66 protein-coding genes (1 of these 66 running past the window's edge) are annotated in these 56,951 nt (G+C 35.1%); 7 read left to right on the forward strand and 59 right to left on the reverse strand.

All coding sequences use genetic code 11. The features are described 5' to 3' along the window. From NTZ27_04040 to NTZ27_04075, 8 genes are all read right to left on the reverse strand, one after another. Positions 1–194: ankyrin repeat domain-containing protein (locus NTZ27_04040; protein MCX6173908.1), on the reverse strand; the 194-nt coding region annotated here is incomplete at its 3' end. Positions 195–499: 305 nt separating this feature from the next. Continuing rightward, positions 500–796: a hypothetical protein gene (locus NTZ27_04045; GenBank protein ID MCX6173909.1), complete on the reverse strand. Its 297-nt coding sequence runs from the start codon at positions 794–796 to the stop codon at positions 500–502. Between the two features lie 8 nt (positions 797–804). Further along, positions 805–960 carry a hypothetical protein gene (locus NTZ27_04050; protein MCX6173910.1) on the reverse strand — a complete coding sequence of 52 codons (156 nt, stop codon included), beginning with the start codon at positions 958–960 and terminating at the stop codon, positions 805–807. Between the two features lie 215 nt (positions 961–1,175). Continuing rightward, positions 1,176–2,393 carry an erythromycin esterase family protein gene (locus tag NTZ27_04055; protein MCX6173911.1) on the reverse strand — a complete coding sequence of 406 codons (1,218 nt, stop codon included), beginning with the start codon at positions 2,391–2,393 and terminating at the stop codon, positions 1,176–1,178. A 403-nt stretch (positions 2,394–2,796) separates the two neighbouring features. Next, positions 2,797–3,609: a hypothetical protein gene (locus NTZ27_04060; GenBank protein ID MCX6173912.1), complete on the reverse strand. Its 813-nt coding sequence runs from the start codon at positions 3,607–3,609 to the stop codon at positions 2,797–2,799. Positions 3,610–3,916: 307 nt separating this feature from the next. Next, complete coding sequence (locus NTZ27_04065) at positions 3,917–4,222, reverse strand: hypothetical protein (GenBank protein MCX6173913.1); 306 nt, start codon at positions 4,220–4,222, stop codon at positions 3,917–3,919. A gap of 149 nt (positions 4,223–4,371) precedes the next feature. Continuing rightward, positions 4,372–4,854: a hypothetical protein gene (locus NTZ27_04070; GenBank protein ID MCX6173914.1), complete on the reverse strand. Its 483-nt coding sequence runs from the start codon at positions 4,852–4,854 to the stop codon at positions 4,372–4,374. A 306-nt stretch (positions 4,855–5,160) separates the two neighbouring features. Continuing rightward, the gene (locus tag NTZ27_04075; protein MCX6173915.1) at positions 5,161–5,343 is read right to left on the reverse strand and encodes a T9SS type A sorting domain-containing protein; all 183 of its coding nucleotides are present in this window, start codon (positions 5,341–5,343) and stop codon (positions 5,161–5,163) included. A gap of 269 nt (positions 5,344–5,612) precedes the next feature. On the opposite strand from NTZ27_04075, the gene NTZ27_04080 reads away from it, so the two are divergent. Both NTZ27_04080 and NTZ27_04085 read left to right on the forward strand, forming a co-directional pair. Continuing rightward, positions 5,613–6,131: a helix-turn-helix domain-containing protein gene (locus tag NTZ27_04080; protein ID MCX6173916.1), complete on the forward strand. Its 519-nt coding sequence runs from the start codon at positions 5,613–5,615 to the stop codon at positions 6,129–6,131. A gap of 27 nt (positions 6,132–6,158) precedes the next feature. Further along, positions 6,159–6,434, forward strand: coding sequence for an integrase core domain-containing protein (locus tag NTZ27_04085; GenBank protein MCX6173917.1), 276 nt, complete (start codon positions 6,159–6,161; stop codon positions 6,432–6,434). A gap of 243 nt (positions 6,435–6,677) precedes the next feature. On the opposite strand, the gene NTZ27_04090 is transcribed toward NTZ27_04085, so the two are convergent. Further along, positions 6,678–9,293, reverse strand: coding sequence for a protein kinase (locus NTZ27_04090; protein MCX6173918.1), 2,616 nt, complete (start codon positions 9,291–9,293; stop codon positions 6,678–6,680). Positions 9,294–9,831: 538 nt separating this feature from the next. Between NTZ27_04090 and NTZ27_04095 the strand changes: the two genes are divergently transcribed. After that, positions 9,832–10,506: an integrase core domain-containing protein gene (locus tag NTZ27_04095; GenBank protein ID MCX6173919.1), complete on the forward strand. Its 675-nt coding sequence runs from the start codon at positions 9,832–9,834 to the stop codon at positions 10,504–10,506. 1,077 nt (positions 10,507–11,583) lie between these two features. On the opposite strand, the gene NTZ27_04100 is transcribed toward NTZ27_04095, so the two are convergent. The 11 genes from NTZ27_04100 to NTZ27_04150 form a co-directional block, all read right to left on the reverse strand. Beyond that, the gene (locus NTZ27_04100) at positions 11,584–13,059 is read right to left on the reverse strand and encodes an aminotransferase class V-fold PLP-dependent enzyme (protein ID MCX6173920.1); all 1,476 of its coding nucleotides are present in this window, start codon (positions 13,057–13,059) and stop codon (positions 11,584–11,586) included. Between the two features lie 205 nt (positions 13,060–13,264). Beyond that, a complete protein-coding gene (locus NTZ27_04105; protein MCX6173921.1) occupies positions 13,265–14,602 on the reverse strand; it encodes a sigma 54-interacting transcriptional regulator in 1,338 nt (445 codons plus the stop codon). Positions 14,603–14,760: 158 nt separating this feature from the next. Next, on the reverse strand, positions 14,761–15,387 hold the full coding sequence (locus NTZ27_04110) for a class I SAM-dependent methyltransferase (protein ID MCX6173922.1): 627 nt from the start codon (positions 15,385–15,387) through the stop codon (positions 14,761–14,763). A 17-nt stretch (positions 15,388–15,404) separates the two neighbouring features. Further along, the gene (locus NTZ27_04115; protein MCX6173923.1) at positions 15,405–16,601 is read right to left on the reverse strand and encodes a YeeE/YedE thiosulfate transporter family protein; all 1,197 of its coding nucleotides are present in this window, start codon (positions 16,599–16,601) and stop codon (positions 15,405–15,407) included. Between the two features lie 18 nt (positions 16,602–16,619). Further along, on the reverse strand, positions 16,620–17,135 hold the full coding sequence (locus tag NTZ27_04120; protein MCX6173924.1) for a YeeE/YedE thiosulfate transporter family protein: 516 nt from the start codon (positions 17,133–17,135) through the stop codon (positions 16,620–16,622). A 14-nt stretch (positions 17,136–17,149) separates the two neighbouring features. After that, the gene (locus NTZ27_04125; protein MCX6173925.1) at positions 17,150–17,812 is read right to left on the reverse strand and encodes a cytochrome b/b6 domain-containing protein; all 663 of its coding nucleotides are present in this window, start codon (positions 17,810–17,812) and stop codon (positions 17,150–17,152) included. Between the two features lie 2 nt (positions 17,813–17,814). After that, positions 17,815–19,389: a tetrathionate reductase family octaheme c-type cytochrome gene (locus NTZ27_04130; GenBank protein MCX6173926.1), complete on the reverse strand. Its 1,575-nt coding sequence runs from the start codon at positions 19,387–19,389 to the stop codon at positions 17,815–17,817. Between the two features lie 83 nt (positions 19,390–19,472). Next, the gene (locus NTZ27_04135; protein MCX6173927.1) at positions 19,473–19,598 is read right to left on the reverse strand and encodes a hypothetical protein; all 126 of its coding nucleotides are present in this window, start codon (positions 19,596–19,598) and stop codon (positions 19,473–19,475) included. 2 nt (positions 19,599–19,600) lie between these two features. Continuing rightward, entirely contained in the window at positions 19,601–20,041 is a 441-nt protein-coding gene (locus NTZ27_04140) for a MerR family transcriptional regulator (protein MCX6173928.1), read from the reverse strand. Positions 20,042–20,332: 291 nt separating this feature from the next. Beyond that, complete coding sequence (locus tag NTZ27_04145; protein MCX6173929.1) at positions 20,333–20,722, reverse strand: NifB/NifX family molybdenum-iron cluster-binding protein; 390 nt, start codon at positions 20,720–20,722, stop codon at positions 20,333–20,335. A gap of 1 nt (position 20,723) precedes the next feature. Next, entirely contained in the window at positions 20,724–21,128 is a 405-nt protein-coding gene (locus tag NTZ27_04150; GenBank protein ID MCX6173930.1) for a DUF134 domain-containing protein, read from the reverse strand. A 297-nt stretch (positions 21,129–21,425) separates the two neighbouring features. On the opposite strand from NTZ27_04150, the gene NTZ27_04155 reads away from it, so the two are divergent. The 3 genes from NTZ27_04155 to NTZ27_04165 are packed head-to-tail and all read left to right on the forward strand — an operon-like array spanning position 21,426 to position 23,349. Continuing rightward, on the forward strand, positions 21,426–21,857 hold the full coding sequence (locus NTZ27_04155; GenBank protein MCX6173931.1) for a thioesterase family protein: 432 nt from the start codon (positions 21,426–21,428) through the stop codon (positions 21,855–21,857). A 56-nt stretch (positions 21,858–21,913) separates the two neighbouring features. Next, positions 21,914–23,095 (forward strand): aminotransferase class I/II-fold pyridoxal phosphate-dependent enzyme, encoded by a 1,182-nt coding sequence (locus tag NTZ27_04160; protein MCX6173932.1) that lies wholly within the window; start codon positions 21,914–21,916, stop codon positions 23,093–23,095. Positions 23,096–23,115: 20 nt separating this feature from the next. Next, a complete protein-coding gene (locus NTZ27_04165; protein ID MCX6173933.1) occupies positions 23,116–23,349 on the forward strand; it encodes a carboxypeptidase-like regulatory domain-containing protein in 234 nt (77 codons plus the stop codon). Between the two features lie 417 nt (positions 23,350–23,766). Here NTZ27_04165 and NTZ27_04170 read toward each other — a convergent pair whose 3' ends face one another. From NTZ27_04170 to NTZ27_04305, 28 genes are all read right to left on the reverse strand, one after another. After that, a complete protein-coding gene (locus NTZ27_04170; GenBank protein ID MCX6173934.1) occupies positions 23,767–25,167 on the reverse strand; it encodes a T9SS type A sorting domain-containing protein in 1,401 nt (466 codons plus the stop codon). Between the two features lie 16 nt (positions 25,168–25,183). Continuing rightward, complete coding sequence (locus NTZ27_04175) at positions 25,184–25,654, reverse strand: hypothetical protein (GenBank protein ID MCX6173935.1); 471 nt, start codon at positions 25,652–25,654, stop codon at positions 25,184–25,186. A gap of 140 nt (positions 25,655–25,794) precedes the next feature. Continuing rightward, positions 25,795–27,120, reverse strand: a complete 1,326-nt coding sequence (locus NTZ27_04180; GenBank protein ID MCX6173936.1) for a sigma 54-interacting transcriptional regulator — start codon at positions 27,118–27,120, stop codon at positions 25,795–25,797. A gap of 3 nt (positions 27,121–27,123) precedes the next feature. Next, positions 27,124–27,822: a cytochrome C biogenesis protein gene (locus tag NTZ27_04185; protein MCX6173937.1), complete on the reverse strand. Its 699-nt coding sequence runs from the start codon at positions 27,820–27,822 to the stop codon at positions 27,124–27,126. A gap of 1 nt (position 27,823) precedes the next feature. Then, entirely contained in the window at positions 27,824–28,219 is a 396-nt protein-coding gene (locus tag NTZ27_04190; protein MCX6173938.1) for a thioredoxin family protein, read from the reverse strand. Positions 28,220–28,221: 2 nt separating this feature from the next. After that, entirely contained in the window at positions 28,222–28,464 is a 243-nt protein-coding gene (locus NTZ27_04195; GenBank protein ID MCX6173939.1) for a thioredoxin family protein, read from the reverse strand. Between the two features lie 7 nt (positions 28,465–28,471). Next, entirely contained in the window at positions 28,472–28,819 is a 348-nt protein-coding gene (locus NTZ27_04200; protein ID MCX6173940.1) for a putative zinc-binding protein, read from the reverse strand. Positions 28,820–28,867: 48 nt separating this feature from the next. Further along, complete coding sequence (locus NTZ27_04205; protein MCX6173941.1) at positions 28,868–29,578, reverse strand: hypothetical protein; 711 nt, start codon at positions 29,576–29,578, stop codon at positions 28,868–28,870. 97 nt (positions 29,579–29,675) lie between these two features. Next, positions 29,676–32,768 (reverse strand): efflux RND transporter permease subunit, encoded by a 3,093-nt coding sequence (locus tag NTZ27_04210; GenBank protein MCX6173942.1) that lies wholly within the window; start codon positions 32,766–32,768, stop codon positions 29,676–29,678. Further along, a complete protein-coding gene (locus tag NTZ27_04215; GenBank protein MCX6173943.1) occupies positions 32,765–33,817 on the reverse strand; it encodes an efflux RND transporter periplasmic adaptor subunit in 1,053 nt (350 codons plus the stop codon). Before NTZ27_04215 ends, NTZ27_04210 begins: the two co-directional genes overlap by 4 nt. A gap of 12 nt (positions 33,818–33,829) precedes the next feature. Further along, on the reverse strand, positions 33,830–35,152 hold the full coding sequence (locus NTZ27_04220) for a TolC family protein (GenBank protein MCX6173944.1): 1,323 nt from the start codon (positions 35,150–35,152) through the stop codon (positions 33,830–33,832). After that, positions 35,149–35,922, reverse strand: coding sequence for a DUF169 domain-containing protein (locus tag NTZ27_04225; GenBank protein MCX6173945.1), 774 nt, complete (start codon positions 35,920–35,922; stop codon positions 35,149–35,151). The genes NTZ27_04220 and NTZ27_04225 overlap by 4 nt, the downstream gene beginning before the upstream one ends. Beyond that, positions 35,919–36,530: a hypothetical protein gene (locus NTZ27_04230; protein MCX6173946.1), complete on the reverse strand. Its 612-nt coding sequence runs from the start codon at positions 36,528–36,530 to the stop codon at positions 35,919–35,921. The genes NTZ27_04225 and NTZ27_04230 overlap by 4 nt, the downstream gene beginning before the upstream one ends. A gap of 73 nt (positions 36,531–36,603) precedes the next feature. After that, the gene (locus NTZ27_04235; GenBank protein MCX6173947.1) at positions 36,604–37,647 is read right to left on the reverse strand and encodes a permease; all 1,044 of its coding nucleotides are present in this window, start codon (positions 37,645–37,647) and stop codon (positions 36,604–36,606) included. A 12-nt stretch (positions 37,648–37,659) separates the two neighbouring features. After that, on the reverse strand, positions 37,660–38,742 hold the full coding sequence (arsB, locus tag NTZ27_04240) for an ACR3 family arsenite efflux transporter (GenBank protein ID MCX6173948.1): 1,083 nt from the start codon (positions 38,740–38,742) through the stop codon (positions 37,660–37,662). A 20-nt stretch (positions 38,743–38,762) separates the two neighbouring features. Then, positions 38,763–39,014 carry a thioredoxin family protein gene (locus tag NTZ27_04245; protein ID MCX6173949.1) on the reverse strand — a complete coding sequence of 84 codons (252 nt, stop codon included), beginning with the start codon at positions 39,012–39,014 and terminating at the stop codon, positions 38,763–38,765. Positions 39,015–39,018: 4 nt separating this feature from the next. After that, positions 39,019–39,444, reverse strand: a complete 426-nt coding sequence (locus NTZ27_04250) for an arsenate reductase ArsC (protein ID MCX6173950.1) — start codon at positions 39,442–39,444, stop codon at positions 39,019–39,021. Positions 39,445–39,500: 56 nt separating this feature from the next. Next, positions 39,501–39,845 (reverse strand): metalloregulator ArsR/SmtB family transcription factor, encoded by a 345-nt coding sequence (locus tag NTZ27_04255; GenBank protein MCX6173951.1) that lies wholly within the window; start codon positions 39,843–39,845, stop codon positions 39,501–39,503. Between the two features lie 92 nt (positions 39,846–39,937). Next, on the reverse strand, positions 39,938–40,744 hold the full coding sequence (locus NTZ27_04260) for a pyrroline-5-carboxylate reductase (protein ID MCX6173952.1): 807 nt from the start codon (positions 40,742–40,744) through the stop codon (positions 39,938–39,940). Positions 40,745–40,813: 69 nt separating this feature from the next. After that, positions 40,814–41,935, reverse strand: a complete 1,122-nt coding sequence (gene cfa / locus NTZ27_04265; GenBank protein ID MCX6173953.1) for a cyclopropane fatty acyl phospholipid synthase — start codon at positions 41,933–41,935, stop codon at positions 40,814–40,816. A gap of 24 nt (positions 41,936–41,959) precedes the next feature. Next, complete coding sequence (locus tag NTZ27_04270) at positions 41,960–42,265, reverse strand: hypothetical protein (protein MCX6173954.1); 306 nt, start codon at positions 42,263–42,265, stop codon at positions 41,960–41,962. Between the two features lie 6 nt (positions 42,266–42,271). Continuing rightward, a complete protein-coding gene (locus NTZ27_04275) occupies positions 42,272–42,637 on the reverse strand; it encodes a YlbF family regulator (protein ID MCX6173955.1) in 366 nt (121 codons plus the stop codon). A 14-nt stretch (positions 42,638–42,651) separates the two neighbouring features. Continuing rightward, complete coding sequence (locus NTZ27_04280; protein ID MCX6173956.1) at positions 42,652–43,056, reverse strand: YlbF family regulator; 405 nt, start codon at positions 43,054–43,056, stop codon at positions 42,652–42,654. A 10-nt stretch (positions 43,057–43,066) separates the two neighbouring features. Then, positions 43,067–44,917 (reverse strand): TRC40/GET3/ArsA family transport-energizing ATPase, encoded by a 1,851-nt coding sequence (locus NTZ27_04285; protein MCX6173957.1) that lies wholly within the window; start codon positions 44,915–44,917, stop codon positions 43,067–43,069. 71 nt (positions 44,918–44,988) lie between these two features. Continuing rightward, a complete protein-coding gene (arsD, locus tag NTZ27_04290) occupies positions 44,989–45,303 on the reverse strand; it encodes an arsenite efflux transporter metallochaperone ArsD (protein ID MCX6173958.1) in 315 nt (104 codons plus the stop codon). 120 nt (positions 45,304–45,423) lie between these two features. Beyond that, a complete protein-coding gene (locus NTZ27_04295) occupies positions 45,424–45,660 on the reverse strand; it encodes a zinc ribbon domain-containing protein (protein MCX6173959.1) in 237 nt (78 codons plus the stop codon). Further along, the gene (locus NTZ27_04300; GenBank protein MCX6173960.1) at positions 45,661–45,918 is read right to left on the reverse strand and encodes a carboxymuconolactone decarboxylase family protein; all 258 of its coding nucleotides are present in this window, start codon (positions 45,916–45,918) and stop codon (positions 45,661–45,663) included. 6 nt (positions 45,919–45,924) lie between these two features. After that, entirely contained in the window at positions 45,925–46,329 is a 405-nt protein-coding gene (locus NTZ27_04305; GenBank protein MCX6173961.1) for a metalloregulator ArsR/SmtB family transcription factor, read from the reverse strand. Between the two features lie 116 nt (positions 46,330–46,445). On the opposite strand from NTZ27_04305, the gene NTZ27_04310 reads away from it, so the two are divergent. Further along, entirely contained in the window at positions 46,446–46,754 is a 309-nt protein-coding gene (locus tag NTZ27_04310; GenBank protein ID MCX6173962.1) for a metalloregulator ArsR/SmtB family transcription factor, read from the forward strand. 194 nt (positions 46,755–46,948) lie between these two features. Here NTZ27_04310 and chrA read toward each other — a convergent pair whose 3' ends face one another. From chrA to cfa (NTZ27_04365), 11 genes are all read right to left on the reverse strand, one after another. Then, positions 46,949–48,136, reverse strand: a complete 1,188-nt coding sequence (chrA, locus tag NTZ27_04315) for a chromate efflux transporter (protein ID MCX6173963.1) — start codon at positions 48,134–48,136, stop codon at positions 46,949–46,951. A 33-nt stretch (positions 48,137–48,169) separates the two neighbouring features. After that, positions 48,170–49,393, reverse strand: coding sequence for an ABC transporter permease (locus NTZ27_04320; GenBank protein ID MCX6173964.1), 1,224 nt, complete (start codon positions 49,391–49,393; stop codon positions 48,170–48,172). A gap of 80 nt (positions 49,394–49,473) precedes the next feature. Continuing rightward, positions 49,474–50,688 carry an ABC transporter permease gene (locus NTZ27_04325; protein MCX6173965.1) on the reverse strand — a complete coding sequence of 405 codons (1,215 nt, stop codon included), beginning with the start codon at positions 50,686–50,688 and terminating at the stop codon, positions 49,474–49,476. After that, positions 50,675–51,427 carry an ABC transporter ATP-binding protein gene (locus NTZ27_04330; protein MCX6173966.1) on the reverse strand — a complete coding sequence of 251 codons (753 nt, stop codon included), beginning with the start codon at positions 51,425–51,427 and terminating at the stop codon, positions 50,675–50,677. Before NTZ27_04330 ends, NTZ27_04325 begins: the two co-directional genes overlap by 14 nt. Positions 51,428–51,453: 26 nt before the next feature. Next, positions 51,454–52,509 carry an efflux RND transporter periplasmic adaptor subunit gene (locus tag NTZ27_04335; protein ID MCX6173967.1) on the reverse strand — a complete coding sequence of 352 codons (1,056 nt, stop codon included), beginning with the start codon at positions 52,507–52,509 and terminating at the stop codon, positions 51,454–51,456. A gap of 4 nt (positions 52,510–52,513) precedes the next feature. Beyond that, positions 52,514–53,827 (reverse strand): TolC family protein, encoded by a 1,314-nt coding sequence (locus tag NTZ27_04340; GenBank protein MCX6173968.1) that lies wholly within the window; start codon positions 53,825–53,827, stop codon positions 52,514–52,516. Beyond that, complete coding sequence (locus tag NTZ27_04345; protein MCX6173969.1) at positions 53,824–54,324, reverse strand: Spy/CpxP family protein refolding chaperone; 501 nt, start codon at positions 54,322–54,324, stop codon at positions 53,824–53,826. Before NTZ27_04345 ends, NTZ27_04340 begins: the two co-directional genes overlap by 4 nt. Continuing rightward, positions 54,321–54,809: a zf-HC2 domain-containing protein gene (locus NTZ27_04350; protein MCX6173970.1), complete on the reverse strand. Its 489-nt coding sequence runs from the start codon at positions 54,807–54,809 to the stop codon at positions 54,321–54,323. Before NTZ27_04350 ends, NTZ27_04345 begins: the two co-directional genes overlap by 4 nt. A 52-nt stretch (positions 54,810–54,861) precedes the next feature. Next, the gene (locus NTZ27_04355; GenBank protein MCX6173971.1) at positions 54,862–55,419 is read right to left on the reverse strand and encodes a sigma-70 family RNA polymerase sigma factor; all 558 of its coding nucleotides are present in this window, start codon (positions 55,417–55,419) and stop codon (positions 54,862–54,864) included. Positions 55,420–55,613: 194 nt separating this feature from the next. Continuing rightward, positions 55,614–56,510, reverse strand: coding sequence for a cation diffusion facilitator family transporter (locus NTZ27_04360; protein MCX6173972.1), 897 nt, complete (start codon positions 56,508–56,510; stop codon positions 55,614–55,616). 83 nt (positions 56,511–56,593) lie between these two features. After that, positions 56,594–56,951, reverse strand: partial view of a cyclopropane fatty acyl phospholipid synthase gene (gene cfa, locus NTZ27_04365; protein ID MCX6173973.1) — the 3' portion only. The gene runs 767 nt beyond the window's last position; 358 of the gene's 1,125 nt are visible here — the last part of the coding sequence; its start codon lies off the right edge, out of view; it ends in the stop codon at positions 56,594–56,596.

The raw sequence follows: 56,951 nt of genomic DNA on the forward strand, positions 1-56,951 counted from the left end.
TGAAAGATAGCATTCATTAATGCTGTTTGATTGTCTTCTCCCAAGCGATTAATATCCGCACCTTTGGAGATTAGAAATTTTACAGTTTCAAATTGTCCGCTGCGGCAAGCCATTATTAATGCGGTATTACCAAGCTTTGTTGTCTGATTAACATCTGTCCCATTATCGCTTAGTCTTGTGCATTCATCAAGCAATCCTTTTTCCGCTGCTTTGATAAACTCTGTCTTGGATGCAGTATCAATTCACTTTTTATAGAAAATAACAATCCAACGGATAATGGAAACTATCGCCGATAGAACCAAAAATCCAATTAAATAAGAAAGTAGAGGATTATCTGATAAAAGACGTTCGAACATAATAACCTCTTAAAAATTATTTATTAATCTATTTTGTTCACTAAACTCAAAGAGCAACTTACTTTTGCAACCAAACTTCATGATCATAAAAATGCCACACTGTTTAAAGCGATCGGCTTGAAGAACGGGTTAGGCTTTATTTATTATTTTATCTTAACTTTTTCTATTAGAACTTTATCCTCATATTTTAAAATACCGTTTTTAACTTTTAGTGGGATGGGAAACAAAAACTCCACATACCAATCATCTATTTCTTCTTTAGGTGACCCCATATCCCAATACTTACCTGCTTCATCATTTAAAAACCATCTCCCATCTTTTTTTTCTTCTGAACCAAGAGTCATTCCAAGACATCGAGCTGTTATCTTGACTCCTTCATATTCATACTCAAACAGTAAGTATGCAGTATTCAATCGTTCCATTGCAGGTGTATTAAACATCTTTACTTTTATTGCCAGTCACCACCAAATGCTGCATCTACTCTATTTACCAATTTAGTTGAAATCAACTCTATCTTAAAACCGTTCTGACCCTTCAGTTCACTTGTACTGTAAAAAGTTAATATTACAGAAAAGAATAGAACATATATTAATATACTTTTCATTTTATACCTCACTTAATATTAAAGCCTAACGTCATTGTGTTTAAGCGGCTGCCGTATAGTTTGCGCTGCAAACAACAGATTTACTGTTTATATTATTTAGTTACTTCTCAACTTCAACAAACACTACAAAGACTAACTGCAAATTCTACGACCGGCTGAAGTAGTCCGCTTGAAACGCTTGTTATACAGTGTTTACATATTCTAATATTCTTTGCTCATTCAGAAACTTTCTTACTTGGAATCATTTCTTTTGTAAAAACAATTCCATCTAAATTATTTGTCCAATCAGAATTCATAGCACCATACCCCAATGGACGGCTACTTATTCTTTGTTTAAGCCATTGCCCACTATTATCAATTTTTCGCAAATCAAGGAAACAATTTTCGTAACCAGTTTTGAAAAATAAATCTTCTAAAGAATTAGATTCTGGTTTTTCCAGTGTTCGTTTATTTTCATTATTTGCCCAACCAACAATTCCTTGGTAAGCTGTAAAACCTATTGCATATAATTGGTTACCAAGTGTTTCCCAAGCAACATCACCCATTGTAACTATCCCTTCATACATTTTTGGATTTCCGATAACTTCTATACTGGGCAAATTTCTTGCGATATGAAAAGTGGCCGCCCATACAATTATCTTTTTGTTTGGATAATTATTATTCGCTTGCCAAATTAAATTTTTCCCCATTTGAATATCCCGGATAATTCTAGTCTCGATTGGAATCATTCCCATATCTTTAATCCCATAAGATTGCCAAATACTTTTGGTTTGTTGCAAGGAACTTTCTAACATCTGAATCCAAAACTTGGTATCATCGGGAGTTGAATCATTAGACAAGGGTTGTAAAGTTGTTATTATTTGCTGTATGTTTTTCAAGAAGTCGGTTTGCAAATCAATTGTAGGTGGCTGAGGTTTTGGTTTGATAAATCTTTCTTCAGAAATATTTTTAAGTATTGCTTTTGTATTTGGCCAATTGGAAAAATTACTCGTATCGACGGTTTCACTTTTTAAATATTTTTCAAAGTCATTTAGATAAAATTCCTTCGAAGCTTCGCCAGTAAATTGGCAGTCGAATCCACCAATATGCAATTCATTCCGATACTTCTCTATTACTTCAACGAGAGGTTGAAATTGTTCACTTTTATTCCAAATCGGGAAAACCCCTTTTCTAATTGCTTGAATAGCTGGGACACCATTTTTTATAAACTCATCAATTTTTCTACAATCAAAAAGACCGCTTTCAAATAGAATTACATCAAACCCCATCTCTTTTATGAGGAATTTGATTAATCTAGTTTTCATAAGAAAAGTAGTTCCGTCACCATGACTTTGTTCACCAAGTAAAACAATTCTTGAATTACCAATCTTATTTTTTAATTGTTCTAAGTCGGAATAATCATCATCACTTGGATTAGTTGATTTAATCTCCACGACATTTCTTTTAAGCCATTCTACTCTATCCTTGGCAGAATTAACATTGCGTTCAGGATAAAGGTCTTGAGAATAATAATTACTGAACCAAAGAATTATTATTAGAATATTGAGCGATCTAAAAATTATTTTAATCTTCACAATCACCTCGAATTATTACACTGTATAACGGTGTGGCTTTTCACCCGTCCGCCCAACACAGCAATGAAGCTTTGAAAGACTAATGCTATAATTTTTGATTAACTTTTCTTTTATAACCTACTTCAAAAAGCAACTAACTTTTTCAAACTCAATTTTATAATTCCAACAATGCCGCAACGTTTAAAGCGGTCGGTCTTGAAGAACGGGTTAGGCAATAAATTTTTCCATTTCTTATTAAACGAAGTATCGGTAATCTCTTTTTTTAATTAACTACTTTTATTCGCATATCTATTACCCATTTGTATGGTCTAACCAATTCAACAACAAACTCAGTATTCTTATCGCCAGCAATAACTTTTCCTCCACGATGCAAATAATTTATTATTTCCGGAATCTGTGATTCTAAATGAAGTGCGATATAACCATTATTCATTAAGCTATTTTTAAGTTTGGTGTCATCGAATTCATAATTATTCCCTTTAGGATATAATGCTTTAGTTTTGACATCTGTAATTGTACTATCGGTAGAAGTTAAAATAATAAAACAAGAACCGGCAGAATCGCTTTTGGAAAAACTATACGCAACAGCAGTGTTCTTAAATTTTCCTTGCTGAAACGGTTTTAAAAGACTTGATGAGCCACCAAGAGGAATTGGTGTAATTACAGCAGATGCTTTGTGTGTCGGGTCGGAATTATGGAACGATATATCATCAAAGAATGCATTTGGATCTCTACTTTTTTTAATTATTATAAGATCAACAGGTTCTATGCCGATTAAATATTTGCCCGGTGAAACTGAATTAAGTAGAATTGGCGTTTTGCCCTTGAGATATTTATTCTGCATCAAAAAAAAACGATTTTCCTTTCTATTATAAACTTTTGAACTCTCTTCATCTAAATTTCCGGTAGTAGTATCTTTTGCAAAATAAATATTAAGTCCGGTTGGAACAGATGAGATCCATACTTGGTCGGTATGAAGCTGCGGCATCTTTTCAAGTTTTTGTGCAAGACAATAATTATTCTGGAGAATGCACATCATAATCAGAAATAAATAATAACCGAGAATATTTTTCATCTTAACCTCCGTAACAAATGCTGTTGTCTAACGACGTTGCCGCTAATCGGCAGCCCAGAATAAGAATGCCGATTGAAAAGCTACTGCCAATAATTATTAATAATTTTATTTAATAGAACAATGTCACTTGCAATGCTTCACTTTTTTATCCAACCCGAGAATTAGAATAATGCCGCATTGAAAACGCTGTCGGGTGGAAAAGCTGGTTAGGCAATTATTTCTATTTGTTTCCTTTGTCTCCCTTAATTTTATCAATCATATCTTCAATAATTTCTTTGATTGTTCAATAAGTTCTTTTATTCTTTTTTCAAAGATCGATCTCCTTCGCACCTCTTGATTCAAGAAAAGCTATAGTTCCTTCATTATCGCAGTACGAAGGTTTTTTTATCCACTTCAGCAAAGTCATACTTCCAATTGGCATGTTAATATCTGCACCATGCTTTACAAGTGTTTTTGTAATGTCCAAACGTGCATCACCCATGCAAGCTGCTACAACAATCATAGGTTCACCACTAGGAAGCGGCGTATTAACATCCAAACCAGATTGTAATGATGCATCTAATTGATAAGCATTTCCTCTGGTGACTAATGTGTAAAGTTGTTCTTTGTCCATTTCTTCCTCTTTCATTTATGCGTTACTTGTTATGGTAGTAGATATACTTTATGTTTTTAAGTCTGAAACCCAACAAGCACTTTTATTTAATTAACTATAAAACACGGATCTCACAATATTCGGGACAGTATTATTAGTTACATCTATAATTAAAAGAATGAAGACCAAGTAAATATTTTTTTTCGGCTGAACAACAATCGTTTCGGATGGTTGCACCAATCATTAATACAATAATCACATAACCACATCCAATCCAGTACCCCGTAATTATTGTAGAATGCTGTTATTTTATAGTTTGAGCTCCTTCGGCTGCAAATTATACACACTTCTTTACCGTTAGCTTCTCTATTCTTATTTGCATAACCCATAACAGCATTACTTTGTGCATGAATCCCAAGCGAATAACTAGGCAAAGGTAAACGCCATCCATCTACCTTTATAAAAGGATTATCAATACTCTCATTAATACAATTCGCACATAGATATTGAGTGATTTGCAGAGCTTTATCATAAACGTCAATTTCAAAATTTTTACGTGCGTCTTCAGTATTTTGATAAAGTTTATGACTGTCAAGAATAGCAGCATATTTTTGATTGGATTTAATTTCATTTTTGCATTTGTAACAATTCATAATTTCACACCTCGCTTCTAATGTATGGTATAATTATTAATTATCTCACTATGCTAACTTGGTAACAATACATCTATCAAAGAAAGACGATAAACATATTCTTAACTCATACATCTTTTAATGTGTTTGAATTAAATTAATCGAGATAAGGAAATAATAAGTTTTGTTATATAGAAAGTCTTACGACTTATAATTCGCGAGTGGTTATAGGAAAAGATATTTATAATTTGCAGAATCATGGTGGGATTACTCTTTGTTGCAGATGTAATTTAAAATAAAAAAAGGTATCTGTCAAACTGCATGAGCTCATTTCAACAAAATCATTTTCTTTGTTTGAGTAAAATCACCAGCTTGAATCTTGTAAAAATAAATTCCATTAGGTAATTCAGTTGCATTAAAATCCACTGAATATGACCCTACTCCTATTTCTTGATTAACTAATTTTCTAATCTCTTGTCCTATCGCATTATAGATACTCAATCTTACCATTACTTCTTTCGGAACTGTGCCTAGTCAAAAGTCCATCCGCATTAAAAATAATGATTAGGATCTGAAATCGCTATTTTTATATTTCTCAAATTAACTCGTCAAAACTCTGTTTCTTCAAATCAAGAACTCAATTGCAACTTGAAATCGTATTCCTCAGAAAACAACTAGAAATTCTGAATCGATCCAGGAAAAAACTCCAAATTAAGAATCGGGATCGGCTCTTTTTTACTGTAATGAAAAGTATCTTTTCCAATTGGCAGCAAAGCCTAGTGATAATTAAACCTGCCACAGTAATAAATTGGCATCGAAAAGGTTTCAAATTATATTGGAAATGGAAGAGCAGAAGTGAAGGAGGAAGACCTAAAATTCCGCAAGAACAAATCAATCTCATTAAGCAGATGGCTAATGAAAATCCATTATGGGGAGTTCCCCGTATTCATGGAGAGATTCTTAAACTCGGGTTTGATATTTCTGAATCGACAGTCATGAGATATATTTCCAAGAAGAACGGTAGAACATCCGGGCAACGCTGGAAAACATTTCTGAAAAATCATACGGCCGAAATTATCTCAATAGATTTTCTTACTGTACCAACTATTAATTTCAAATTATTACATGTTCTGGTTTTCTTGTCACATCAAAGAAGGAAGATCATTCACTTTAATGTCACTGCTCATCCAACTTCTGAATGGACTACGCAACAACTAAGAAACGCACTACATGATTCTGAAATACCCAAGTTCCTAATTCGTGATCGTGATACTAAATTCGGCAATTTGTTTTCATAAAATGTTTCTGATTTCGGTATTCGTGAGATTGTTACGGCTTATCGATCACCATGGCAGAACGGTTATGTGGAAAGAGTTATTGGAAGTATACGAAGGGAGTTTCTTGATCACTTAATTGTTATCAATGAAAGTCATTTGAGAAAACTTCTAAAGGAATATTTTAATTATTATAATAATCAGCGAACTCATCTTGGGTTGAATAAAGATTCTCCTGAATCGAGAGAAGTTCATGTAATTGGCAAGATTGAGAAAGTTGCTGTTGCCAATGGATTGCATAACTTCTACTTTAGGAAAGCTGCGTAAGTAATTCTCCAGATTATTCTTTCGAATAAAGTCTTAATTGATCTGGGCATTTCCATATCTGTTTTCAGTAAAATTCCTTTCATGAAGAAAAATCTAGAATAATATTAGGTCTTTGCCTCCAGACTTTTCGGGTCACATCGCCGAAAATCAATGCATATTTCAAAATAATTGAGAAATATTAGTTGCGGTTTGAATAATGAATATGGACAGTCTTGTAGCGTGAAATTGTTCTGCAAATTATATTTATTTGAAGAGGTTATTGATAACAATAAATTTTGTTGTAGAATAAAATTGGCTATAGATAATTGTCTTTCCATCGCCGCTGAGAGTGAAACGGCTATCAAGCCCAGGGAATTTAATACTCACAGGAATATCTCTTCCTTCTGGTAAAGAAATTCTGTGAAATTCTGCAGGTGGTGAATCATGATGTCTATAATAGACCTCTTTGTTTGTAAACCAAAGTCCATCAACAGTCCCTTTGAATATTTGTCTTGCTTCTTTTGTCCCTGATAATTTGTATGAGTTCATTGATGTTATCCACAATCCGTTTCGAGTTGTACGATAGTCATTGATCACTACATATTTTGCATTCAATACAGGATATGCAGTGACAGAATCTTCGGAAAATCTCTGAACTTCTTTAGAATTAATTGAACCGATATATTTTATTTGCGATTTCCAAAACGTAAACTCCTTTTCAGTAATCCAGTCAGGCCATGATCCAGATCCTATCAATTTTGACGATCCAGGTTTCTCAGCCTCGGCAATGTAAATCCGACTTGAATCCAAAGACTGACTTAAAGAATTAGCCATATATATAATCCATTTCCCATCTGGAGACCAAGATGGGTAAATACTAAAATACTCATCGAATGTCAGCTTGCGCACATTCATTCCATCACTGTCCATAACATAAATATTACGAATGCCGACGAGATCATCAAGTTCTTTAGAAACAAAAACAATCTGTTTTCCATTCGGTGAAATTTCCGGGAATGCATATTGACGGTCACCAAAAGTAAGTTGCTTAGCATTTCCACTACTCAGGTTCCCAATAAAAATGTCTCCATTTACAGGTTGCGATTCAGAGTATAAAAATCTGTTCCCGTCACTAGAAATTCCATTCATGTAATCATTTCCGGCTCCACGGGTTAATTGTATTGGTTCTCCCCCAGAGGAAGAGATTACCCATAAATTAACATTTCCATTTCTATTTGAAGAGTAAAGAATGTGTCCTGTCGGACTCCAGATTGGGGCATCGGCAATTTTTTTGTCAAATGTAAGTTGTCTGCTCGTTTTCTTCTCTAAATCATAAATCATTATTTCAGAGTATCTCTCAGAAAAAGTCTTAATCCAGGCTATTGATTTACCGTCTGGTGAGTATTTAAATGAATAACGTAGTATTAAATTATATTTACTTGTATCGGAAAATTCAAAGTAATGTTCCGATCCATCAGTTTTTGCACTCCAACATTTTAAAACCCTTTGATTGTTTAAAATTTTATTCTCTTCTGAATACAAAATACGTTGTCCATCAGTTCGCCAATCTTGCAATTCTGCATTTTCTAAGATTACTCTTCCCGGTCCACCTGACGTGGAGACGTTTACAATCTCATCAATATCTTTAGTTGTATTACGGCGAGTATATAAAATTGTGCTTGCGTCTGGTGACAGCATTGCCTTACGTATCTCGCTGGAATCGCTAGTAACTTTTCGCGGTTGGCCTTGAGATGTGTTCATGATGTAGATGCCATATTTCCCTTCGTCAACTTTTGCAGGGAATATAAACCAGTTCCCGTCTTTGGACAAGTTAGCATAGTTTACATCACGAAAGGGAACTGTTAGTGTCCGTGATTTCATTTCGGGATTCAATTGCGGCGCACGTGGAATTACTAAAAATACAATCCCAGAACAAACTAGCAGGAGAACAATAATTGCTAAAAGTCTTTTTTTATTCTTGAGAAACAATTTAAAAGAATTCTGATTTGATTTTTTTAATGTTTTAGTCCTATCAATGGTTGGGTTTAATTGAGCAACTCTATCTTCTTCTTTTTTTATCGTTCTAAGATCAATGACCATATCGTTAATTGTTTGATAACGCTCATCCGGATTTTTTTTGATTGATCTTTCTACTATCTGTTCAACTTCAGAGTAAATGTCATTCCGAATTGTATGAAGCGATTTCGGTTCTTCATTTAATATTGAATAAATTACCGCTTGTTCATACTCACTCTTGAATGGAAGTTCTCCCGTTAACATCTCATACATCACTACACCGAAAGACCAGATGTCGGTTCGATGATCTACTTTCATTCCTCTTGCTTGTTCCGGACTCATGTACGATACTGTTCCAACAGTATCTCCCATGCGTGTCATTTGTGTTCTGTTGGAAAGTTTTGCTAATCCAAAATCTAAAATCTTTACAATACTGTCTTTAGTTATAAAAATGTTCGCCGATTTTATATCTCTATGAATTATTCCATGCTCGTGCGCTTTCTTCAATCCTTCTGCAATTTGTTTTGCAATATCAATTACTTCCTCAATTTTCAATTCTCCATTCGCAATTTTTTCTTTCAAAGTCATTCCTTCATAACATGGCATCACAATGCAAGTTTGGTTGTCTTCTATTTCTATAATATCATAGATCGTGCAAATGTTATGATGATCGAATTGTGAAGCCGCTTGTGCTTCATGGATAAAACGATGTTTTGCATCTTCGTCGCGTGTTAGTTCTGGTGGTAAAAATTTGAGTGCTACGGTACGGTGGAGTTTTGTATCCTCGGCTTTATAAACTACTCCCATCCCGCCTGAACCAATCTTTTCTATTATCTTGTAATGTAAAACGGTTTTACCGATCATATTTATTTAAATATGTTATCTAAAATGATAAACTTTGCTTTCCAGTAATTTTGGCAGTAAACAATCTCTTTGCCATCATTGCTTACACTAAAATCGTAATCCGGTTGTGCATATTCAAAATCTCATCCGTATAAAAACACTTAATTCACGTTAATATCTATATTTTTGCTCACCTAAAATTAATAGAAATAAACCTAACATGATCAAATCTTTCATATTGTTTTGTCTTGGTGTCTTCAAATCAAGAACGCAACTCCAACTGGAAATCATTTTCCTTAGGAGACAACTCGAAATTCTAAATAGAAAATCCAAGAAGATCCAGATAAGAAAGGGTGATCAGCTCTTCTTCCTATTCATTCGAAAAGTCTATAGTAAATGGCGAGATAGTCTGATCATCATAAAACCAGAAACAGTTATCAGATGGCATCGAAAAGGTTTCAACAAGTATTTGCGATGGAAAAGTAAAAATGACGCCGGAAGACCAAAAGTTCCATTAGAATAGATTGAAATCATCAAAAAGATTGCAAACGAAAATCCTATGTGGGGTGTTCCTCGAATACACGGAGAAATTCTTAAGCTCGGTTATGATATTTCTCAAGCTACTGTTTGGAGATATACTCCGAAGGATAAGTATAATAAAACTGGTCAACGCTGGAAAACATTTCTTAAAAACCATGTTTCAGAAATAATTTCCATCGACTTCTTTTGTGTTCCAACTATTAATTTTAAGTTACTACATGTATTAGTCTTTCTCTCTCATGGGAGACGAAAGATTATTCACTTTAATATTACTGCTAATCCAACTTCTCAATGGGCTACTCAGCAACTAAAGAATACTTTCTATGATTCAAAAACTCCTAAATACTTAATTCGAGATCGCGATTGTAGATTTGGTAATTTGTTTAAACAAAGTGTTTCTAATTTTGGTATTCGAGAAATAGTAACCGCATATCGATCTCCGTGGCAGAATGGATATTGCGAAAGAGTTATTGGTAGTATTCGGAGAGAATTTCTTGATCACTTAATTGTTATGAGTGAAAGTCATTTGAGAAAACTTCTGAAAGAATATTTTCATTATTACAACAATCAACGAACGCATCTTGGGTTGAATAAAGATTCTCCGGAATCAAGACAAGCTCAAGTAATCGGTGAGATTGATAAAGTACAAGTTGCTAATGGTTTGCACAACTATTATTTCCGAAAAGCTGCGTAATTAATTCTTTAATTTTAATCTGCGTTAAAAATCTTCACTGATCGACCAAAGGTTATATCTTTTTCGACTAAAACTGTAACAAGACAATAATTTTTTGACAAATTTATGTTAGTACTTCTCGAAATTTTTCGTCCTTATCACTGACTGAAACAATCATTATCTTAATATTCAGTCAAAAATAGAGACGGATGGAATATTGAATATGGACAAGACTACACAGACCCCTTTTAAAAACAAAAACTTCGAAAACAGCATTCTTTTGCTATAGTCGAGGTTTTATTTTTCTATGAGGAGAGAGAGGGAATCTCCTCAGTGCTAAAAATACTGTGTTATTAGCTTAGATATACACCGATTTGAAAAGCTGTGTCCAAAAAGTGACTTAGATTTTATTTTTCCTATCTATATAATATATATCCTCATCAGTAATAGAATTACAGACAATCTTATAATATTTCTGCTTTTGACATGCGGATCAAATTTTGAATATGGAAACGTCGGCAAAGAGGTATGCAGTCCACATAATCCAAATTTCGTTTTATTATACCTTGTCATTTTTTGACCTGAAAGTGTTTGTAATTTTAATCAACTCCAAGAAAAGGCAAGATGTGATCTGCGCTCTCATATATTTAGCGAAACATAAGTGTAGCCACCCTCCTAAAATCTGACCCAAAAAGAAAGCACCTACCAATATGGGGAATGTGATAAAGCGCCATCCTAATCCTGAAAAGATTCGAAGAGCTATTACTATGGGAACGGGGATATGAACTGACAGAAGCCATTGTCTAGAAAATTTTCTTGTATTTGCTCTCCAATAGCCAAAAGGTATATTTAAAATAAAAACAATGATGGTAACACTGAAGAGGTTCATAATATTTACTTACATTTATAAATTATTATTTCTTATTAAATCTTTTTGTTTTTAAGTGGCATACCGAATATCCATGTTATGTTAAAAGTGACAACCATCAGCTTTTATAAAAATTACAATGCGGAACTTCCCAAGAAGGCACACCAAAAACTGGTAAAATTCTTTAGATAAAATTAATAACATCTGGTAATGTATCTGAATAATAAAAATTAATTCTCTATTGTCTTAAACCAATCATGAACTTGAGTATAATCAATCCCTTTTTGAGTATAATGAAAGTACTCATTCGTTTTGGGTGAGTATTCATAATCTTTAGACCAAGCTTTATGATTAATTATAACCTCATCAATAGCCGATAATATATAATTAAGTTCTTGGTTTGTCATAGTCGGATGAAGTGAAAAACGGACCCATCCCGGTTTCTCAGAGAAATCCCCTTGGTCAATTTTATCGGTAATCTTTTTTGAACGTGTTGGATCAACATGTAATAAATAATGTCCGTACGTTCCCGCGCAAGAACAACCTCCGCGCATCTGAATTCCATATCGGTCATTTAATAATTTCACCATCAAATTATAATGAACATCTTCTACATAAAAAGAAAAAATACTAAGTTGTTTTTTTTGTTCTTGATCAAGAAGATGCAGTGAAGGAATCATCTTTAATTTGTTAAATGCAATTTTGCGAAGTTCTTCTTCACGGGCTAAAATATTTTCTACTCCCATTTCTTCTTTAAGCTTTATTGCAAGCGCTGCTTTTATTGCTTGTAAAAATCCTGGAGTTCCCCCATCTTCACGCAGTTCAATGTCATCAATATATTTATGTTTACCCCATGGATTAGTCCAATCTACAGTTCCACCACCAGGATTGTCAGGCACTTTTCTATTATATAAATTAGAATCAAAGATCATAATGCCCGGAGAACCTGGTCCACCAAGAAATTTGTGAGGTGAGAAAAATATTCCATCCAATTTTTCTTCTGGATTTTTCGGATGCATATTAATATCAACATAAGGTGCAGATGCTGCAAAATCTATCAAACATATTCCGCCATGTTTATGCATAATCTTTGACATCTTATAATACTGTGTTGCTATCCCTGTAACATTAGATGCAGCCGTGAATGATCCTATCTTAAATTTTCTATCCTTATGTAATATTAATAGAACCTCTAGAAGATCCAAATTGACTTTACCTTGCTCGTCAATACCAATGATAACGACATCGCAAATTGTCTCTAACCAAGATGTATGATTTGAATGGTGTTCCATGTGAGTAACAAATACAACTGGTTTTTCACTTGCTGGAATTGAAGTGAATTTATAAAGTTGTTCCGGATAGTGAAGGCCAAGTATTCTTTGAAACTTATTTATTGCCGATGTCATTCCATAACCAGAAAAAATTATTACATCTTTTTTATCTGCATTTACATGTTTTTTGATTATCTGTTTTGCCTCAGAATAAGCTTTTGTCATTACTGAGCCGGTTTCACTCAATTCGGAATGTGTATTTCCAACAAATGGATAAAAATTATTGATTAGGATTTTTTCGATTGGATAATATAATCTGCCGCTTGCTACCCAATCAGCATAAACTATTTTCTTCTTCCCATAAGGAGAATTAAATTCCTGATCAATTCCTATTATCTCATTCCTGAACTTTAAAAAATATTCTTCTAGGTTCATTTAGCACCTAATTTTTATGAATCATTATTTGACAGAAGACAATCTTAGTGCCATAGTGAAATTTTATGAAAAAGAAGGTATTTGTGAAGCAATGAAACAAATTGTTTCATTCAAGTATTGCTCTTTTGGATAATTCTTAAAAAAGGGGATTAATGTGGATTTTTAGATTAAAATAGTGTTCCAGTCGGTTGAAACAGTTGAACAATTATTTCTTTTGGATTCCGAATTGTTTCATTTTTCGCCAAAGTGTACTTCGCCCGATATTAAGTTCTTTGGCAACCTTGGATTTGTTCCAGTTATTTCGATTGAGAGAATTGAGCAGATTTTCTTTTTTAATAAAATCTTCCTGTGAATCGTTGGAGGCAGTAATTGATAAAGCATCATTCACAATTTGGATGATATTTGGAGGCAGTTTAGATACTTCTATCTTGCTTTTATTATTTGTTCTTACAAAACTAAATTCAATTGCGTTTTCTAGCTCTCTTATATTACCAGGCCAGTTGTAATTTAATAATATGTCCAGAGCTTTTTCCTCGATTTCAGCAATTGGTTTTTTATAGAAAAGCGAAAATTTTATTAGAAAGTGTTTAACCAAAGGAACAATATCTTCTTTTCTTTCACGAAGAGGGGGAATTTCGATTGGAATTACATTTAATCGGTAGAAAAGATCTTCACGAAATTTTCCAGTAGACAATGCTTCTTTTATATTTACATTCGTTGCAGCAATAATCTGAACATCGGTGTGGCGGGTAATAGATTCTCCGATTCTCTCAAACGTACCTTCTTGAAGAACGCGAAGCAATTGAATCTGCATATGCGTTGACATCTCAGCTACTTCATCTAGGAATACTATTCCTTTATCAGCAAGCTCAAATCTTCCCACACGATCTTTTACTGCATCTGTGTAAGCTCCTTTTACATGGCCAAATAGTTCACTCGCTAAAAGAGTAGAAGGAAAAACCGAGCAATTTATTTTAATAAACGGAAAATCTCTTCGGCTTGAAAGTTTTTGAATAGCATTTGCAACAAGTTCTTTCCCAGTGCCTGATTCACCACGGATGAAAATGGGTGCGTCGGTTTCTGAAATCTCTGTAATTAATTGAAAAATATCTTTCATTACCTTACTGCGTCCAATCATTCCGTGGAACTTCGATTCTTTCTGAAGATCTTTTCCTAATGCTTCATATACACTTATATCTCTAAAAGATATTATGCCTCCTGAAGGTTCATTATCATTATTGTATAATACCGCTGCATTGAGTTTTATTGGTTTTGTAGTATTGTTAGATGTTTTAATCATCGTATCAAAATCATAAAGATTATTTTGAGATTTGAAGACTAATGAAAGCGGGCAATCAATTAAACATTTTTTTGAACGGAATACATCTTTACAATATTTACCTATGATTTCATTGGGGGTATAACCTGTAATACGTTCAGCAGCTTTGTTAAAGAAGTTGACTTTAAAATCTTTATCAACTGTAAATACTCCTTCGGCAATTGAATCTAAAATATGATCTTTTAAGTTATCGCTAATTGGCATTTTTGAACATTTCTTTTATTAGTAAAAATACCAAAAAATATTTAGCTGCTCTAACAGAAATATTTAGCATTACGTTAAATGAACCTAGTCATTCAAGAGCAAGTAATTCTAATTTCAACAAAAGAATTAACGAAAGCGAGCAATCAACTCTGTTTATTTTATCCATTCTTGGATAGAACAACAAGGTGACTCTTTGACGGTCGATTTTTTGTTTCGGTAATAATTTTAAGTCCGGCTTTATTTGCCAAATCATAAATGCCACCCTTCGCAACATAGCTTTTATAATTTTTATAATGATCCGATCCAGCAGTAAACTCAATTACTTCATTCAGCATACTCCAAAAGCCGCTTGGTTTCGGAACAAGATAATCACCAAGAATAATTTTATTGGCAACTTGAGCTATTTCATTTAGGAGATTCATTCTATCGTTTTCACCAACTTCGTGAATAACGTAAGTTATAACCGCATAATCAAAATGTTCTTTCCCTATCAAGATTATCTCATTAACGCTCTTATGCTGAAACGAAATTTTGTTATTTTGATGTTTTGCTAAAGTATAATTAGCTCTTTCAATATTTCGTTTTGATAAATCAATTCCTAAAACCGATTTACATTTATCTGAGATTAAAAAAGCGAAACGTCCTGTTCCGCAGCCGACATCAATAATCGTCGAGTTCGGTTCTATGAGGTTTTTAATCTGCCCGAATAACATATCCTGATTCGGCGCAATAAATTTATCGTAGAACCATCCGTCGTACCAATGATCTTTGTTAATGTTTTCCATTTTCACACTAATGATTACTAACAGCCGCCAACAACACGTTTTGTTTGTTTATTTCCCATAGAACCTTGTTTTAATTTATTCTCTTTGATCAGTATAGGTAATACTTGCCTTGCCTTTGTTCTAAATCTATAAGTATCAGCATCATGTTGATTGGTGGTCTGTCCTGGCATTTGAAAATTTAGAATTTCTGTCTGGAATTGTTTAAATCCACCTTGAAGGAGATAGATTTCAGTGTATCCTAATTCGTTGGCAAGAACAGCAGCTTTCTTTGCGGTAATCTCATCGTTTGCTAAGAACACATTTATTTTACGTCGGACGGTTAATAATTTATGGGCATCCTTTTCAAAAAGATTTTCAATATTGACGCGAGTGGATTTAGGTAAACTCAAAGCATCAAATTCCTTTTGGGAACGTAGATCTATTAGTTGAAGATTTGGATCATCGTCTATTAATCTAAAAGCTAATTCATCGCTGTCCATTGTGTTTACCGTATAAGATGTTACATATTCTAAATTATTAACCTCTTTCAGCATCATCTCTTTTCTATCCGGAAGAGCAAAAGCAGAGAGAGCCAAAATCAACGCTATTGCGGTTAAACTATAATAAAGCGGTTTAGAACTGAACTCCGGATTCGATTTTCTATTCACCTTATTTTCTATTAAGGATGTTACCCAAAAAGCCCCAACGGCGACAACAGTAAGAAGAAATGCAAAAAGAGATTGAGACATTCCAAGTGTTTCAAACATTCTTGGACTTCCCCAATTAGCTGATTTATATAATCCTTCGAATAACGGATAACCTTCAGCAAAAACAAAAACACCAATGAATGAACCGCCAACAAAAATCATTGCATCAATTTTCCCAATAGCCGCTGCACAAACACTTGTACCCGGGCAAAAACCGCCAACGACAAATCCAAGTCCCATAATTAACCCGCCGACAATAGCAGACCATAGGAAAGTTGGATTAACATAAACAAGACTAATATCTATTAAACCCCAATGGTTAAAAGCTATCACACCAATCATAGCTACAACGCCGGCTGTAAAGAAAACTCGTAATACTGTAAAGTCGTATCCATAAAATAAACCGACAAGTTTTTTAGATGTAGAAAACCCGGCTTGTTCAAGAACAAAGCCGAAAGCAACTCCAATAAAGAGAGCTACAATAAAATTGAGTTCGTTTCCAATAACTTCGGGTACTAACGGTGCCATAATTAATCTCTCCTTACTTTATATCCAAAGTTTTCTGAAAAAATAAGCGAAAGCATAAGCCCCGCCAAAAATTGCGATCATAGTTATTATTCCGCCTGTAGAGAGAACTGCCATGCCGCTCAAAGCAGCGCCGCTTGTACATCCTCTCCCAAGTTGTGCACCAAATCCAAACAGAGCACCACCGACTAAAGCCCCGATTATTCTAATTCTAGTTGTAGACTTGGAAGAATGTTCAAGTTGAAATTTGAGGCGGTTAGAAATTAATCCGGATATAAACGCTCCGATTACAACACCTATTATTTCAAATACGAGCCAATTTTGTAATGGATTACCGGGATGTTCTTCACTGTATTCTTTGTAGAACTTTGTATTTGAGGTATGAGTTGGATCGACAGTTTCTACAGAAGCAACAACAACACTTTTAACCGCACCGCTTGCACCTAATCCTCTTCCTGTGATATAAATTGTTATCAATAAAACTAAACCGAGTAGAACTCCGGCTAGATAAGGGTTCATATATTTTGTTTCATTCATGTGCTACCTCAACTTCATTTTTTTTCATTTATAGTTATTGATTGTTCCGTAGTATTGTGCCCGTGACCGTCTTTTTCTAATTCTTCATAACCGGTTATCATCGCTTTTAGATTTGATGTAATTGTAGCACCGGTTGTAATTAAGTAAAGATGGACAATAACAAACGCCATCAAAAGAAATGCACCTGCTGTATGGAAGAGCGCTATAACATTTATTGAATCAATATTCAATCCTTCGATTGTTGCTTTCTGCGGATACCGATAAAACATATATAACAATCCAGAAATAACCATTGTCGGAATTACCATTATTTTTAAACCCAAGTAAGTAAGTTTTTGAAGCGGATTCAATTTGCTCAATACAGTCTTCTTTGTCGGATGGGGGGCATTCTTAAAAATTCCAAAAAGATAATAATCAATCTGTGCTTTTAAATTCTTTGAGGTCGGAAGATATTGTTTCCATTCACCTGTTGAAAAATGCCAAAAAATTGCGAACACAATCAAAACGATAAATGAATATGCCGCAATGTTATGATACCTAACTGCATTTTGATATCCGAAGAAGTTTATTGAACCGTGAATTTCGAATCCGGTTGCAGCTAAAAAGAAGATTAGAATTGCCTGCATCCAATGCCAGAACCGTTCAAATGATCTATAGATATACACTCTCTGTTTCATTATCATCCTCTTTTTTTCAATTTACGTGAAGAATAAATCCTAAAACCGCCATGAAAAAAAATAACAAGAAAGGAAAGAACTAAAACTCCTTTACCAGTGGTTTCAATTACCGAACTAAAATCTCTTGCCGGCATGTAAAAATCTTTTAATCCAGCAAGACGGCTATTATCTCTTGTATGGCATTCGGTACATTTCACTGTATTTTCTTTTGAAGAAACCATATGATTAATAGGCCAGTACATTTCAGTTTGAATGAAAGAAACTTTTCCACTGAACGGAAGATTAACTTCTTTCATTCCAACTGCCGAAGCTGTCTGCCAATTAAAATCTTTCCATAGAGCACCTTCACCTTTTTTCTCCGCGTAAAGTTTTGGCTGAATTAGTATTTTGTTTACAGGATCAAATGGTAGCTGAGCTCTGTGAATTTTTACAGGAATAATTTTAGAATCAACATCTCTATAAGAACCATTGAGAGTATTCATTACAAGAGGTTTAGTTGTGTCTGCAACTTTATCCCCTAAAAGATAGTGTTCTGCTGTACCGTTGAACCAAATGTAATCGGGTTTAAGATTTTTACCCCACTTAAAATTTCCTTTTATGGAAAGGTAAGTGTGATTTCCTTCTGCATCATCTTCTTCAAATGGTTGGCCGTCTTTTAATTTTCCTGCAGTTGACCAATTCCAATCGGTTTTTGTCGCATTGACTTTTGCATACACTGGGATGTGACAAGTTTGACAAGCAATTTTTAAAGTATGTTTATTTAGAATCGCATCGTCGTGCGGTGTTTCTGTATGGCACTCTTCGCAAGTTGCGCGGTTTCTATTATTTGAAGCAAGCGAATATAATTGTCCGCTAATAATGTGATGTTCTGTTTTGTGGCAATCAACGCATTGAAGATTCGTTCCATCTATGCCCATATGTATATCAATCGATTTTGTCGGATCAAACATTGATTGTTCCAAATCCCCATGTTTAACATTATTACCACCACCTCCAAAGAAATGACATACACCGCAATTCGAGCGTTTAGGATTTCCAACATGCTGGGCAATGTTAGCAAAATCTAAAGTAGGTTCCGGTGCTCCTCCTTTTTCCTGTGCCTTTGCATAAGTCTCTGTATTGTCGTGACAGACAAGACAGTCAACATTATTCTGGTTATTGAAATCAAACGTCTTGGATGAATTCATTCCATAACCGATATGGCATTTTGCACAACTGAGTTCATTTCCCTCAGTTCCAATACAAAAATTATTTATCGCGTTTTTCTTACCAAGGTAAACAATGCCTCTTCCCTTTATATACGTCGGCTCTTCCCAATTCCAGTGATTGGATTGTATGACTTCTTTGGCTCGTTCATTATGACATGAATTACAAGCTTCTGTAACTTGTTGAGGAGAAATAAAATTCTTCCGGAGAGCTGCAAACTTCGTATGATCTACAGAAGGAGTTATTTTTTTAGAATACTTTTCTTTAAGCAACATTAGGTTAGTCTGATCTGTCTCTTTAGAGGATAGAACCGTAATAGCACTTATAATAACTAAACCTATGATGATGAGTGAGACAACTATTTTTTTCATTATGATATTCTGTTTCTTTTATTGGTTGTTTTTTTCTTAATCATTAAAGATTATTATTACTTTTTTAGATTTTTTTTATTGCCTTATACTTTTGCTTTGTTAACTTTATCAGTGCCTTTGATCATCGGGCACAGAGTAGAAAGTGCCGCCGCAGCGCCAATGGTAAAACCGGATATCTTCAAAATTTTTCTTCGAGAAATTGAATCCATTTTTACCTCGAAATGGATTTAATTAATTCTTTGATAGTACCACATTGAGAATATTTTGAATAGACTTCGCAGCTTCTGCAGTCTCGATTATTACATACATTGCTGTGATCATAACTCCAGCAAGGTGAATGAGTCCCGTTGAATGCTTTACAATTTTTTCTTTCCTCTTCAGAACACTTAACGATATCCCAACACGGAATCAGTGAGTAAATGGTTTTTATGCCATTTATACTGATCTTAGCTTCATTGATCGCATTTCTGATACACTGAATACGTTCAATATCGACTTTTGAAAAGAGTCTTTGGTTGGATTTATTTTTATATGGGATGAATAAACTTTCCCGTTCATACATTCTAAGTGTATGAACCGAAATATTCAGCAATCTTGCCGCAGTGCTCATAGAGAAAATTGGTTCATCTTGAGATATATTTAAATTATTCATACTTATCTGATTGTTGATATTTATAAATATCAACTTTGTTGCCAGAAAAAAGTCTTAACATTTAATTTGAATTAAGATTAAAATCGAAGAAATGTTTTATTATTGAGAAAAAGAAAAAATAATTTCTTTCTTTTAGAAATAAGAAGAGGTTTAGTCTTTATAGAATTTAAGAAGAGTTTAACTATTCGAAGATTAACTTTCTTCAATAAAATGTAAGATTTTGTTATGATCTATCATCAGATAAAATGGAAAAGCTGTCACGAAAATATATTCTATGACAGCTTTCATTTATTAATTATGGTGATCGCATTGATGACCGTCTTCGTGATGGTCGTGTTGCTTATGCTGATGGCATGATTCACCTGAATCAACCAATTCACCTTTTATAAATTCTTCCACGAGATTCATCACATCTCCATCGCATCCTCTATAAACAGTGATGCCATGACTATTCAAAACATTAACGGCACCACCGCCCATATTGCCGGCTAACATTACTTCAACACCCATTTCTCTAAGGATTGATACGATATTCGACTTACAACCGCATCCTTGTGGTGATTCGACTATTTCAGATTTGGTAATCTCATTGCCATCAACTGTAAAAACTGTATAATATTCACAATGTCCAAAATGGGCATCTACAATATTAGTTTGTGTTGTCGGTACTGCAATCTTCATTTTACTTCTCCTTTTTATTATTCTGTTTACATCTTTTGCCTTGGTTGTCATTCTTTTTACATTCTCTTTTTATTTCAGCTTCACACTTACCACACTTAATAAGTATTTTTTCTTTTACTTGTTTTGGAAGTTCATCTCCAATCTTTATCGCTTTACCATTCAAGATTGCATCAATGACTTTTTTCCTTCCGTTTTCTACAATGCGTCCGAATGTCGCTCTGGATATTTTCATCTTTGTAGCAGCTTGCTCGTGTGAATGTGCGAGATAATCGGCTAATCTAAGGGATTCCAATTCATCAATCTCAAGTGTTATCTCTTCCAACTGAGACAATGGAATGGCGCGCGGTTTAAAATAGTAAGCAGTGGGGTTGCATTTTACTTTTCTGTATTTTTTTGGTCTTGGCATATTTTTTGTTTATGAGCATATGCTCATAACAAAATTATATCTTATTTTTAGATTATGCAAATGTTTATTTTTCGTTTAATCATAAAATGGTTTTTACAAAAGGATTGGTTTACTAAAATCTCTTCCGATTTTTAAGCATCTAACTAAATAATTCTTCAATAAAGAAGAATATTGTGAATGATTGTGATCATAATTATAGAATAAAGAGTAGTAATTATAGAAACTAAACAGCTTTTAGTTTAGTGTTAAAAAATAAAATCGTAAAATTAGTCAGTAATGGAACCGAGAGAAAAATAAATGAAAAATAATGCTGCATTACACTCTGATAAGACTAAATCATTATGTATAGAAATCCCATTAATGGTAAATACTTATGATATAGATGTTGCCGGACATGTAAACAATATAGTTTACATCCGCTGGCTTGAAGATATGCGCAACGAATTTTTTTCACAAAACTTTTCCCTCGAAAAATTGCTGGAGGTTGATCACTATCCGGTTGTCATTTCAACAGATGTAAAATATAAAAAACAAATAAAGCTTTTTGATAAACCGGTCGGAGAGATTTTTCTCCATAATTATTCCCACGGCATGTTTGTCTTTAAAGCTGAAATAAGTATTAATAACCTTATTGTTTTTATGGCGACTCAAAAATGTGTACTAATGAATTTAAAAGACCATAAAATGTTCAAGGGAAATATTTATGATCTGGTTAACCGTATTTTATAACTTAAGCTTGAATACTTCTTTAATAAAATAAATCAATAACAAATAATGAAATAACTATGAATACTAAGAATTTGGGTTTTAACACAAAACTAATTCACAGCGGACAATTTGAAGATCAATTTGGAAGCGCAACTATACCAATTTATCAGACTTCAACTTTTAAATTTAAGAACGCACAACACGGCGCAGATTGTTTCTCGGGTGCAAGTGATGGATATATTTATACGAGAATTTCTAATCCAACTATCCGTGCCTTAGAAAAAAATATTGCGGAGTTAGAAAATGGTTTTGATGGAATTGCAACTAGTTCCGGTATGTCTGCGATAACAAGTGTTTACATGGCTTTACTAGGAGCAGGTAGCCATATAATCAGCACTGCTTCAGTTTATGGCCCGGCAAGGGGTGTATTAGAAAAAGATTTTTCCCGCTTCGGAGTGGAAGCTGATTTTATAAGTACTACGGATATAAATAAAATTGTTTCTTCAATAAAAAAGAATACAAAAGTGCTTTATATTGAAACTCCCGCTAATCCAACTATGGAGATTACCGATATTAGGGCATGTGCAGATATTGCAAAGAAGAATAATTTAATTTTAGTAGTGGATAATACATTCGCTACACCTTATTTACAAAAGCCATTAGACCTTGGTGCGGATGTAGTTCTTCATTCTGTTACCAAATTTATTAACGGGCATGCTGACATCGTAGGAGGAATTGTTGTTACTAAAGGGAAAGAATTATATGAGAAGGTTCGTCATTCGATGGTTTATATGGGCTGCAATATGGATCCTCATCAAGCATATCTAGTTATACGTGGATTAAAAACATTAGCCCTTAGAGTAGAACGATGCCAAGAAAATGCTCTAAAGGTCGCTCGTTTTTTGGAAAGCCATCCAAAAATTGCTTGGATAAAATATCCCGGACTCGAATCACATCCGCAATTCATATTAGCAAAAGAACAAATGAGCGGTTTCGGGTCAATGACGAGTTTTGGTGTAAAGGGCGGTCTTGAAGCCGGCCGAAAATTAATGGATAGCGTTCGCTTAGCAACTTTAGCAGTATCATTAGGTGGCGTTGAAACTCTTATTCAGCATCCAGCATCAATGACTCACGCAGCTGTTAGTAAAAAAGATAAAATTAACGCTGGTATTACTGATGATCTTGTTCGTTTATCCGTAGGGATTGAAGACGTTAATGATATTATTGCCGACTTAAGTCAAGCATTAGAAATTGTATGAAGATTGTTTGAGTCTATAAAATGAACATCAAATCAGTGTTACTTATTTTATTTTTTATAGTCAGCAGTATTGCTGCTCAAAATAATTTGCTCACAGGTAGAGTAACAGATTCCAAAAATGGTAACGTCGTTCAAGGAGCTGTAGTTTATATTTCTAACAATTATAAGGCTTATACAAATAATGATGGTTACTACACAATAAAAGATATGCTGGGGGGCAATTATAATTTGGTAAGATTGATAAAACTTCTGTAGCGAATGGTTTGCATAATTACTATTTCAGAAATGCTGCTTAATTAATTCTCCATAAGTTTCATATCAATTTAAATCTTATTTGACCCATCAAAAGTTATATTCTTTTCGACCAAAGTTGTAACCAGTAAAAAATATTTCACAAACTTCTCCTTTTACTTTTTTTTATTTCTCGTTCTTCTCACAGATGTCAGCAATAATTATTTGAAAATTCGAACAAAATCAGAGATGGATTTAATTTTGAATATGGACAGTTTCTCTTTATATCATTAAAGAATTACTTGGTCATGAGGATTTAGCAACAACACAAATTTACTCTCACCTCCAGCAGCAGAATTTGAAAGATGCAGTAAATCTAATATAAAAAAGCCGCCCGAAGGCGGCTCTTCTATCATTGGAGTGAAGTAATGTTCCGTAAAATTACTTCATCAACAGAAGTTTTTTCGTAGCTGAATAATTTGGAGTGACTATCTGGTAGAAATATACTCCGGAAGATAGTTTACTTGCATTGAAATCTACTTCATAGGTTCCAGCAGTTTTATCTTCATTAACCAAGGTAGCAACCACTTTTCCCAATCCATCATATACGCTTAATTTGACATGTGAACTCTTCGGCAAAGAAAACTTAATATTTGTCGTAGGGTTAAAGGGATTTGGATAATTTTGCAACAAATAAAATTCCGTTGGCAACTCTTTTAACTCCTTAATATCAGTTGGTAGTTGAGTAAATCCTAACTTTGCTAAAGTTAAATTATCAAGAGGTTCTGCATAATACATATGGATGTTATTAACATTAGAAGTTATATAACGCCATTTACTTGCATCTGTAACTGCTGCATTATTTACATCACCATCATAAGTAGCAAAATCAAATTTCAAAGAAGTTTTCCAATCTTTTGGAATAGGCACAACGCCAGTTGGAGTGGATACAGTTTTCCCAGCTTCATTCCATTTTGTCATTGTAATTTTACGGTCGGTATTATACTCTTTAATTGCTGCAACATTTCCACCCAAGTCAACATGGCAATCCGTGCAAGTTCTTGCATTCTTCTGGATTAAGTGACTTCTAAATGGGGCGATTATTACATCAGTTTTACCATTATAAGTAAATGTCATGAATGTTCCACTTGTTATCTTCCCATTTCGCTTTACTAAAAGTTCAAATCCTTTTATTTTTTTCATCGCTCTGTTTTTACCGGTAGCAATCAACGTTTCAAAGTGGCAGTTTGTGCAAGATACGATTGAGGTTGTATGACAAGCCAAACAATCTACATTACCATTTTTGACGTGAGTATCGTGAGATGTATTCGACGAAAGACGATTTATTGGATGACAATCAGTGCAACTTGCTTTAGAAGCGCCGGTATCTAACCAAGACTTATAAGTTTTTCCATCACCATGCATTTCATCTTGTTTGTGACAATCCATGCATTTCATCCCTCGCTTACGATGAACGTCCCCGTTTGCATCTGCATCCGGATACATTTGTTGTTCATAAACTTGTCGGTTGTGACAATTTAAGCATGTTTGTTGCGTTACTCCAAGTCCCTCGGCAAAATTATGACAATCATTACAACTTGGCGCATAGGTAGCTGAATTGATCGCGCTACCATCTGGTAATTTTTCTGTTGTTGAATGACATTTAAGACAAGCAAGATCCTTCATGGCAATGCCGGTTATTAGTTCCATCCCTCCGTTTTCCTTCGCATAAGCTGTGCTTTTTCCTGCCCTAGTTGCATGAAGACCAGTATCAAAATAAGTCTGTGCATATATAGAGGAGGTTAGACATATTATAAATAACAACGTAAAAATTCTTTTCATAAATATTCTCCTTAAGCTAATTAGTATTCTGAGAGTAAGTTTTGATTATTTGATATGCTTTATTTACTTCCGAATTGTTCGGATTTGTTTTTAGATAATCATCCAAATATTTCAATGATATTTTTACATCACAGTAAAGCCACAAAATACCCAACGCTAATTGTTTCTCTTCTGCTTCAAAATGAATTTCATCATTTTCAATTTCGTAAATAATTTCGGGACAAGGACAGTCATCTGCTTTCAAGTCTGTATTAGTTATAAATGCAATATCTTCTTCCACTAATCCGCAAAATTCAGCAAGAGCTTTCTCAATTTGGAAAATTCTTACATAACAGATTATCATCTTTTTTCGAATAGCTTTTGAAATACCTGATTTTGCGATAACACTTTCATAAGTATTAACTGCTTCAGTGTAGTTCCGTATCATAAAATAATGGTTTGCTAGCATTTCACTCATAGTAATTGAATGACGCAATTTTTTTGCCAATTATTTCGTAAGAATTATAAATAGAAATGAGCTTTTGAAGAATTATTAATACAACGAACTGTTGCAGTCTTTCGGTAAGTCTTTGTTATTATTAAATGTTGAGAATGAATGCAACATGATGCTGCATTCATTTTGTTGCGTCAGTTAATCCCAATAGATTTGAGCTTGCGCCAAAGTGTGGTTCTGTCTATCCCAAGTATTTCAGCAACTTTAGATTTATTCCATTTTTGCTGATTTAATAGTTCAATTAATTGAGCGTTGTTTGCATCTAAGATGTTTTTAACATCTCTGTTCTTCTTTTTGCACTTTATCGATCCACGAATCTTTGTGGGCAAACAGCAAATACAAAGACTCCCGTCCCGTTTGGTTTTGATCAAAGCATATTCAATAATATTTTCCAATTCTCTAACATTTCCCGGCCAATTCCAATTGATAAGTAGGTCTAAAGCATCTTCATCAATTCCCTCTACCTTTTTCTGATATACAAGAGAATATTTTTTAATGAAGTGATTTGCCAGAAATGGAATATCTTCTTTCCGATTTCTTAAGGGTGGTATTTCAATTGGGACTACATTCAATCTGTAATATAAATCTTGTCGAAACTTACCATTCTTTATTGCTTCATCAATAATAATATTAGTTGCACTTATGATTCTTACATCAACATTTTTTGTTAGTGTTTCACCAACTCTTTCAAAAGAACCGCTCTCAATTACACGTAAAAGTTGCGGCTGCATTTGCAACGGGAGTTCTCCAATTTCGTCCAGAAATATTGTGCCTTTATCCGCGTATTCAAATCTGCCAATTCTATCTTTATGTGCATCTGTAAATGCACCTTTTACATGCCCGAATAATTCACTTGCTAATAGGTTTTGTGGTATCACAGAACAATTTACTTTTACAAAATTCTTTGCTTTCCGTTTGCTAAGTGTTTGAATTGCATTAGCTATCAATTCTTTTCCGGTTCCGGTTTCTCCGTGAATAAATACTGGAGCATCAGAGGCAGATATTTCTTCTATTAAACGAAATATTTCTTGCAGCTCCTTCGTTGTTCCAATCATGCCCATAAATAAATTATCGCTACTTAAAATGCTTTCGATCTTTTTTAGAATTGTTACATCCCTAAAGGAGATTACACCGCCAATGGGATAATTATCTTCATCTTTTAGTATTGCCGCATTCAATCTAACCGAAACCGGCTCCGAATTATTACATTGAATAGAAGTGTCAACATCATACACGTTTTTCCCGTTTTGAAGAACATTCGCAATTGGACAATCAGTAAAACAAAAATCGGATTTGAATATATTCTTGCAATAATTGCCAATAACTTTTCCTTTCTCAAAACCGGTTATTTTTTCTGCTGCTTCATTAAAGAAAGTAATCTTGAAATCTTTATCAACTGTGATAACACCTTCTGCGAGAGAATTCAAAATCACATTATTTTTATTATTGTTTAAATCCATAGCTTAATTCACGTTTATTATTAAATAAACTCCGCTGAGTATAACAAGAATTCCGCAAATTCTTTTTATCCATAAAATTGTTTTGGATCCTTCACTCCAATCTAGATATTTCTGGACCTTCCCGGTTAATGTTCCGGCACCAACTATTACTGAACAGTGCCCTATTCCAAAAGCGAGTAAAAATATTATCGCAAGAAAATAATTTGTTTGAGCAGTCTGAAATACTATTCCAAGAACCGGAGCCATATAAGCAAATGTGCAAGGGCCTAATGCTAACCCAAAAAGTAATCCAAGAATCAGTGCGGCTAATAATCCTTTTGTCTTGGTTTGCTTTAATCCTCTATTCCAATTAAGCTTTATTATATCAAGAAGATAGAGTCCAACAAGAAAGAATATTCCGGCAACAAGATAATTGCCCACACTTCCAATATCTCCCATTAACCTTCCAAGCGAAGCAGTTATTATACCAATCACCGCTATCGTTATTAAAATTCCAACTGCAAACACCAACGAAATATAGAAGGTTCTTCTTAAAGATATCTTCCCTTGTGAACTGATAAATCCAACTACAAGAGGAATGCTGGATAAATGACATGGCGATAAAAGTATTGATAAAACTCCCCAGCCGAAAGAAGCAAGAACGGCAATTAATACAGAACCGTTCATTGCTTCATATAATGAATTAAATATCCCGTCAATCATATTATCCCTTTTTGTTAATCGGCTTTATCCCTTTTTCTTGCAGAAGTTTATCTATTTCCTTCTCCGGATAGAATCCTTCATGACGAAAAAACTCTTTCCCTTTTTCATCAAGAAATACTTGTGTAGGGATTAACTTGATACCATATTTTTCGGCATAAGGTCTTTGCTCTTGTGTCCAGACGTCATAAAAAATAACTTTTACCAGCTCACCATACTTTGATTCAATTGCTCTCATTACCGGCTGCATTTGTTTGCACGGAATACAGTTCACTGAACCAAGTTCAATAAATGTTACTTTCGGGTTGGTAGTTTCTTTCTTTGTTACTTTTGAACCCTGAGCTGAAAGATTCGTAATGATAAATGTTGTAAATAATAGAGCGACAATAATTTTTTTCATAATTAGTTTCCTTGTCTTAACCATTCAAGTATTTTTTCTTTTGTTGGGACGATACCGGCGCTGACAACTTTTTCGTTTATTACCAAACCCGGCGTTGCAAGAATTCCATATGTAATGAATTCTTGTATCTCTGTTACTTTTTCCACCGCAGCGTCAATCTGGTTTTCTTTAACAACAGTTCTTACTATTTCTTCCAAAGTTGTGCATCTTTTGCATCTTGTGCCTAGGACTTTTACTGAAACCATTTCTACCTCAATTTAGATTTAATATGTAAGCAACTATTTCATTTATCTTTTCTTCCGTTACCGGAGTCTTACCTTTTACAATTTCAAAATCAGTCGTGTTGATATGTTTGTAATTAGCAATGCCTCTTTGCTTCAAAGTCTCTTCCGCGCAGTTTATCGGGCAGCCATCCAGCACTATTATGTTTGAATATTCTTCTTTGGATTTTTCCGCGAACTTCTCATCAACAGAAAATCTTGCAAGGCACAACATTTTTACTTTTCCGCTTTGCATCAATTTACGCGCAACTAAATCCGAATACGATCCGGTGTTTGATGCGCCGGAACAAGCTACTATTCCAATTGGTTTTCCATACATTTTGTAATATTCCTTACATTGATTGTTGATATTTTTGCTCGCAACAAATTACAGAGTATACATATAGGGTTTACCAAACTCATTCATAAATTTATCAAAATTTGTTTTCGCTTTTTCAGCATTATTGTTTGTAATTCCTTCTTTCCAAGCTTTTTCGCTTTCCCCCAACGGAATAAACAGTTCATTAAACTTCGCGTCATTCTTTTTTTGCTGGTACGATTTTACTTTACCGGTCATTCTATCAACCATTTCAAGATGATTTATTGCACCAACAACATTACCCGCAACAAACATATCCATTGCATTTTTTATTTCGGCTCTCCACGAAAACATAACATCTGTCAAATCAGTTTTGCCGTTGTTTCTGTGCATCTTCCCGAATGTCATACAATAAAAGGGGCAGTATTTTTGAGCAAGCCGGTATTCTTTCTTTTCAATTCTTTCTCGAATTACATCCGTATTATCCTTCAAATCTTCCAGATATGTTTTCCATTGTGGATCTTTTGCATACTCAGCCGGTGGATTGTTCAAATATTTTTCGGAAAGAACTTTCAATTCAGCTTCAAGTTCGTCAAGATTTTTGATGAATTTTTGCTGGTCGAACGAATCCATATTTTTCAGCATTCCGCAAGTCATAACAGCTTTTTTATGCCACGGCGCCATTTCTTCATCAAATCCGCCGTGGCGGATTGTTTGCGCAGAGACAAAGCTACTTATTGTTAATACGAACAAAACGAAAAAGAACTTTTTGTTGAACATTTTATTTCTCCTATGAATTTCTCAGTGAAACTCCGTGTTTTCTCAGTGGCTCTCTGTGTAACTTCCTTTTTACTACGCGGAGAAACATAGAGAGTGATTAATTTATTTGAGCTTTTCCCTTTTCAAAAATGTAGTACAGTGCTGGCAAAAACAGAAATACCAGCAGTAAACCAAATATCAGTCCGCCTATTACTGCAATTGCCATCGGCTTTAATAATTCCGTTCCTTCCCCAATACTTAATGCAAGCGGAAGCAAACCTACTATTCCGACAATATCCGTCATTAGAATAGGGCGGAGACGAACAACCGCCGCTTTTTGAATTGCGTCTATCAAACTCATTCCTTCTTCACGAAGTTGATCAATAAATGTAATCAAAAGAACACCTTGATTAATTTCAATTCCCGCAAGAATTATGAATCCAATCATTACAGTAACGCCAATTGGTTGATTTGTTAGATAAAGAGCTAACGAAACTCCTATCAACGAAAGTGGAACACGAATAAGAATCATAATCGGTTTAATAAAACTCTCAAAGTTTACCACCAAAATCACATAAGCAAAAAACATCGCCATTATTAAAATCAAAATCATTGATTTGAAATTCTCTGCCAGCATTTGTGACTGCCCGCCAAAATTTATTTTATAACTAGCTGGAAGAGTAAATTTTGTTAACGCCTTTTCAATATCGGCGGTTGCTTCGCCTACAGTTCTTCCTGTAACATTTGCAGTTGCTTTTATAACTCTGTTTTGGTCTTTCCTGTCAATTTCCAGAGGTCCCGATCTTTGCTCAACTTTAGCAATCGTATTTAATCTAATCTTACTTCCATTGTTCGGGTAAATAGAAAGATTCTCAACATCGCTAATACTTTTAATATCTGATTCGTCAACAACAATGCGAATCGGATAGTAATAACCCTTCTCCTTAAACTGTGTCGGGACATTGCCGTCAATACTCGATTTAATTGTGTTTGCCACTTGGTTTACACTTAATCCCTGATCAATTGCTTTTGTTCTATCAACAAATACTTGATACTCCGGTTTTGTAATATCAATCGAAACGTCAATGCCGGTAAGCCCGTCAACTTGCTTCAGCAAACCGGAAACGCGAGTTGCATTCTCGTAGATATTTTCAATCGGTTCACTTCGCGGTGCAATTACCTCAACTTCAATATCAAACTCGCCTGTTTGTTTTATTCCCTTCAGCTTGGTGTGAAATACCTTCATCTTCACGCCTGGGAATTTTACATTTTGCTGAACTAACGGAGTAAGCCACTCTGTATATTCATCAGTTGTCATCGGTCTTTTTGAAGGAGATACTAGTTGAAGATTCACCTCACCTTCGTTTGCAATTTCGTAAGTAACCAAACCCCATATTTTTCCGCCGGAGAGCGATGAATATTTATCAATGTATGGCTGCTGTTTTACAAAATTATCAACTTGAGAAATAACTCTATGAGTTTCTTCCATAGAAGAACCGGTCGGCATTTTCAGTTTGATTGTAATTAATCCGTCGTCGGGTTTAGGAAGGAATTCAGTTCCGATCTGTTTCAAAAAGAAAAGACCAAGCACAAATAAACCTAAAACAACGAGCATTACAAACCATCTTAATTTTAATGAAATTCTAAGAAGAGGTTTATAAATAGAAATCAATTTGCCCAACATCTTGTCAATATTTTTAGAAATGAAACCTTTGGGGACAAATGCCGGTTTATCTTCCGGAAAAAGAAGTGCCGTTATGCTCGGTGTAACTGTCTGTGAAACGGTTCGTGATAAGGCAAGTGCAATTGCTATTATAATTATCAGCTCGCGGAAGAGAAGAGAAGTTAATCCCGGTATAAGTAAAAACGGTAGAAAGAGGGCAATAAATGTGAATGTGGCCATTGTTACTGCTTTTGCGACTTGAGCAGTTCCTTTTTGCACCGGATGCTTTTCGTTAAGTTCTTCCTCCTGAATGCGGGTAATGTTTTCCAGCACCACAACGGCATCATCAAGTAGAACGGTAATTGCTAAAACCAATCCGCCTAAAGAGAATATATTTATCGAAAAGTTCAGAAGATTCATAAAGAACAATGTGCCTAATAACGTAACGGGCAAAGTTAGAACCACTATAAAAACTCTTTTCCACCCGCTTAAAAATAATGATGTTACAATTATTACAAGAAACGCTGCTATTAATAAAGCGTCTTTTACTCCCGAAACAGCTGAACGAATATATTCCGCTTGATCGTAAATAATATCCAACTTTATTGAAGGCGGAATAATGCTTCTCAACTCGATTATTTTTTTTGTTACCAAGTCAGACACTTCAATTGAATTTGCGCCGGTTTGTTTGAATACGGAGAGTTTTACTCCTTCATTGCCGTTTAATTTTGTTTTATTTCTTTGAACCGAATAAGCGTCCTTTACTTCTGCAATGTCTTTTAAAAGAACTAAACCTTCGTTTTTACCTTTTACGATGATTAAATTTTCTAACTCGCTTACTTTAGCAAACTCTCCAACAGTTCTAACGATATAATCTCTCCGCGCCGAAGTTACTCTTCCCCCGAGCAGTTCAAGATTTTCATCTTTCAATCGTTGTGCTACTTTATCAACGGATAAACCATAACCTTGTAATTTTACCGGATCAATATGAACTCGAATTTCTCTTTTTAATCCGCCGGTTATTTCTGTTCCAGCCGTTCCTTGAATAGATGTAAAATGATCCTGAAGTTCATTATCAACATAGGTTCGCAGTTTGGTTAAATCCATTTGATCGGAAGTTATGAGCAAATCCATTACCGGTAATTGCGAAGGATCGGCTTTGAATACAAGCGGCTCTTCTACATCCTTCGGTAAATTTTTTCTTACTTGTCCTAGTTTTGAAAGAACATCCTGGTATGCAATATCGCGGTCGGCATTGTAAGTAAAGTTCACTTGAAGAGCATACAAACCTTCTGTGCACTGTGTCTCCATATAATCAAGATTATCAACTGTTGCAACTTTACGCTCGATTATTGTCGCTATATTATCTTCAATTTCTTCGGGCGTCGCGCCGCGCCAGGTTACATAAACTTTTATCATCGGATAGGTAATGTCCGGCAGAAGATTTGTCGCAAGCTGTGTATATCCAAGAATACCAACCACAACAACGGCAACCATTAAAATAATTACTGCCGCCGGTTTTTTAATTGCTGTAATTGATATGTTCACTTTTTCTTACTCCCGCTTTCATTATTTCCTTTCGGTTTTTGAACCGTAACCTTGATTCCATCTTTCAAAAGCTCCTGTCCCATCACCACAATTTTTTCACCTTCATTCAAGCCGGAAACAACCTCTGTTACTTTTTCATTTGATATGCCGGAAGTAACTATTTTTTGATGAGCGACTGTATCTTTAACAACATAAACTAACTTTTCACCTTTTTGATTAACAGTGAAAACATCGTTTGGAACAGCTAATGCTTTATCTTTTTTATCTGTTATTAATTCAAGTTCTGCCATCATTCCCGGTGTAATTTCTTTTGAGCCGTTAATCAGTTTCAGTTCAACCGGAAAATTTCTTGTCGCCGCATCTATCTGTTGATACTTCAGAGTTACCTTTGCTGTGAATTCTTTTTCCGGCATCGCATTGAATTTTACTTTCAGCTTATCGCCCATTTTTATTTTGGAGAATAAATCTTCCGATACTGATGTTTTAATAATAAGAGATCCAAAATCAATAATGGTAAATAGATTTTGCTTTGCAGAAACAACACTTCCGGCTTCAATAAACTTTTGTGTAATCGTTCCGCTTAAAGGAGATATAACCGGAATACCAAGGAATAATTTATCGGCATATTCCAATTCCTTCTTCGCTTGTTCGAGTTGTGAATTTAGCTTTGAATAATCTATGCTGCTGGAAGATGTTTTCTCAAGCCGAGATTTTAATTCTTCAACTTTATTCTTCGTTTGTGATACAAGTGAAGTGCGCTCTTGAGAAGCAATAACTGCCAGCACTTTTTCCTTTCTTACAAATTGATTTTCCTGGGTATTAAGTTGTTCAATATAGCCGTCCAAAGGCGCAACAACAGTCGTCATTATTTTTGCTTCAACTGTTCCGATTAGCTTAACTGATTTTGATATTGTATTTCGTTTAAGTTCTTCAACTTTTACGAGTGGCGCTTTTGGTTTCGGTTTTGTTCCGGCATCATTAGCATCTTTGGAACAACCCGCGAAAATAACCGCAACTAGCAATACTGATATAAATATTTTCTTTTTCATAAAATTATTTACCTATTTATTAAACGGTATTTCATCACTGCCAATGTTGTAATTCAGTTCAGCGATGGTCGAAAGCAAATCTATTACAATTTGGTTGTAGTTTAATTTAGCGGTAGTTAGAACTGCCTCGGCATCTAATACGTCAAGACTGTTCCCTTTACCGATATTGTATTTCATATTTGAGGTCATTAGAATTTCTTCCGCAAGCTTTACAAGCTTTGCCGTTCCGCTTAACCTGCTTTTAATATCATCCAACTTCACCAAATTATTTTTAACGTTCGTTTCAATCTGTTGCTGAATTGCGTTTCCATTTTCTTGTAACGCATCAATTCTGATTTTTGATTGCTCAACCTTTTCTTGAAAGTTAGAACCCTTGAAAAAAGGAAGTGAGTATGTTACAGTTACACCAACATTCCAATTAAAATTACCCATTGGAATTTGACTGTCTTCCACATTTGTTATTCCAAACGCATAAAAGTTTGGATAATATTCTTTGTTGAATAATTCCGCCTCTTTGCCCCTCAATTCTTTCTGAGTTTTAATGTTTTCCAAATCGGGATGATTAGCAGATAAGACATTTTTAAGTTCGTCAAAGCTGTAATTCTTATTTGAGTATTGGGTCCATAATTCGTCAATATTATCAACCACGCTAAACGAGTCGCCGAGAGTATTCCCGCAGACAACGTTAAGATTATTATTCTGCACGTCCAGTTGATTCTTTGCCTTTGCAAGCTCATCAAGCGCAACTTCAATCTGAACTTGTGCTTTAATTACATCAAGATTAGAAACCTTACCGATGTTGTAAATAGCTTCTGCATTCCTTAAATGCTCTCTTAATTGATTGATAGCATCTTCCTGAATTTGAACTGTTCTTTTCGCTTTGAGTAATTCCAGATAACTTTTAGCAATCGAATATGAAAATGCCTGCCGTAATTTTCTTGTATAGTTTCTATCTATATCAACTGATTTATCAGCATAATCTTTCTGAATCGTATTTTTGCCCCAATCGTAGATAAGCTGGTTAACTCTGAAATCTGCATAAAAATCATTTAGAGAATTGCCAAGATATTTTTGTTTGTTAGGCATTACCCAATCCCATCGCGAAATGTTTAGATCAAAATATATTTGCGGAAGATAATCTTTATCCAAATAATCAATCTGCTTCATCCCGGCTAGTATATTTTTCTCGTTTGCTTTTAGCTGGGGGTTATTTTGAAATGCAATATTAACAAGTTCATTCAGAGTATATTCTTTTTCAGCGCCTTGTGAGAAAACCGGTGTTTGGAGTAGAGTCACCATAGCAATAATAAATCCAAAATATATTTTCTTCTTCATCTTACTGTTTCCTCTCCCGAAGGGATGGATTCCTCAACTCTTTTCGCAAAAGATTGGTAAACTTGTTTTGCACGCGATCTTTCTATCGCTTTTGATTTCAGAAACTTCAGATTTTCAATTGTCATATCAAGTTTCGAAATAGGAATACCGAGTATAGCTTCATTAGGTTTTGCATCTGTGGCATCGCGGCAACCGTAACATCCAAAACTCATATTTATTTTTTGAGACTTGAACGGCAGCACCGTTGAATCAACACACACCGCTTGAAGAATGCTTGTGCTCATATTCAATCTTCCTCCTTCTTCATTCAAATAGGCGAGAGCAATCCACATTAATTTTTCCACTTCATCTTCAATTACAATTACATCGGGATCTTCTTGCCAGTCTTTCAGCGGCTTTGCCACAACGGTTTCATACTTACCTTGTTCAAGGCGTGGCATATCGTCCATTACTTTTATTCCCGCTTCTTTCTTCTTGAAAATCCCATAACCGTTCAACATTGTTCCGTCTTGAAGATTTTTTGACAGCGGCTTAAACCCAAGTGCGGCTGCGGCGGCTGGACAAGAAATATCTTCTTTATTCAGCTTTAATGCTTCGCCGTTTCTTGCTCGCATAATTAATTGACAGTAACGGTGGTCTTCAGCTTTTTGAATTCCGTTCTCTCCTTCGCTCGTGGAAAAATCTTTTTCATAAAATTTTACGCCAACCGGCTGTGTTTCCAAACCCACCGATTCGGTTAATATTTTTTGTATCTCAGAATAGTCTTTCATTTGTTTCTCCTTGTATTCAGAAGTGAATTTAATTCGGTAAATAGATTTTCACTTCTCACAAATCTTTTTATTTCCATACCCTTTTCATCCATCACTAATACTACCGGTATAAATCCAACTTCATACTTTGTTTGTAAATCAAAATTTGTAAAGCAATCAACAACAGCATAATCAAACAAGCCCGGATTATCTTTTAGCAGTTTTTGAATTTCAGATTCTTGTTTATAGCACATCTCAAGAGTGCATTCGCAAGACATTGATGTTGAGAAAACAATTATTTTTTTATTCGATGTTTTTTTTAGCTCATCTAAAAAATAATTTCCTAAAAGAGAGTTGAATTCATTGTTTACGACACGGAAAGCTTTCTTTAATGTATCAACTTCCGGATTATTCTTAAAGAAATTCTCAAATGCATTGAACGATTCAATTAGACGTTCTCTTTTTTCATTAGCCTTTTGACTATCACTAATTGACTCTGGAAATGTTTTCACTTCCTTTAGTTCTGTAAGTAGTTTTCCAAGCTCATCTACAGTAGATTTATCCGGATAATCATTTTTCAAAAAAGTCATGTTTAATTGAGCAAGTTTCTCTCGCGTTTCCTTTATCAATTCACCGGATGGCTCTGTCCTTATTAAGCTTGTGAAAATCAATACGGTTGTAAGCAGTTTTAGCAGCATAGTCTTAGTAAATTAGATTGAAGAGATAACCGACAATAATTATTCCCACAGCTACAACTCCGACAAAAACAAGAATCAATTGCAGCTTAAGAACCTTTTTAAGAATTATAGTTTCCGGAAGCGATAAACCGATAACACTCATCATAAATGCAAGCACCGTTCCAAGCGATGCGCCTTTCTCTAGTAACGCTTGAACAATTGGAATTATTCCAGCGGCGTTAGAATACATCGGCACACCAAGCACTACTGCAATCGGGACAGACCACCATGCAGATTTTCCCATTAAACTAGCCATAAAATTTTCCGGCACATATCCATGTATCCCAGCGCCAACAGCAATTCCAATTACTATATATATCCACACTTTACTTACTATTTCTTTTACCGCGTCAATACCGGCAGTAATTCTTTGCGAGAAAGATATTTTCTCTTCCACCATTTCTAAATGTCCTGCTTTAACCTCATACACCCATGGTTCAACATATTTTTCTAATTTTAATCTTCCAATTATATAACCGGAAATCATTGCGATTAATAATCCAGTTGACATGTAGAGTAAAGCAGTTTTCCATCCGAATAAACCAAACAAAAGAACAAGAGCAACTTCATTTATCATTGGAGCGGCTATAAGAAAAGAAAATGTTACACCAAGCGGAACGCCGCTTTCTACAAATCCAAGAAATAACGGGATAGCCGAACATGAACAGAATGGAGTTACAATTCCCAACAGACTTGCCGAAACATTACCGGCAAAGAGTTTTTTACCGCCGAGCAGTTTTCTAGTTCGCTCCGGTGAGAAATAACTTCTAATTATCCCAACTCCAAAAACTATTAAGGCAAGAAGAAGTAATACTTTCGGGACTTCAAATACAAAAAACCAGATTGCATTTGTTAAATGCGTATCTCTAGATAGGTTTATAATTTCATAAACCAAAAAGTTTGTTATGTTTTCAAGATTCCAATAAAGCAGAATCCACACCGGTAATAACAAAGCCGGAATTAGATATTTATTTTTTTCTTCTGTCAAATTATTCGAAGTATAATTCATTTTATTCACCAATTAAGGACAAAGATCGGGAGCTTTTACGTTTCCCTCTTCAACATTTTTGAAATATTTTTTCTGAAACCACAACGCTACATTTACCAAGCTGATTAAAACCGGCACTTCTACAAGCGGACCAATTACAGCCGCAAAAGCTTCACCACTGTTAATTCCGAAAACTGCAACGGCTACAGCAATAGCTAATTCAAAATTGTTACTTGCGGCAGTAAAGGACAGTGTTGCAGTTTTCGAGTAATCCGCTCCGATTTTTCTTCCCATATAGAATGATACAAGAAACATTATCACAAAATAGATTAGCAATGGGATTGCAATTCTTACAACATCAAGAGGAATCTTTACAATGTATTCACCCTTCAAAGAAAACATTACAATAATTGTAAACAACAACGCAATAAGTGTTATCGGGCTTATCTTTGGAATAAACTTAGTTTGATACCACTCTTTATTTTTCAGTTTAATCAAGGTGAAGCGCGTAATTATCCCAGCTATGAATGGAATGCCGAGGTAAATGAAAACGCTCTCTGCAATCTGTCCGATTGTTATATCTACTTTGAAAGATTGCAAACCTAACCAGTGAGGTAAAACTGTCAAGAACACATACGCGTAAATCGAAAAGAAAAGCACTTGGAAAATTGAGTTGAACGCAACCAAACCGGCAGCATATTCAGTATCACCTTTTGCAAGTTCGTTCCAGACAATTACCATTGCAATGCATCTTGCCAAACCTATCATTATTAATCCAGCCATATATTCCGGATAGTCCTGTAGAAATATTACAGCGAGCAAGAACATCAGTATTGGTCCAATAATCCAGTTCTGAACTAAAGATAGAGAAAGGATTTTTACATTTTTGAACACGTCTCCAAGTTCTTCATACTTTACTTTTGCAAGCGGTGGATACATCATCAATATCAATCCGATTGCTATCGGAATATTCGTTGTCCCCGATTGAAAAGAATTCCAAAAATTTACAATTCCTGGAAATAGATAACCGGAAAAAACTCCTATGAACATTGCAAGAAAAATCCAAAGAGTTAAATACCTATCAAGGAATGAAAGCTTCTTTGTAATCGAACTCATATTTATTCCTCTTTCTTTAATTACTGATTCGCTAACGCATTCATCAACCAATGCGTTAAAGTAGATTTTGTTGGTAGCTTACCACTATGAACAACTTTACCGTTTAAAACCAATCCGGGCGTGCTCATTATTCCGTAACTCATTATGTCTTTATAATCTGTTACTTTTTCTATTTCCGCTTCAATGCCGTTTTCCGAAACAACCTCATGACAAAGTTTTTCTAAGTTAATGCAGTTTGCACAACCAGAACCCAGAACCTTAATGTTTAGCATTTTCTTAACTCCTTAAATTTTCTTCGTAGAATTTGTAAAACTCTTTTTTAATTTCATCTCTAATTCTCCTAAATTCAGAAAGAATTTCTTCCTCCGTTCCGGTTGCATCCGCCGGGTCTTCAAATCCTATATGTAATTGCTTCCCGACCTTGCCGATAAATACCGGGCAAGTTTCTTTTGCGTTATCGCAAACTGTAATAACAAAATCAAACGGCTCACCTAGGAATTGATCAACTTTCTTAGGATAGTTTTTCGAAAGGTCTATACCAACTTCACTCATTACCTTGATTGCTTTCGGATGAACTTGAGTGGATGGATTTGTCCCGGCGGAATAAACTTCCAATTCTGAATCGAAGGACTTCATAAATCCTTCCGCCATTTGACTTCTGCAAGAATTACCTGTGCAGAGTATTAAGATTTTTTTGTTCATTTCTATATTTCCTTTCTTCTAATTCGCTATTTACCGAATTGCTTAAGCAAAAAAAATTACGAAGCGCAAACTTTAAAACGATCTACAACTTTAACCTTCTGCTTATCGTTATCAATCAATTGATTATCTCCTAACCAAAAATCCAACTGGCTTAAAATTGCAGAAATCCTTTGGTCGCCCGGTCGTTGATTGATTAAGTAGTTCACCCATTTGCCGTCTCTATCTTCTAAAATAAATCCTTCTTTTTTCAGTATGCTTAGATGCTGGGATACTGTCGAAGCCGCAAGCTGAAGTATTTCCGTTATTTCACAAACGCAAAGAGGTTTAATTTGCAGCATCTTTAATATGCGTAACCGGTTCTTATCAGAGAGCGCCTTAAATATGTTCGTTGATTCTTTCATAACATCATTTCGTTGTTGACCGAAATATAATTACTGTTTGTTTTACTTCCAAATTAATTCCTTGTTAGATTCATTAGTGTAATTACTATTGGTTACTGAGTTAACTTTTCAGTTGATTGATTTACTTTTGAAAAAGCTTCCGTAACTGCTTTTGCGAATATTTCCTTTACGCCGTTTTCATCAATTGTTCTTGTTCCAATCATAATCTTTAATTCTTCTGGATCCTTTCCGGTTTGTTTAAATAACTCTGCTGTGCCGGAAACAGTTTGAGAAATAATCTTCACCGCTTCTTCTTCAGTCATACCTTTTGCTATCGCAAAATCTTTTAGAGCTTTTATAGCGGGGAAGAAATAAGTTGGACCCACGGCCGAGATTGAGGTTGCTAAGTTCATCCTTGTTTCATCTATTCTTATCGTTTTTCCAAATAAAGAAAGAAGTGCCTCAACAAATTTTATTTGGTCTTCAGTTACATATTTACCAATTGAATAAGGATTCATTCCCTCCCCTACTAAAGAAGGCGTGTTAGGAATGACTCTTACTACCGGGATCTCTTTACATAAAACCGTTTCCATAACCCACGTTGGAATTGATGCCGCTAATGAAATAATAATCTTCTCATTACTAATAATATTACTACAGTCTTCAGAAAGGACAATTTTAATTTGACCTGGCGGAACTGCAAGAAAAATTATATAGCCAAATTCTGCACACTTTGAATTTTCTTGTGTCGTGTTAATTCCAAATCTTTGCTTTAACTCTACAAGCCGTTCCGTTTTATTATCGGAAACAATAATATTTTCCGGCATAATTAAACCGGATTTAATCATTCTCTCAATAAATACATCCGCAATAATCCCGCCGCCGATAAACGATATTTTTTGTTCTTCTATTTTTTCCATTCTATTACCATTAAAAAATAATTTTATTCTTTTATACCGCCTTTGTTTTTATGCTTTGCCGTCCCATCTTTACCTTATTGATTGATAACCACCAAGCACACCATTTTTTGACAAAACAATTTGCCAAAGCTGATTGCGTCTTGATCTGAATGAACCGGCAGAAGAAAGTAAAAAGTATTTCCACATTCTGTAAAATCGCTCATCGTATCTATCTTTAATAATATCCCAATTGTTTCTAAAATTTCCATACCAAGCCATTAACGTTTTATCGTAATCAGCACCAAAGTTGTGTAAATCTTCTATCACAAAAAGATTTTCAACGGCTTTGCTTAATTGGGAAATCGAGGGCAGCATTCCGTTTGGGAAAATATATTTGTGCGTCCATGGGTCGATTGACCCTGTAGATTTAATATTCCCAATGGTATGAAGAAGGAACAAACCTTCATTTTTCAAGCATCGATCCGCAACTTCAAAGTATGCTCTATAATTTTTATAGCCAACGTGTTCTATCATTCCTACACTTACTATCCTATCGTATTTTTCATTTATCTCACGATAATCCATTAAACGAAATTCCACCGGCAGCCCTTCACATAATTTTCTGCCTAGTTCAACCTGCTCTTTTGAAACAGTAATACCAACAACTTCCACTTCGTACTTTTCAGCGGCATATTTACCAAAAGCGCCCCACCCGCAGCCAATATCTAAAATCTTCATCCCTGGTTTGAGATAAAGTTTTTCACAAATCAACTCCAGCTTATTCTCTTGTGCTTCATCCAAAGAAATTGAATTTTTCCAATAAGCGCAGCTGTAGTTCATTCTTTTATCCAGCATATTCTCGAAAAGATCGTTTCCCAAATCATAATGCTTTTCGCCTATTATGAACGCTCGCCGTTTCGATTGTAAATTAAAGATCCTCGAAGAAAAGAGTTTGAACAAGATTGATAGATTTCGCCGGACTTTCTTGTCTATTTGCGCTCGTAAAATTTTGTTAATCAGTTCGTCAATTTTATCAGCATCCCACCAGCCATACATATATGATTCGCCGATTCCCAGCTCACCTTCTGTAACTGCTCGTCTGAAAATATCCTTATTATGGACTTGAATATCCCAAGGATCACTACCATTAATTTTAACGACTGCAATTTTAAGTAACTGTCCTACTAACGCTTCGTAAGTTTGAGAGTTCATTTTACAACTCCCTTTATTTTCAAATCACTTTATTTGTTTTTCTATTTCCATTCTTATGCTTCGTTCAGTTAATTTTCCGCCCGATTGAATTATTTCCCCGTTGATTGTTACAATCGGCGTCTGAAGTATCTCTTTTTGTATCCCTTCCAATATTTCTTTATAAGAAAACGATTCCGCAGAAAAGATTTCGATCAGTTTCATTTCAAAAACATCCCCCAGACGCTCTTTCAATTTTTTAGAAATCATATCCACGGCGAACTGCCAGCTTTTTTCATAACTGCAAGCGCCCGCCGGCATAACAAATATTTTTATGTCACATTTATTATTCATAGAATTCTAACAGCATCCCGATGGCGCTGCTAACTTTGCAAAATCCATCGATATTTCATTGCTTATGGAAGCGTTACATCCCAGTAAGATAATTTTTAAGAGATTTTTCTTTTCAGCTAATTCTATATTAAGTTCATTATTCTGAATCTTTGATGTGAGACTTCTGAGTTCGGCAATTTCATCTTGTGTTAATGTGTCGTCAGACTGCTTCTTTTGAAATTCAGCCGACAGTAAATAATACTTTTCAGTTAGGTTAGTTATTTCCTCATTACTCTTAACCTTTTCTAACGCTTCCATATATTCAATCACTACTGGAGTTGCTTGAATTGTTCTCACAAATTCGTCGGCAACATATTCAATTTGTTTTTCCATTATAGTTTCTCCAATTAACCACAACATCCGCTAGCTGGTTTTGCAAGCGATGCAAAATTAAATTTTAGTTTTTCGCTTAGATAAGTATTAATCTCCTGGTAAAAGCCGATCAACTTTTCTTGAGTAGTGTAATAATTGCCCAGCACTTCATTTTCCATTGCTTTCTTACGGGCTTCTTCAATTTTATTTTTATCTTCGGCAGTAATACCGCCCCATCGTGTGCGATTTTGATAGTCGCTTATTACAGCATTGTATTCCCGCGAAGCTTCTTTAGCAGAATCATCAATTCTGAATTGATCACGTGCTTTAATGAAATTATTATATGCTTCCGAATTGAGAATAGCTTTACCAAGCGCCTGAGCTGAAATATTCAACTTGTTAGCTGCAACCTGGTTTACTTCTTCCTGTTCATTTCCCATTTCTTTTTCCTTAGACTTTTACATTGTTATTGTATAATAATCCTGATGCCTTGCGAATCATTTCTAAACCTTTTATTTCGGATTTCAACAGCGGCATAACCGTAATCGGTAATTGAAATCTCTCTTTAATTTCTCCGAGATATTTTTCCTGCATCTTTCTTCTCTTGATGAAAAATTCATTTGTGCAGTATTCCGGTTCAAGCACTTGGTTAGCAACTACAAACTGCGTTTGAATTCCAGCTTCTTTCAAATCGAGCATCGCCCTGTACGCTTCTATAACCGGTGTCGATTCCGGATATACTACAAACGAAAAAATAGATTGGCTCGAATCTTTCATTCTCTTTATAACTCTGTCAAATCTCTTTTGAGTAACTGATTTTGCATCCTGACTTTTTTGATTTGTCGTAACCATCAAACTTACCTGGTCGCTGTAATCAAACGGAAGTTCAAGCAAGCGCAGTGTATGACCCGTAGGCGCTGTATCGAATACCACGAATTGATAATCATCGCTCTCTACATATTCCATAAATTTGTCGAACGCCGCCATCTCTTCTGTGCAAGGTGATTCTAATTCTTCTTTTATGGCAATCATCATGTCTTCGGAATATTTTGTTTTTGATTCCTCAATAATTCTCTGCTTATATTCTTCAGTTGCTTTTTCCTGGTCAACAATTACAGACCAAAGATTCTCAATTCCTTTTACTTCCTGAATTTTATCGGTAATATTTTGTTCAAGCACTTCACCTATGTGTGATGCCGGATCGGTTGTGAGAAGTAGTGTTTTGAATCCTTCTTTCGCAAACTTATAAGCCGTTGCAACTGAAATTACTGTTTTGCCTACTCCGCCCTTGCCTGTAAAGAAAATGGATTTTGTTTTACCGTTCGGAGTTATTATTTCATCTATCGAATCCGCCTCGAAATTTTTGAAATCTGCTTTTAACAATTCACCGTTGCCAATCGAATAAGTTTGCTTATCCGTATTAGCGAACAAATCTTTTTCAATATTCAAAAGTCTTTCAACGCCTTTAATTTCTCCATCACGCTGAAACATTTTTCTAATTCTTACCGGAAAATCAGATACTATTATTTTCACATACTTCTGCTGCATTTCAAATCTGCTTTTGAAGAATGGATGCTCGCATACTTCTTCCGGTAGCATTCCGTTAATAATCAATTCAACATTTTTAACGCCGATTTCTTTCAACTCTTTAGATGAGCGTTTGGTCTCGTAAACAGATGTCTCTTCCGGTTGTAGAACAAACATAAAAGTCGTTCTCTCTGCATCGCCAAGCAAACGCGTAGCTTCATCATACTTCACTTTATTTTCTTGAATAGAGGCAACCGGACCGATACAAGTATTTCCTTCTCCCTTCGTGCTTTCTTCTATATGTTTACTCCAATCAACCGGCAATTCGAGAAGCCGTATTGTGTGTCCCGTAGGTGCAGTATCAAATATTACAACATCATACTTTTCGCCTTTGCCTTCCTTTTCAGCTACCATAAAATCAACAAAGCGGTCAAACGATGCTATCTCCGTTGTGCAAGGTGATTTAAACTGCTCCTCTAATACTGCCATTACACTTTCGGGCATAACTGCACGCATCGGCGAAAGTATCCTTTCCTTGTACTCCTCCGTTGCTTTATCGGGATCTATTTCCATTCCCCACAAATTATTTAAGAGCGGGGTTATTTTATGCCCTATTTCTGTTTCAAAAACATCCGCTAGGTTTGATGCCGGATCTGTTGTTACTATTAAAGTTTTTTTACCTTCGTTTGCATAGTGAACCGCAGAAGCGCAAGCCATTGTAGTTTTACCTACACCGCCTTTTCCGCTGAAGAAAATATATTTTGTGCTATTCATTTTTTCATATCCTTCGTTTAATTATCAGTGTGAATCCGTTAAATCCGTGCCTGCCTGCCGGTAGGCAAGTTCTATTGTTTTTCTTTTACAAATCTTGCCAACTCATCATATCCCGGATATTCTTTTTCCTTTACAACTTTTCCATCAACCAAAGTCAATGGAAGAATTTCAACGCCGTTGGTTTGAAGACGCTTCATTACTTCCGGTTGCTGCATAAATTTGGGTCCCTGCTGACTTAGCAAATACCTATCTATTTTTACTTGTCCGTCAAATTCTTTTTTAACTTTTAGAATTGCTTCATTGATATCCAACAAAGCCGGATCAATATCCGGTCCGCACAATCCGCTTGCACAGCACATCGGCGGATCATAAATTTCAATTTTCATTTTATTATTCCTTTATTTTTTATTTCCACTTTTCACTACGTTATTGCGAGCGAAGCGAGACAATCTCTATCGCTTTTCAAAATTGCTTCGTTGACTTCGTCTCATTACAATTACTGTCTATCAGCAACATCCGCTTCCCGAACCGCCGCAGCATCCTCCGCCGCCGTTTTGTGAAACTGGTGATTTAACATTGATTGATTGTCCACCAAGAATTGCAAACCCACCAAATACTTGTTCAAGCTCTTTACTTCCACATTGTTCACAAGTAATATCCAATCCTTTTTCTTTTTGTTCGATGCTTGCTTTTACATCAAAATAGTAACCGCATTCTTTGCAGTGATATTCATATGTAGGCATTTATTGTTTCTCCTTTATTGTTTTTTCTTTTTCTCTGTTAATTAAATCTTCGGCTAATTTATAAATATCATTTATAGGTTTTTCTTTAACTGTTTTACCAATTTTAACAGCTTCTTGAATTTCATCAATTGAAACGCCAAGTCTGATTGCTTCAGCAAAATGATAACGCAAACAAGACAGACAGTTGCCGCCGATTGATGCGCCGATTGCAATAAGCTCAGTTATTTTAGGATCGATAAGTAATACGGAATTTTCCATCGTTTTTTACGCCTCGGCTTTTTGTTTAATCTTTTTCTTTAAATCTGTTTCCGGGATAATTCCAACAACACATTTATTGCCTTCTCTTAAAAGAAGTCGTTCTTTTAACCGTAGCTCATCTACTGAAAATATTTCATCATTTAAATAACTTTTCAAGAAAGTGAATAAGTTTTTGTTTTGGACTATGCTTTTATTCAGTTCATAGTAAACCCAAGTGCCTTTTTTCTCTGCGGTCAATAGATCCGCGTTTTTAATAATTGTTAGAGCCTTAGAAACAGCATACTGCGGAATTTTAAGCGCGTCCATCAATTCGCAAACACAAAGAATTTGCCCTCTCTTAATAAAGAGGTTAATTATTCTTAATCTTGTTTCATCTCCTAAAGCTTTTAATACATCTATCTTGGTTTCCATTTTCTCACCCGATTGTTATATGCCAATTTTTGCATACAAACATATGCCAATATTGGCATATTGTCAAATGTTTTTTAATTAGTTACTTTAGTGCATAACAATAAGAAGATAATTCTATGGGCTGTTGTGTTAAAGAAGAAGAGTATTCAAAACTCCAAAAAGATGCAGCTAAATACGCCAAGGCATTTGCGCATCCTGCGCGGGTTGCAATTTTAGAACTGCTGGTTAAACAATGCGATTGTATTTGTAACGACTTGGTTAAGAGTTTACCTTTAGCTCAGTCAACTGTATCCCAGCATATAAAGATTCTCAAAGAAGTCGGACTTATAGATGGTATCGAGAAATCTCCGGCTATTGAATATCATCTTAACAAAAAGAAATGGTTCGAAGCTAAACAAGCGATGAAAGATTTTTTTGAAGAGTAATATTAACAAGCTCATTCAAACTATATTCTTTGGTTTGGGGGAAGCTGATCCGGTTAGAATAGAAATTATGGTTAAGTGATAAATTAATTTTCCCTTTACTTTTATCTTTTAAATTCATTTTTAACTTTAGGCATAATAGACCACTTTTTTGTTTTAATATAGTTTTCCAAAAAAGTCTAGTTATGATTCTTAATTCATATTATAAAAAAAATTGTTACTGACAGTGCTATTCCAACTAGAACCACATAAAGAATATCTGTTTTTAATAACAAAGCGATTAATGCAGTCGCACCAATAGATATTTGAGCCGCACCCCAATGCAAGTTCAGTGCAAACTGAATAGTAATTGTAAATAATAATCCGACAAATGAGCTTAGCACTCCTCGTATAATTTCATTGAATAACTTTTGAGTCCGCAGTTTATCAAAGATTGGAGTAATGCCTATAAGCATAAGAAATGAGGGTAAAAAAATACTTACTGTTCCAACGATAGCTCCAAAAGAACCAGCCAGCAAATAGCCTATAAATGTAGCTGTAATAACGATTGGACCCGGTGTTACTTGTCCCAATGCAATTCCATCCATGAAAGTTTTGTTATCTAATAAATGCCGGACATCAACAATTTCGTGGAACATCAAGGGGACCGAAGCGAGCCCGCCTCCGAAGGCAAACAAATCAATTCTGAACATCAAAGTGGATAGAACTAAAAGATTTTTATCTAATATGTAAAGTGCTAAAAGCAGAACTAAATAAGTCAGTAAGATGAATATAATTTGCCGGTTGTATGATTTCGTCTTATCCTGAGCTAAAGAAATATCTGCTCTAACTTGCTGTTTCGAGATTTGGTTTTTCATTCTAAGTAATATTCCTATAACAGCGGACAGCACAATTATGATGATAGGATTTATCTTTAAACCAAACAGAACTATCGCAATAATTGTAATTAGAACCGATCTCCATTCTTTAAGTGTAACCTTGCTGAATGAAATAGTTGCATTTGCTATGATAGCTACAATTATCGCCTGAAGACAACTGAATATAAAAACCGTAACCGGAAGATTGATAACTAATTTATAAACCGCCGCAAGCATTGACATTAGAAAGAAAGCGGGTAAGCCAAAACCTATGAAAGTTGCAGCGGCGCCGGCTACTCCCCGTGTTTTCAATCCAACGTAAGCAGCAGATTGCATTGCGGTTGCACCGGGAATAACTTGACAAAGGGCAACCCCATTACTAAAAGTTTCTTTATCAATCCACTTTTCTTCTTCAACTGCCATCTTGCGGATATAAGCCACCATAGATGGTCCTCCGAATGCGGTTAATCCCAAACGAAGAAATGACGTGAATAATTTTAATAATGAAGGTTGAGAATTTGTTGTCATTATTTACTTAATCCTTTTTAACAATATAGTGCTTTATTCGCTCCGCAGCGCGTTTATTGGATCAAGTAAAGAAGCTTTCCGTGCCGGATATATTCCAAAAAATAATCCGACAAGCATCGAGAATCCGAAAGAGTAAAAGATAGATGTTAAAGAAACACTTGCAGCCCATTCCGTTCCAAAGGCAATTATAAGCGAACCGATCACACCGATGAATATCCCCATTACTCCTCCGCCAATACTAAGAATAGCTGATTCAATTACAAACTGAATTAGAATATCTTTTTTGCTTGCACCCACAGCCATTCTCAAACCGATCTCGTTTGTTCTTTCACGAATAGCGATAAGCATAATTGCGAGAACACCTATTCCGCCAACCAGCAAGGAGATGCCGGCAATACTTGTAATTAGCATTGTAAAAGTGTCGGTTGTTTCTCGCTGTGTTTCTAAAAGATCGGTTTGACTTTGTATCGTGTAATCGTCTGCTTTATTTTGTTTAATTAAACGGTGCCGTTCTCTCAAAACTTCGGTGATCTGTTTTGCGGTCTCCACCATTTTTTCTTGATTGATTGCCTGAATGTTTATTGAATTTATGTAGCTAAGATTAAATACTCTTCTAAGCGCAGTTTGTATCGGAATAAAAATTTGATCATCCTGATCAAACCCGTTCAAGTCAACTCCTTTGGATTCCATAACACCAATAACTTCGAAAGGAATTTTCCCAATGCGTATAGTTTCGCCAATCGGGTCTTCGCCTCCAAACACATTTTTAACAACGGATTGACCTAATACAGCAACCCGTCTTGATGCAGAATTTTCTTCATAGCTAAAGAAGGATCCTTTAACAGCGCGAAAATTTCTAATCTCTTGAAATTCACTTGTTGTTCCAACGATAGTTGTGTTAGTGCTCAAGTTGCCATACTTAACTTGCATTTTTTTACTCTGCACTGGTGCGGATAATTTTATCAGCGAGCACTCCTTCTGAAGTGCAACAGCATCTTGAAGTATAAGAGTTGTAACTACTCCGCGTATCTGCATCCTGCCTGCAGTATTTTGAACTTGCCCCGCATTTATTATTAAAAGGTCGGTGCCCATAGCTTCTATTTTACTTAGCACTTCATTTTGCGCACCGTTACCGATAGCTACCATAATGATCACTGCTGAAACACCTATTATAATTCCAACAAGTGCAAGGATCGTTCGTAACTTATGTGCTAATAGCTGCCTCCTCGATATTTTAATACTTCGTGCAATTTTCATTGTGTAATCGTAGTGTTCGTTTTTTGAATGCCGTTAAATTATTCATTCCGTCAACTTGCAAAAGCAAAGAATCCGTTTTATTATCGCAGTGCTTCTACTGGTTGTAATTTGGATGCTCGTTTTGCCGGTTGCAGCCCCGCGATAATTCCAACCAAACTTGAAGAAACGACACCGAGCACAACGCTTATCCAAGAGATTGATACGGGCATACCTGTTATCATTTCTAAAACTTTTGCGCCAATTCCTCCGAGAATAATTCCTATTACTCCTCCGATCAGCGTAATGGCAGACGCTTCAAACAAAAACTGCATCATTATGTCTTTACTTTTTGCTCCAACTGCCTTACGCAAACCAATTTCTTTTTTCCTTTCGTTAACCGATATGAGCATAATATTAGCAACAACTACACCTCCGGCGATTAAAGAAATACCTGCTATGAGAGCAAGAAAAATGTTAAAAGTTCCCGCAATTTTTTCTGCAAATTTGGTTATCTCGGTCGGAGTTGTAATTCCAAAATCATCCAGAACACCCGGTGCGAGAGAGTGACGCTCTCTAAGAATTGCCCGAATATTTTCTGAAGTTTTGTCTATATCTTTTGAAGAAGTTAAAAGAATTTTTACTGCGGTTATGTAATCAACATTGGATACGCGTCTCATAAAAGTAGTAAGAGGAATATTAATTCTATTATCCATATCTCCACCGCCGGGGCTTGTTCCTTTCGATTGCATAATTCCTTTTACTTCAAATTGGATGTTGCCGATCCTTATTTGCTGTCCGATAGGATTTTCATCTCCAAAAAGTTCTTTTTTAACGGTGGGACCTAAAAGGCAAACTCGGTTAAGATTTGACATATCTTCATCCGAAATAAAATCTCCTTCTTCTACATCCCAATTCCACACTTTTGCCCAAGTGGGGGTAATGCCAAACACATTAGTCGTTGTAGATTTTTCCATATACTTGATTTCAGCTCCCCCTTTTCTATTGAAAGGTGCTATATCTACTACTGTAGTTACTTCACGTTTTATTACTTCAGCGTCCTCCAATTTCAAAGTAATTATTGGTTGCCCGCCTGTTGGTTGCCCCATCATACTTCCCGATCCTGCAGAAACCATAATGCTTTCAAGTCCAAATTTTTTCACTCTATCCATCACGCGGTCTTGCGCCCCCATTCCGGCGGAAATAATTAATGTTAGAGCGGTAATACCAATTACTATTCCTATCATCATCAAAAATGTTCGGAGTTTATTTCTTCCAAGTCCAACGTAAGCAATTTTCAATAATCTATTTGTTTTCATTAGAAACCTCCGTGGAAGAAATTTTATTTAGTTCATTCTCCGCATCTAACGGATTCTGATTTACTTCATCCGAGATAATTTTACCGTCTGCAATTTTGATAATACGTCTTGTGTGTTCAGCAATATCTTGTTCGTGAGTAACGAGAACGATTGTTCTTCCTAATTTATTCAATTCATTAAAAAGAGAAATTATTTCAAGACTTGAACGAGTATCAAGATTTCCGGTCGGCTCATCGGCAAAAATAATTTCGGGATTGTTCACAAGTGCACGGGCAATTGCAACACGCTGCTGCTGTCCGCCTGAAAGCTCACTTGGATTATGATGGATTCTGTCTGCTAATCCAACCGATACCAAAGCTTCCTTTGCAAGATTTGTTATATCTTGCCTGTCGGAATAAATTAATGGCAGCTCAACATTTTCGAGAGCGTTTGTTCTCGCTAATAAATTGAATGATTGAAACACAAAACCAATTTTTTGATTCCGGACTTTCGCCAACTCTTCGTCATCAAGTTTGCTCACCTCGGCTCCGTCGAGTATTAATGAACCATTTGTTGGTTTATCTAGACAGCCGAGGATATTCATCAATGTGGATTTGCCCGAACCCGAAGCTCCCATTATAGCAACAAATTCTCCTCTTTGTATCTCAAGTGAAACATTATTGAGAGCTGTTACTTCTGTGCCCACACCTTTGCCGTAAAATTTAGAAATATTTTTCGCTTGAATTATAATATTGTTCATAATTATTTCCTTTTGTTTTTCTTATTTTATTCAGAGATCATAACTTTTTCACCTTCGTTTAATCCGCTTACAATTTCCGTGTAACCGTTACTATTCCATCCTATTTTTACTTTGCGCTGAACTTTTTTCTCACCTTCAATGACTGTTACAAATCTTTCTCCTTTATCTCTTTTGACTGCACTTGCAGGAATAGTTAGTACATTTTTTCTCATCTCAAGGTATAAAGTAACGTTAGTTGTCATTTCCGGTCTAAGAATTTTATTCTGAAAATCTGTTATTTGTATCGTGACGATATAGTTAACAACATTATCCTGGATAACAGCTTTCGGATAAATGGCTGTTATCTTTCCTTTGAAATCGCTATCCGAATATGTGTCAACGGTAAAGCTCGCTTCTTGTCCAACTTTAATTTTTCCGATGTCGGTTTCATCAACATAGGCATTTACCTCAAGTCGTTTAAGATCAATGATGCTAACAAAAGTAGGAGACGCTAAACTTGCAGAAACAGTTTCACCCTCTTGAGTTGAGACAGAGGCAATTACTCCGGATGTTGTCGCATAGATTTTTGTGTAGGACAACTGCACTTTAGCAAAATCAACATTTGCTTCGGCTTGTTTTAACTGTGCTACTGCTACTTTAAATGAAGTCTCGGCTATATCAACCTGCTGTTGAGAAATAAAATTTTGCTGAAGCAGTGATTTCTGCCGTTCGATATTAAGCTTGGCATATTCATAATCTGCTTTCGCTTTATTTAGCGCTGCTACGTTTTGATTCAACTTAGCTTGAAGTTCCGCATCATCCAACTCGGCTATTATTTGTCCTGCTTGAACGTAATCCCCGATATTTGCTTTAAGCTTTTTAACTACGCCGGAAATTCTCGAACCAATTTTTACTTCAGCGCCGACCATCGGTTTAATAATTCCTGTAGCAATAACAGTCGAACCAATATCTCGTCTGGCGGCAATAGCAGTTTCAATTTTGCTCTCTTTTTTCCCATCACCGCTGAATACAAAAAGTCCCATAACAACAGCTATTACAGCAAATAAAACTATGCTGACTATGATAATATATTTTTTCTTCATCTTATTATTTCTCCTGAAAAGTGTTTATGCCGGTTGCCCTTTTTAAAGATGCAACTGCAATCTTATAATCTGCAAGCGATTGAATAAAGGTTTGTTCGGCTATCACGTAGTTTGTTTGTGCATCAATTACTTCTATCATTGAGCCCAATCCTTCACGGTATTGTCCTTCAGCTATTTTCAAGTTTTCTTTAGCATTTTCTAAAAATGTTTTTGCATTTATGATTCGTTCATCCGTTTCTTTAATGTTCAGATAAGCGCTCCATACATCGAGACTAACTTGCTGACTCAGAGACTCGAATTGTTTTTCCAATCCTTTTAGAGCTATATCTTCTTCTACAACACGGGCTTTTGTTGAAAATCCGGTAAACAATGGGAAGCTTAATGTTAGTCCATAAAACCAGTTTTCCTGAAGTGATGATATTGCTGTCCCACCGTAGTTATAAGAGGCTTCCGCTGAAAGAGTAGGGAAAAAATCACTCTTAGCAATTTGAATGTTCGACTTTTGCACATTCAATTGTTCACTAAACTTTTTTAGCTCCGGTCTATTTTGATAAGCTTGCTTCTTCAGCTCATTAAATTCCTGTAATTGATTTTGTTCAATAATTGCAAGATCGTCAATAATAGTAATTGGAGAATCTGCCGGAAGTCCTAATAGTAAATTCAAATTACCCTTTGCTACAAGGAGATCGTTTTTTACTTTAATAAGTGTAAGATTGGAATTTGAAAGCTCTACCTCTGCTTTTAATATATCCGAACGGGATGCAAGACCGGTCTTGAATTTTGCATTTGCGTAATCGAGAAAAAGTTTGGCTCTTTCAATGGTTTTATAGGCTGACTCAATGAACCGTTCGGCTTGCAGCATACGATAATACCCTTGTGTAATCTTTAATATCAAATCCTGCTTATTAACTTCGTGTTGATAGTTACTTGCTTGATAATTGTAATTAGCGGCATTAACCGTTGCATCAGTTTTCAATCCCTGAAATAGATAATAACGAGCCGATACACCGGCATTATAATTATTATATGGCGAGGTAGTCACTCCTTTATTTGAAGACCTATCAAAGCTTGAGTTTATATTAATCGAAGGGAAATAACCCGATCTCGCTTCATCAATCCGCACTGCACTTTCATCAACGGTATAAGAAGAAGAAATTATGGCGGGATTATTTTTCAGCGCAATTTGAATGCAGTCTTCCAAAGAATATTTTTTATCATTCGTTTGAGCGCTTACGATAGAAACAGAAAGCAATAATAAAAGGATTATCTTTTCCATAGTCTTTGTTTTTAGTTTTGTATTTGAATACTTGATTTTCATTCACAGTCCTTTTTTCTATTGGGCATTTGATTTATGCCGGGATTTCTTTGCTGACCTTGGAATCGTTCGGTAAGGATCTTGTAGAATTTTTCAGATTGTTCCGGTGTTAATACTTTTTTGAATTGATAAAAATGCTGCACAACCCATCTTTGAGATTCTACTTGCTGACGACTGAACTGCTCCAAAATACCTTCAAGCTTTTGACTGCTCACTTCCGATTGCCAGATTTCTTTTAACATTTCTTTGCGGAGTGATTCGAATTTTGTATCGAGAGTGTCGAGTTTAGAGTGAAATTCTGTTCTTATCTTTTCAAACTGTTCTATCTGCTGTGGCGTTAATTTTAATTCCTGTTTAATTGATTCGAATCTATTTTCCGGTAAGATACTAACGGACGCATTATTCGCAGCCATCCATTTTAAGTATATAATTGTTCCCAAAGATGAAAGATTGATTAAGGTAACAATTACAATTAGATAAATTGTAATTCTCTTTTTCATTTTTGTAATCCTTTGTCGTTTGACGCTGATAAAAATATATCCTTTGTTATACTGTTTGGTGACACAACATCGAAGTAACTCATTCCAAAATCGTCTCTAATATTTTCTGTTTTAACGTAAGAATTGTTCTTCACTCCTGTTCGCGGATTCAATCTGCTTCCAAACCACGAACCTGTTAAAATCGCCAAAACAACTACCGCAACAGTAAATGCTGTATTTAATAAAAGCTTTGCATTAGTAATTGATACCCGGCCTGGGTTTCTCGTCTTTTCTTCCATTCTATTTTTTAAGGCATACCATAATGCCGGTGAAGGTAACGGCTGTTCTAACTTTATTTCTTCATTCCAGATATTTGCAAGCTCTTCAAAATGTTTTTTACAGCTACTGCATTCAGTTAAGTGTTGCTCAATTAATAATTTCTCAGTTTCGGTCAAATCACCATCTATATAAAGAAGAAATCTTTTTTGAATTTTCTTGTGTTTCATAACCTTACCTTTTCTAATATGATAAGACACATAATAAGCCTAAAACTTGCGGTCATTGAAATATCTCTCTATAGCTAATTAGTTTTTTTGCCAGATTTTCTTTTGCTCGGTAGAGCAACGATTCAACAGAAGAAAGACTAAGTGCCATTATTTTTGATATTTCTTTATAAGATAGTTCTTCATAACGGGATAAAACTATTGCGGTTTTCTGTTTTGCCGGAAGGGAACTTATTGCTTCTTGAACTATTTGCTGTATTTCTGATTTCTCTAAAGTTTTTTCGGGTGATAAACTATTATCAGCCATCTCTTTTCCTCCTTCCCGGAAATCCAGAGATAAAAAGTTTATAACTTTTTGTCTTCTTAATCTGTTAATGGAAATGTTTACAGCAATTTGGTAAATCCACGTTGAAAGTTTTGAATCTTTACGAAAATTATTTATCGAATGAAATACTTTTAAAAACACATCTTGCGTAGCATCTTCAGCTTCCTCCTTATTCCCGATCATACGAAAGCAAACACTATAGACCATACGCGCATAGAGATCATAAACATAATTGTATATGAACTCATCACCGTTTTTAAGATGTTCAATTATTTGCTTTTCTTCCATTAACTCAAGACTCGCCGCTCATTTGCAATGGATTCGTAAAGGGAAATTCTTTTAATACAAGATTAGACACATGGATTGACAAAAACTTGTGTTTACAACTAATAATATTAATTGTAATAATATCTTTGACTCTAAACTTAGTTCGACTAAAAAAACAGACTGAGCTTGTGGTTCCCATAGTGGTAATTAAATGTCTAGATCATAGTTTTGTTTTTGCACTTATCGCACTCAAACTGTAAAGTCGTATGGTTGATTTCAAACTTCTCGTGCAATTTTTCTTCAATACGTTTTTGAATCTCCGAAGTATCTTTTACGGAAATATTACCGACTTCTATGTGAGCTTCAAAGTGGGTGTCGTTATCATTTAATTTCCACAGATGAATGTGATGAACATTTTTTACACCGGTTATGGATTCTACTAATTCCCTTAATTCATTCAATTCAATTCCATCTGGCGAGGACATCATAATAACTTCTAAAGCTTCCTTAACAATTTCATAAGTTTCTTTCAAGATATAAACTGATATGAGAATTGTAAGAAGCGGATCTATCCAATAAATTTTATAAAAGATAATAAAGACTGCGCCAATTATTACTGCAACACTTGAAACGGCATCGCTTAATAGATGGAAATAAGCAGCCCTGATATTGAGATTACCTTCAGAACCTTTTTTAAGAAGCAGAGTTCCGGCTACATTTGCAGCCAGTCCAATCGAAGCAACTGCCAGCATTAAACTTCCGGTTATCAAAGAAGGATTATAAAATCTTTCAATCGCTTCTTTAATTAAAAAGAAACTAATAATGATGAGCGTGCTCGCATTTATTATTGCGGCAATAATCTCAGCGCGTTTTAATCCGAATGTATATTTAAACGTCTTTGGTTTTTTACTCAATCGCATTGCAATGTAAGTAATGATAATTGCAATACCGTCGCTGAAATTGTGCATTGCATCGGAAATCAACGATAAGCTTCCTGAACTAAATCCGCCGATAACTTCCGCTATCGTTATTAAGAAATTCAAAGCCATAGTTATAAATAAATTTTTCTCCGAAGTTTCAGCGGCGTGATTATGTGAATGATTATGCGACATATTTTCCTTTATCTTATTTTTTAGTCATTGCAAGCGCAACGAAGTGAAACGAATCAATCTTTGACTCAATGAAACATCCATTGTCAGCGGACAGAATTATAACCGCCCAGCACTCCGTTCTTTGACAAAACAATTTGCCAAAGCTGATTTTTACTTCTTGCGCGGAATGCACCGGCGCTTGAAAGTAAAAAATATTCCCACATTCTGTAAAAACGTTCGCTGTATTTGTTTTTTAATTTATCCCAATTGTTTCTGAAATTTTCATACCAAGCCATTAATGTTTTATCGTAATCTGCCCCTATATTATGCAAGTCTTCAACTATAAATAAACCCTCTACTGATCTTGCAAGCTGTGCAATTGAAGGAAGCATTCCATTTGGAAAAATGTATTTATGAGTCCAGGCATCCGTTGCAATTGTTGAACGAACCTCACCAATTGTA

The sequence above is a fragment of the Ignavibacteriales bacterium genome (genome assembly GCA_026390775.1).
Taxonomy (GTDB): domain Bacteria; phylum Bacteroidota; class Ignavibacteria; order Ignavibacteriales; family Melioribacteraceae; genus Fen-1258.

What these genes read in the sequence shown, in the direction of transcription:
- NTZ27_04120 (MCX6173924.1), bottom strand. Translation starts at nt 17,135, where the DNA reads ATGAATGAAACAAAATATATGAACCCTTATCTAGCCGGAGTTCTACTC.
- arsB (MCX6173948.1), bottom strand. Translation starts at nt 38,742, where the DNA reads ATGAGTTCGATTACAAAGAAGCTTTCATTCCTTGATAGGTATTTAACT.
- NTZ27_04060 (MCX6173912.1), bottom strand. Translation starts at nt 3,609, where the DNA reads ATGAAAAATATTCTCGGTTATTATTTATTTCTGATTATGATGTGCATT.
- NTZ27_04090 (MCX6173918.1), bottom strand. Translation starts at nt 9,293, where the DNA reads ATGATCGGTAAAACCGTTTTACATTACAAGATAATAGAAAAGATTGGT.
- NTZ27_04095 (MCX6173919.1), top strand. Translation starts at nt 9,832, where the DNA reads ATGTGGGGTGTTCCTCGAATACACGGAGAAATTCTTAAGCTCGGTTAT.
- NTZ27_04140 (MCX6173928.1), bottom strand. Translation starts at nt 20,041, where the DNA reads ATGAATAATTTAAATATATCTCAAGATGAACCAATTTTCTCTATGAGC.
- NTZ27_04115 (MCX6173923.1), bottom strand. Translation starts at nt 16,601, where the DNA reads ATGGCACCGTTAGTACCCGAAGTTATTGGAAACGAACTCAATTTTATT.
- NTZ27_04225 (MCX6173945.1), bottom strand. Translation starts at nt 35,922, where the DNA reads ATGAAAGACTATTCTGAGATACAAAAAATATTAACCGAATCGGTGGGT.
- NTZ27_04105 (MCX6173921.1), bottom strand. Translation starts at nt 14,602, where the DNA reads ATGCCAATTAGCGATAACTTAAAAGATCATATTTTAGATTCAATTGCC.
- NTZ27_04165 (MCX6173933.1), top strand. Translation starts at nt 23,116, where the DNA reads ATGAACATCAAATCAGTGTTACTTATTTTATTTTTTATAGTCAGCAGT.
- NTZ27_04360 (MCX6173972.1), bottom strand. Translation starts at nt 56,510, where the DNA reads ATGTCGCATAATCATTCACATAATCACGCCGCTGAAACTTCGGAGAAA.
- NTZ27_04295 (MCX6173959.1), bottom strand. Translation starts at nt 45,660, where the DNA reads ATGCCTACATATGAATATCACTGCAAAGAATGCGGTTACTATTTTGAT.
- cfa (MCX6173953.1), bottom strand. Translation starts at nt 41,935, where the DNA reads ATGAACTCTCAAACTTACGAAGCGTTAGTAGGACAGTTACTTAAAATT.
- NTZ27_04185 (MCX6173937.1), bottom strand. Translation starts at nt 27,822, where the DNA reads ATGATTGACGGGATATTTAATTCATTATATGAAGCAATGAACGGTTCT.
- NTZ27_04220 (MCX6173944.1), bottom strand. Translation starts at nt 35,152, where the DNA reads ATGAAGAAGAAAATATATTTTGGATTTATTATTGCTATGGTGACTCTA.
- NTZ27_04330 (MCX6173966.1), bottom strand. Translation starts at nt 51,427, where the DNA reads ATGAACAATATTATAATTCAAGCGAAAAATATTTCTAAATTTTACGGC.
- chrA (MCX6173963.1), bottom strand. Translation starts at nt 48,136, where the DNA reads ATGACAACAAATTCTCAACCTTCATTATTAAAATTATTCACGTCATTT.
- NTZ27_04180 (MCX6173936.1), bottom strand. Translation starts at nt 27,120, where the DNA reads ATGGATTTAAACAATAATAAAAATAATGTGATTTTGAATTCTCTCGCA.
- NTZ27_04275 (MCX6173955.1), bottom strand. Translation starts at nt 42,637, where the DNA reads ATGGAAAAACAAATTGAATATGTTGCCGACGAATTTGTGAGAACAATT.
- NTZ27_04345 (MCX6173969.1), bottom strand. Translation starts at nt 54,324, where the DNA reads ATGAAAAAGAGAATTACAATTTATCTAATTGTAATTGTTACCTTAATC.
- NTZ27_04250 (MCX6173950.1), bottom strand. Translation starts at nt 39,444, where the DNA reads ATGAACAAAAAAATCTTAATACTCTGCACAGGTAATTCTTGCAGAAGT.
- NTZ27_04200 (MCX6173940.1), bottom strand. Translation starts at nt 28,819, where the DNA reads ATGTATGGAAAACCAATTGGAATAGTAGCTTGTTCCGGCGCATCAAAC.
- NTZ27_04300 (MCX6173960.1), bottom strand. Translation starts at nt 45,918, where the DNA reads ATGGAAAATTCCGTATTACTTATCGATCCTAAAATAACTGAGCTTATT.
- NTZ27_04160 (MCX6173932.1), top strand. Translation starts at nt 21,914, where the DNA reads ATGAATACTAAGAATTTGGGTTTTAACACAAAACTAATTCACAGCGGA.
- NTZ27_04205 (MCX6173941.1), bottom strand. Translation starts at nt 29,578, where the DNA reads ATGTTCAACAAAAAGTTCTTTTTCGTTTTGTTCGTATTAACAATAAGT.
- NTZ27_04145 (MCX6173929.1), bottom strand. Translation starts at nt 20,722, where the DNA reads ATGAAGATTGCAGTACCGACAACACAAACTAATATTGTAGATGCCCAT.
- NTZ27_04215 (MCX6173943.1), bottom strand. Translation starts at nt 33,817, where the DNA reads ATGAAAAAGAAAATATTTATATCAGTATTGCTAGTTGCGGTTATTTTC.
- NTZ27_04135 (MCX6173927.1), bottom strand. Translation starts at nt 19,598, where the DNA reads ATGGATTCAATTTCTCGAAGAAAAATTTTGAAGATATCCGGTTTTACC.
- NTZ27_04190 (MCX6173938.1), bottom strand. Translation starts at nt 28,219, where the DNA reads ATGAAAAAAATTATTGTCGCTCTATTATTTACAACATTTATCATTACG.
- NTZ27_04260 (MCX6173952.1), bottom strand. Translation starts at nt 40,744, where the DNA reads ATGGAAAAAATAGAAGAACAAAAAATATCGTTTATCGGCGGCGGGATT.
- NTZ27_04195 (MCX6173939.1), bottom strand. Translation starts at nt 28,464, where the DNA reads ATGGTTTCAGTAAAAGTCCTAGGCACAAGATGCAAAAGATGCACAACT.
- NTZ27_04235 (MCX6173947.1), bottom strand. Translation starts at nt 37,647, where the DNA reads ATGAATTATACTTCGAATAATTTGACAGAAGAAAAAAATAAATATCTA.
- NTZ27_04320 (MCX6173964.1), bottom strand. Translation starts at nt 49,393, where the DNA reads ATGAAAATTGCACGAAGTATTAAAATATCGAGGAGGCAGCTATTAGCA.
- NTZ27_04150 (MCX6173930.1), bottom strand. Translation starts at nt 21,128, where the DNA reads ATGCCAAGACCAAAAAAATACAGAAAAGTAAAATGCAACCCCACTGCT.
- NTZ27_04270 (MCX6173954.1), bottom strand. Translation starts at nt 42,265, where the DNA reads ATGAATAATAAATGTGACATAAAAATATTTGTTATGCCGGCGGGCGCT.
- arsD (MCX6173958.1), bottom strand. Translation starts at nt 45,303, where the DNA reads ATGAAAATTGAAATTTATGATCCGCCGATGTGCTGTGCAAGCGGATTG.
- NTZ27_04305 (MCX6173961.1), bottom strand. Translation starts at nt 46,329, where the DNA reads ATGGAAACCAAGATAGATGTATTAAAAGCTTTAGGAGATGAAACAAGA.
- NTZ27_04100 (MCX6173920.1), bottom strand. Translation starts at nt 13,059, where the DNA reads ATGAACCTAGAAGAATATTTTTTAAAGTTCAGGAATGAGATAATAGGA.
- NTZ27_04050 (MCX6173910.1), bottom strand. Translation starts at nt 960, where the DNA reads ATGAAAAGTATATTAATATATGTTCTATTCTTTTCTGTAATATTAACT.
- NTZ27_04350 (MCX6173970.1), bottom strand. Translation starts at nt 54,809, where the DNA reads ATGAAACACAAGAAAATTCAAAAAAGATTTCTTCTTTATATAGATGGT.
- NTZ27_04070 (MCX6173914.1), bottom strand. Translation starts at nt 4,854, where the DNA reads ATGAATTGTTACAAATGCAAAAATGAAATTAAATCCAATCAAAAATAT.
- NTZ27_04075 (MCX6173915.1), bottom strand. Translation starts at nt 5,343, where the DNA reads ATGGTAAGATTGAGTATCTATAATGCGATAGGACAAGAGATTAGAAAA.
- NTZ27_04065 (MCX6173913.1), bottom strand. Translation starts at nt 4,222, where the DNA reads ATGGACAAAGAACAACTTTACACATTAGTCACCAGAGGAAATGCTTAT.
- NTZ27_04340 (MCX6173968.1), bottom strand. Translation starts at nt 53,827, where the DNA reads ATGAAAATCAAGTATTCAAATACAAAACTAAAAACAAAGACTATGGAA.
- NTZ27_04125 (MCX6173925.1), bottom strand. Translation starts at nt 17,812, where the DNA reads ATGAAACAGAGAGTGTATATCTATAGATCATTTGAACGGTTCTGGCAT.
- NTZ27_04245 (MCX6173949.1), bottom strand. Translation starts at nt 39,014, where the DNA reads ATGCTAAACATTAAGGTTCTGGGTTCTGGTTGTGCAAACTGCATTAAC.
- NTZ27_04255 (MCX6173951.1), bottom strand. Translation starts at nt 39,845, where the DNA reads ATGAAAGAATCAACGAACATATTTAAGGCGCTCTCTGATAAGAACCGG.
- NTZ27_04355 (MCX6173971.1), bottom strand. Translation starts at nt 55,419, where the DNA reads ATGGAAGAAAAGCAAATAATTGAACATCTTAAAAACGGTGATGAGTTC.
- NTZ27_04325 (MCX6173965.1), bottom strand. Translation starts at nt 50,688, where the DNA reads ATGAAAACAAATAGATTATTGAAAATTGCTTACGTTGGACTTGGAAGA.
- NTZ27_04280 (MCX6173956.1), bottom strand. Translation starts at nt 43,056, where the DNA reads ATGGGAAATGAACAGGAAGAAGTAAACCAGGTTGCAGCTAACAAGTTG.
- NTZ27_04045 (MCX6173909.1), bottom strand. Translation starts at nt 796, where the DNA reads ATGTTTAATACACCTGCAATGGAACGATTGAATACTGCATACTTACTG.
- NTZ27_04310 (MCX6173962.1), top strand. Translation starts at nt 46,446, where the DNA reads ATGGGCTGTTGTGTTAAAGAAGAAGAGTATTCAAAACTCCAAAAAGAT.
- NTZ27_04130 (MCX6173926.1), bottom strand. Translation starts at nt 19,389, where the DNA reads ATGAAAAAAATAGTTGTCTCACTCATCATCATAGGTTTAGTTATTATA.
- NTZ27_04170 (MCX6173934.1), bottom strand. Translation starts at nt 25,167, where the DNA reads ATGAAAAGAATTTTTACGTTGTTATTTATAATATGTCTAACCTCCTCT.
- NTZ27_04155 (MCX6173931.1), top strand. Translation starts at nt 21,426, where the DNA reads ATGAAAAATAATGCTGCATTACACTCTGATAAGACTAAATCATTATGT.
- NTZ27_04335 (MCX6173967.1), bottom strand. Translation starts at nt 52,509, where the DNA reads ATGAAGAAAAAATATATTATCATAGTCAGCATAGTTTTATTTGCTGTA.
- NTZ27_04110 (MCX6173922.1), bottom strand. Translation starts at nt 15,387, where the DNA reads ATGGAAAACATTAACAAAGATCATTGGTACGACGGATGGTTCTACGAT.
- NTZ27_04285 (MCX6173957.1), bottom strand. Translation starts at nt 44,917, where the DNA reads ATGAATAGCACAAAATATATTTTCTTCAGCGGAAAAGGCGGTGTAGGT.